This window comes from Bradyrhizobium sp. JHI2711, from assembly GCF_056156565.1.
Genome location: NZ_JBPZPT010000003.1, coordinates 451,257 through 504,396, shown reverse-complemented (window position 1 = coordinate 504,396; position 53,140 = coordinate 451,257). Strand labels below are relative to the sequence as shown.

At 65.6% G+C, this 53,140-nt stretch carries 61 protein-coding genes and 1 riboswitch; of the genes, 24 read left to right on the top strand and 37 right to left on the bottom strand.

Translation table 11 applies throughout. The features are described from left to right. Window positions 1-100: 100 nt before the first annotated feature. On the bottom strand, window positions 101-955 hold the full coding sequence (locus tag ACTEK7_RS24665; RefSeq protein ID WP_036009268.1) for a TIGR01459 family HAD-type hydrolase: 855 nt from the start codon (window positions 953-955) through the stop codon (window positions 101-103). A gap of 15 nt (window positions 956-970) precedes the next feature. Further along, a complete protein-coding gene (locus ACTEK7_RS24660) occupies window positions 971-2,449 on the bottom strand; it encodes an EAL domain-containing protein (RefSeq protein ID WP_109145327.1) in 1,479 nt (492 codons plus the stop codon). A gap of 295 nt (window positions 2,450-2,744) precedes the next feature. Here ACTEK7_RS24660 and ACTEK7_RS24655 point away from each other — a divergent pair, with 295 nt between their 5' ends. Then, a complete protein-coding gene (locus ACTEK7_RS24655; RefSeq protein WP_225147363.1) occupies window positions 2,745-3,584 on the top strand; it encodes a class I SAM-dependent methyltransferase in 840 nt (279 codons plus the stop codon). 47 nt (window positions 3,585-3,631) lie between these two features. Here the strand turns inward: ACTEK7_RS24655 and ACTEK7_RS24650 are convergent, their stop codons facing one another. The 7 genes from ACTEK7_RS24650 to uvrC all read right to left on the bottom strand — a co-directional run bounded on the left by ACTEK7_RS24650 (window position 3,632) and on the right by uvrC (window position 9,897). Beyond that, on the bottom strand, window positions 3,632-4,762 hold the full coding sequence (locus ACTEK7_RS24650; RefSeq protein ID WP_036027106.1) for a YihY/virulence factor BrkB family protein: 1,131 nt from the start codon (window positions 4,760-4,762) through the stop codon (window positions 3,632-3,634). After that, window positions 4,762-5,346 carry a phage holin family protein gene (locus ACTEK7_RS24645; protein WP_036009277.1) on the bottom strand — a complete coding sequence of 195 codons (585 nt, stop codon included), beginning with the start codon at window positions 5,344-5,346 and terminating at the stop codon, window positions 4,762-4,764. Before ACTEK7_RS24645 ends, ACTEK7_RS24650 begins: the two co-directional genes overlap by 1 nt. Window positions 5,347-5,436: 90 nt before the next feature. After that, on the bottom strand, window positions 5,437-6,396 hold the full coding sequence (prmB, locus tag ACTEK7_RS24640) for a 50S ribosomal protein L3 N(5)-glutamine methyltransferase (protein ID WP_036009280.1): 960 nt from the start codon (window positions 6,394-6,396) through the stop codon (window positions 5,437-5,439). Then, window positions 6,396-6,863: a molybdenum cofactor biosynthesis protein MoaE gene (locus ACTEK7_RS24635; RefSeq protein ID WP_036027112.1), complete on the bottom strand. Its 468-nt coding sequence runs from the start codon at window positions 6,861-6,863 to the stop codon at window positions 6,396-6,398. Before ACTEK7_RS24635 ends, prmB begins: the two co-directional genes overlap by 1 nt. A gap of 4 nt (window positions 6,864-6,867) precedes the next feature. Then, a complete protein-coding gene (moaD, locus tag ACTEK7_RS24630) occupies window positions 6,868-7,119 on the bottom strand; it encodes a molybdopterin converting factor subunit 1 (RefSeq protein WP_036009285.1) in 252 nt (83 codons plus the stop codon). Then, window positions 7,116-7,733 (bottom strand): CDP-diacylglycerol--glycerol-3-phosphate 3-phosphatidyltransferase, encoded by a 618-nt coding sequence (gene pgsA, locus ACTEK7_RS24625; RefSeq protein ID WP_036009286.1) that lies wholly within the window; start codon window positions 7,731-7,733, stop codon window positions 7,116-7,118. Before pgsA ends, moaD begins: the two co-directional genes overlap by 4 nt. 97 nt (window positions 7,734-7,830) lie before the next feature. After that, the gene (gene uvrC, locus ACTEK7_RS24620; RefSeq protein ID WP_225147364.1) at window positions 7,831-9,897 is read right to left on the bottom strand and encodes an excinuclease ABC subunit UvrC; all 2,067 of its coding nucleotides are present in this window, start codon (window positions 9,895-9,897) and stop codon (window positions 7,831-7,833) included. 250 nt (window positions 9,898-10,147) lie between these two features. Here uvrC and ACTEK7_RS24615 point away from each other — a divergent pair, with 250 nt between their 5' ends. Then, a complete protein-coding gene (locus ACTEK7_RS24615; RefSeq protein WP_225140472.1) occupies window positions 10,148-10,771 on the top strand; it encodes an outer membrane protein in 624 nt (207 codons plus the stop codon). Between the two features lie 70 nt (window positions 10,772-10,841). Here ACTEK7_RS24615 and ACTEK7_RS24610 read toward each other — a convergent pair whose 3' ends face one another. The 4 genes from ACTEK7_RS24610 to ACTEK7_RS24595 all read right to left on the bottom strand — a co-directional run bounded on the left by ACTEK7_RS24610 (window position 10,842) and on the right by ACTEK7_RS24595 (window position 13,595). Further along, window positions 10,842-11,057: a cold-shock protein gene (locus ACTEK7_RS24610; RefSeq protein ID WP_008544396.1), complete on the bottom strand. Its 216-nt coding sequence runs from the start codon at window positions 11,055-11,057 to the stop codon at window positions 10,842-10,844. A gap of 278 nt (window positions 11,058-11,335) precedes the next feature. Further along, a complete protein-coding gene (locus ACTEK7_RS24605; RefSeq protein WP_036040013.1) occupies window positions 11,336-12,196 on the bottom strand; it encodes a 23S rRNA (adenine(2030)-N(6))-methyltransferase RlmJ in 861 nt (286 codons plus the stop codon). 123 nt (window positions 12,197-12,319) lie between these two features. Continuing rightward, window positions 12,320-13,012 carry a ribonuclease T2 family protein gene (locus ACTEK7_RS24600; RefSeq protein WP_036027120.1) on the bottom strand — a complete coding sequence of 231 codons (693 nt, stop codon included), beginning with the start codon at window positions 13,010-13,012 and terminating at the stop codon, window positions 12,320-12,322. 121 nt (window positions 13,013-13,133) lie between these two features. Next, on the bottom strand, window positions 13,134-13,595 hold the full coding sequence (locus tag ACTEK7_RS24595) for a hypothetical protein (protein WP_128264812.1): 462 nt from the start codon (window positions 13,593-13,595) through the stop codon (window positions 13,134-13,136). 184 nt (window positions 13,596-13,779) lie between these two features. Here ACTEK7_RS24595 and ACTEK7_RS24590 point away from each other — a divergent pair, with 184 nt between their 5' ends. Together ACTEK7_RS24590 and ACTEK7_RS24585 are read left to right on the top strand one after the other, a co-directional pair. Then, a complete protein-coding gene (locus ACTEK7_RS24590; RefSeq protein ID WP_036009301.1) occupies window positions 13,780-14,085 on the top strand; it encodes a hypothetical protein in 306 nt (101 codons plus the stop codon). A gap of 46 nt (window positions 14,086-14,131) precedes the next feature. Further along, window positions 14,132-14,662: a DUF3617 domain-containing protein gene (locus tag ACTEK7_RS24585; protein WP_225147365.1), complete on the top strand. Its 531-nt coding sequence runs from the start codon at window positions 14,132-14,134 to the stop codon at window positions 14,660-14,662. A 170-nt stretch (window positions 14,663-14,832) separates the two neighbouring features. Here the strand turns inward: ACTEK7_RS24585 and ACTEK7_RS24580 are convergent, their stop codons facing one another. From ACTEK7_RS24580 to ACTEK7_RS24570, 3 genes are read right to left on the bottom strand one after another with little or no spacing between them, the layout of a single operon-like run. Beyond that, a complete protein-coding gene (locus ACTEK7_RS24580) occupies window positions 14,833-16,221 on the bottom strand; it encodes an ATP-binding protein (protein ID WP_036009312.1) in 1,389 nt (462 codons plus the stop codon). A gap of 20 nt (window positions 16,222-16,241) precedes the next feature. Beyond that, window positions 16,242-16,973 (bottom strand): response regulator, encoded by a 732-nt coding sequence (locus tag ACTEK7_RS24575; RefSeq protein WP_036009315.1) that lies wholly within the window; start codon window positions 16,971-16,973, stop codon window positions 16,242-16,244. Continuing rightward, a complete protein-coding gene (locus ACTEK7_RS24570) occupies window positions 16,970-17,512 on the bottom strand; it encodes a MarR family winged helix-turn-helix transcriptional regulator (protein WP_050991840.1) in 543 nt (180 codons plus the stop codon). The genes ACTEK7_RS24575 and ACTEK7_RS24570 overlap by 4 nt, the downstream gene beginning before the upstream one ends. A 337-nt stretch (window positions 17,513-17,849) precedes the next feature. Between ACTEK7_RS24570 and ACTEK7_RS24565 the strand changes: the two genes are divergently transcribed. The 5 genes from ACTEK7_RS24565 to ACTEK7_RS24545 all read left to right on the top strand — a co-directional run bounded on the left by ACTEK7_RS24565 (window position 17,850) and on the right by ACTEK7_RS24545 (window position 22,247). Next, window positions 17,850-18,932 carry a branched-chain amino acid aminotransferase gene (locus tag ACTEK7_RS24565; RefSeq protein ID WP_225147366.1) on the top strand — a complete coding sequence of 361 codons (1,083 nt, stop codon included), beginning with the start codon at window positions 17,850-17,852 and terminating at the stop codon, window positions 18,930-18,932. Between the two features lie 305 nt (window positions 18,933-19,237). Then, complete coding sequence (locus ACTEK7_RS24560) at window positions 19,238-19,762, top strand: YegJ family protein (protein WP_225147367.1); 525 nt, start codon at window positions 19,238-19,240, stop codon at window positions 19,760-19,762. 40 nt (window positions 19,763-19,802) lie between these two features. Then, entirely contained in the window at window positions 19,803-21,347 is a 1,545-nt protein-coding gene (gene hisS, locus ACTEK7_RS24555; RefSeq protein WP_225147368.1) for a histidine--tRNA ligase, read from the top strand. Between the two features lie 67 nt (window positions 21,348-21,414). After that, window positions 21,415-21,669 carry a tautomerase family protein gene (locus ACTEK7_RS24550; protein WP_345944115.1) on the top strand — a complete coding sequence of 85 codons (255 nt, stop codon included), beginning with the start codon at window positions 21,415-21,417 and terminating at the stop codon, window positions 21,667-21,669. A gap of 185 nt (window positions 21,670-21,854) precedes the next feature. Next, window positions 21,855-22,247 (top strand): thioesterase family protein, encoded by a 393-nt coding sequence (locus ACTEK7_RS24545; protein ID WP_036009365.1) that lies wholly within the window; start codon window positions 21,855-21,857, stop codon window positions 22,245-22,247. Window positions 22,248-22,265: 18 nt separating this feature from the next. Here ACTEK7_RS24545 and ACTEK7_RS24540 read toward each other — a convergent pair whose 3' ends face one another. The 3 genes from ACTEK7_RS24540 to ACTEK7_RS24530 all read right to left on the bottom strand — a co-directional run bounded on the left by ACTEK7_RS24540 (window position 22,266) and on the right by ACTEK7_RS24530 (window position 25,223). Then, complete coding sequence (locus ACTEK7_RS24540) at window positions 22,266-23,627, bottom strand: NAD(P)H-dependent oxidoreductase (RefSeq protein ID WP_225147369.1); 1,362 nt, start codon at window positions 23,625-23,627, stop codon at window positions 22,266-22,268. Between the two features lie 67 nt (window positions 23,628-23,694). Continuing rightward, window positions 23,695-24,519, bottom strand: coding sequence for a pyrroline-5-carboxylate reductase (proC, locus tag ACTEK7_RS24535; protein ID WP_225147370.1), 825 nt, complete (start codon window positions 24,517-24,519; stop codon window positions 23,695-23,697). Between the two features lie 203 nt (window positions 24,520-24,722). Then, window positions 24,723-25,223, bottom strand: a complete 501-nt coding sequence (locus ACTEK7_RS24530; protein ID WP_036009392.1) for a type III secretion system chaperone family protein — start codon at window positions 25,221-25,223, stop codon at window positions 24,723-24,725. Window positions 25,224-25,764: 541 nt separating this feature from the next. Then, window positions 25,765-25,923, top strand: a riboswitch (FMN riboswitch). A 77-nt stretch (window positions 25,924-26,000) separates the two neighbouring features. On the opposite strand from ACTEK7_RS24530, the gene ACTEK7_RS24525 reads away from it, so the two are divergent. Next, entirely contained in the window at window positions 26,001-26,558 is a 558-nt protein-coding gene (locus tag ACTEK7_RS24525; RefSeq protein ID WP_225147371.1) for a 6,7-dimethyl-8-ribityllumazine synthase, read from the top strand. A gap of 175 nt (window positions 26,559-26,733) precedes the next feature. On the opposite strand, the gene ACTEK7_RS24520 is transcribed toward ACTEK7_RS24525, so the two are convergent. The 5 genes from ACTEK7_RS24520 to lgt form a co-directional block, all read right to left on the bottom strand. Then, window positions 26,734-27,687 carry a ribose-phosphate pyrophosphokinase gene (locus tag ACTEK7_RS24520; protein ID WP_036009398.1) on the bottom strand — a complete coding sequence of 318 codons (954 nt, stop codon included), beginning with the start codon at window positions 27,685-27,687 and terminating at the stop codon, window positions 26,734-26,736. A 194-nt stretch (window positions 27,688-27,881) separates the two neighbouring features. Then, on the bottom strand, window positions 27,882-28,499 hold the full coding sequence (locus ACTEK7_RS24515; RefSeq protein WP_225147372.1) for a hypothetical protein: 618 nt from the start codon (window positions 28,497-28,499) through the stop codon (window positions 27,882-27,884). A 186-nt stretch (window positions 28,500-28,685) separates the two neighbouring features. After that, window positions 28,686-29,453 carry a peptidoglycan editing factor PgeF gene (pgeF, locus tag ACTEK7_RS24510; RefSeq protein WP_225147373.1) on the bottom strand — a complete coding sequence of 256 codons (768 nt, stop codon included), beginning with the start codon at window positions 29,451-29,453 and terminating at the stop codon, window positions 28,686-28,688. Continuing rightward, on the bottom strand, window positions 29,450-30,568 hold the full coding sequence (locus ACTEK7_RS24505) for a class I SAM-dependent methyltransferase (protein ID WP_225147374.1): 1,119 nt from the start codon (window positions 30,566-30,568) through the stop codon (window positions 29,450-29,452). The genes pgeF and ACTEK7_RS24505 overlap by 4 nt, the downstream gene beginning before the upstream one ends. Window positions 30,569-30,588: 20 nt before the next feature. Continuing rightward, on the bottom strand, window positions 30,589-31,434 hold the full coding sequence (gene lgt, locus ACTEK7_RS24500; protein ID WP_225147375.1) for a prolipoprotein diacylglyceryl transferase: 846 nt from the start codon (window positions 31,432-31,434) through the stop codon (window positions 30,589-30,591). 197 nt (window positions 31,435-31,631) lie between these two features. On the opposite strand from lgt, the gene ACTEK7_RS24495 reads away from it, so the two are divergent. From ACTEK7_RS24495 to ychF, 4 genes are all read left to right on the top strand, one after another. After that, the gene (locus ACTEK7_RS24495) at window positions 31,632-31,895 is read left to right on the top strand and encodes an accessory factor UbiK family protein (protein WP_057027684.1); all 264 of its coding nucleotides are present in this window, start codon (window positions 31,632-31,634) and stop codon (window positions 31,893-31,895) included. Window positions 31,896-32,080: 185 nt separating this feature from the next. Then, complete coding sequence (locus ACTEK7_RS24490) at window positions 32,081-32,797, top strand: 50S ribosomal protein L25/general stress protein Ctc (protein WP_225115004.1); 717 nt, start codon at window positions 32,081-32,083, stop codon at window positions 32,795-32,797. Between the two features lie 58 nt (window positions 32,798-32,855). Continuing rightward, window positions 32,856-33,467 carry an aminoacyl-tRNA hydrolase gene (gene pth, locus ACTEK7_RS24485; protein ID WP_225147376.1) on the top strand — a complete coding sequence of 204 codons (612 nt, stop codon included), beginning with the start codon at window positions 32,856-32,858 and terminating at the stop codon, window positions 33,465-33,467. 171 nt (window positions 33,468-33,638) lie between these two features. Next, window positions 33,639-34,736, top strand: a complete 1,098-nt coding sequence (ychF, locus tag ACTEK7_RS24480; RefSeq protein ID WP_036009406.1) for a redox-regulated ATPase YchF — start codon at window positions 33,639-33,641, stop codon at window positions 34,734-34,736. Window positions 34,737-34,850: 114 nt separating this feature from the next. Here the strand turns inward: ychF and ACTEK7_RS24475 are convergent, their stop codons facing one another. After that, window positions 34,851-35,147, bottom strand: a complete 297-nt coding sequence (locus ACTEK7_RS24475) for a DUF4282 domain-containing protein (RefSeq protein WP_028134403.1) — start codon at window positions 35,145-35,147, stop codon at window positions 34,851-34,853. A 179-nt stretch (window positions 35,148-35,326) separates the two neighbouring features. On the opposite strand from ACTEK7_RS24475, the gene ACTEK7_RS24470 reads away from it, so the two are divergent. The 3 genes from ACTEK7_RS24470 (at window position 35,327) to ACTEK7_RS24460 (ending at window position 36,778) form a co-directional block, all read left to right on the top strand. Further along, the gene (locus ACTEK7_RS24470) at window positions 35,327-35,779 is read left to right on the top strand and encodes a MaoC family dehydratase (RefSeq protein ID WP_057027688.1); all 453 of its coding nucleotides are present in this window, start codon (window positions 35,327-35,329) and stop codon (window positions 35,777-35,779) included. Next, window positions 35,779-36,258 carry a MaoC family dehydratase gene (locus ACTEK7_RS24465; RefSeq protein ID WP_225147377.1) on the top strand — a complete coding sequence of 160 codons (480 nt, stop codon included), beginning with the start codon at window positions 35,779-35,781 and terminating at the stop codon, window positions 36,256-36,258. The genes ACTEK7_RS24470 and ACTEK7_RS24465 overlap by 1 nt, the downstream gene beginning before the upstream one ends. 373 nt (window positions 36,259-36,631) lie before the next feature. After that, window positions 36,632-36,778: a hypothetical protein gene (locus ACTEK7_RS24460; RefSeq protein WP_036009412.1), complete on the top strand. Its 147-nt coding sequence runs from the start codon at window positions 36,632-36,634 to the stop codon at window positions 36,776-36,778. Between the two features lie 38 nt (window positions 36,779-36,816). Here ACTEK7_RS24460 and ACTEK7_RS24455 read toward each other — a convergent pair whose 3' ends face one another. From ACTEK7_RS24455 to ACTEK7_RS24435, 5 genes are all read right to left on the bottom strand, one after another. Continuing rightward, the gene (locus ACTEK7_RS24455; protein WP_007614812.1) at window positions 36,817-36,954 is read right to left on the bottom strand and encodes a hypothetical protein; all 138 of its coding nucleotides are present in this window, start codon (window positions 36,952-36,954) and stop codon (window positions 36,817-36,819) included. A gap of 327 nt (window positions 36,955-37,281) precedes the next feature. Then, window positions 37,282-37,704, bottom strand: coding sequence for a hypothetical protein (locus ACTEK7_RS24450; RefSeq protein ID WP_036040066.1), 423 nt, complete (start codon window positions 37,702-37,704; stop codon window positions 37,282-37,284). A 355-nt stretch (window positions 37,705-38,059) separates the two neighbouring features. Next, window positions 38,060-38,968 (bottom strand): hypothetical protein, encoded by a 909-nt coding sequence (locus ACTEK7_RS24445; RefSeq protein WP_225147378.1) that lies wholly within the window; start codon window positions 38,966-38,968, stop codon window positions 38,060-38,062. Window positions 38,969-39,340: 372 nt separating this feature from the next. Next, the gene (locus ACTEK7_RS24440) at window positions 39,341-39,781 is read right to left on the bottom strand and encodes a nuclear transport factor 2 family protein (protein ID WP_109145308.1); all 441 of its coding nucleotides are present in this window, start codon (window positions 39,779-39,781) and stop codon (window positions 39,341-39,343) included. 200 nt (window positions 39,782-39,981) lie between these two features. Continuing rightward, window positions 39,982-40,422: a nuclear transport factor 2 family protein gene (locus tag ACTEK7_RS24435; RefSeq protein WP_225140462.1), complete on the bottom strand. Its 441-nt coding sequence runs from the start codon at window positions 40,420-40,422 to the stop codon at window positions 39,982-39,984. A gap of 346 nt (window positions 40,423-40,768) precedes the next feature. Between ACTEK7_RS24435 and ACTEK7_RS24430 the strand changes: the two genes are divergently transcribed. Beyond that, a complete protein-coding gene (locus ACTEK7_RS24430) occupies window positions 40,769-41,155 on the top strand; it encodes a hypothetical protein (protein ID WP_225147379.1) in 387 nt (128 codons plus the stop codon). Between the two features lie 37 nt (window positions 41,156-41,192). Here the strand turns inward: ACTEK7_RS24430 and uvrB are convergent, their stop codons facing one another. The 4 genes from uvrB to ACTEK7_RS24410 form a co-directional block, all read right to left on the bottom strand. Beyond that, on the bottom strand, window positions 41,193-44,165 hold the full coding sequence (uvrB, locus tag ACTEK7_RS24425; protein ID WP_225186200.1) for an excinuclease ABC subunit UvrB: 2,973 nt from the start codon (window positions 44,163-44,165) through the stop codon (window positions 41,193-41,195). 94 nt (window positions 44,166-44,259) lie between these two features. Next, entirely contained in the window at window positions 44,260-44,484 is a 225-nt protein-coding gene (locus tag ACTEK7_RS24420; RefSeq protein WP_225148087.1) for a hypothetical protein, read from the bottom strand. A 53-nt stretch (window positions 44,485-44,537) separates the two neighbouring features. After that, window positions 44,538-44,762: a hypothetical protein gene (locus ACTEK7_RS24415; RefSeq protein ID WP_036009439.1), complete on the bottom strand. Its 225-nt coding sequence runs from the start codon at window positions 44,760-44,762 to the stop codon at window positions 44,538-44,540. Between the two features lie 104 nt (window positions 44,763-44,866). Next, window positions 44,867-45,781 (bottom strand): LysR substrate-binding domain-containing protein, encoded by a 915-nt coding sequence (locus tag ACTEK7_RS24410; RefSeq protein WP_225148094.1) that lies wholly within the window; start codon window positions 45,779-45,781, stop codon window positions 44,867-44,869. Between the two features lie 190 nt (window positions 45,782-45,971). Here ACTEK7_RS24410 and ACTEK7_RS24405 point away from each other — a divergent pair, with 190 nt between their 5' ends. The 3 genes from ACTEK7_RS24405 to ACTEK7_RS24395 all read left to right on the top strand — a co-directional run bounded on the left by ACTEK7_RS24405 (window position 45,972) and on the right by ACTEK7_RS24395 (window position 47,792). After that, complete coding sequence (locus ACTEK7_RS24405) at window positions 45,972-46,751, top strand: sulfite exporter TauE/SafE family protein (protein WP_109145303.1); 780 nt, start codon at window positions 45,972-45,974, stop codon at window positions 46,749-46,751. Continuing rightward, on the top strand, window positions 46,748-46,978 hold the full coding sequence (locus ACTEK7_RS24400) for a hypothetical protein (RefSeq protein WP_225126813.1): 231 nt from the start codon (window positions 46,748-46,750) through the stop codon (window positions 46,976-46,978). Before ACTEK7_RS24405 ends, ACTEK7_RS24400 begins: the two co-directional genes overlap by 4 nt. Before the next feature lie 115 nt (window positions 46,979-47,093). Next, a complete protein-coding gene (locus tag ACTEK7_RS24395; protein WP_225148086.1) occupies window positions 47,094-47,792 on the top strand; it encodes a glutathione S-transferase family protein in 699 nt (232 codons plus the stop codon). 63 nt (window positions 47,793-47,855) lie between these two features. On the opposite strand, the gene ACTEK7_RS24390 is transcribed toward ACTEK7_RS24395, so the two are convergent. Then, the gene (locus ACTEK7_RS24390; RefSeq protein ID WP_225148085.1) at window positions 47,856-48,071 is read right to left on the bottom strand and encodes a hypothetical protein; all 216 of its coding nucleotides are present in this window, start codon (window positions 48,069-48,071) and stop codon (window positions 47,856-47,858) included. Between the two features lie 118 nt (window positions 48,072-48,189). Between ACTEK7_RS24390 and ACTEK7_RS24385 the strand changes: the two genes are divergently transcribed. From ACTEK7_RS24385 to hmuQ, 3 genes are all read left to right on the top strand, one after another. Continuing rightward, window positions 48,190-49,731: a DUF1800 domain-containing protein gene (locus tag ACTEK7_RS24385; protein ID WP_225148084.1), complete on the top strand. Its 1,542-nt coding sequence runs from the start codon at window positions 48,190-48,192 to the stop codon at window positions 49,729-49,731. A 2-nt stretch (window positions 49,732-49,733) separates the two neighbouring features. Then, on the top strand, window positions 49,734-50,951 hold the full coding sequence (locus ACTEK7_RS24380; protein WP_225148083.1) for a DUF1501 domain-containing protein: 1,218 nt from the start codon (window positions 49,734-49,736) through the stop codon (window positions 50,949-50,951). 271 nt (window positions 50,952-51,222) lie between these two features. Further along, entirely contained in the window at window positions 51,223-51,546 is a 324-nt protein-coding gene (hmuQ, locus tag ACTEK7_RS24375) for a heme-degrading protein HmuQ (protein ID WP_225148082.1), read from the top strand. 177 nt (window positions 51,547-51,723) lie between these two features. On the opposite strand, the gene ACTEK7_RS24370 is transcribed toward hmuQ, so the two are convergent. Both ACTEK7_RS24370 and ACTEK7_RS24365 read right to left on the bottom strand, forming a co-directional pair. Continuing rightward, window positions 51,724-52,179 carry a GNAT family N-acetyltransferase gene (locus tag ACTEK7_RS24370; protein ID WP_109145980.1) on the bottom strand — a complete coding sequence of 152 codons (456 nt, stop codon included), beginning with the start codon at window positions 52,177-52,179 and terminating at the stop codon, window positions 51,724-51,726. A gap of 86 nt (window positions 52,180-52,265) precedes the next feature. Continuing rightward, window positions 52,266-53,078, bottom strand: coding sequence for a PAS-domain containing protein (locus ACTEK7_RS24365; RefSeq protein WP_225148081.1), 813 nt, complete (start codon window positions 53,076-53,078; stop codon window positions 52,266-52,268). Window positions 53,079-53,140 lie beyond the last annotated feature (62 nt).

The following is a 53,140-nucleotide window of genomic DNA, read 5'->3' as shown; positions in this document are numbered from 1 at the left end:
GCGCAAGCGACGCCGTCCTTCGGACGGCTATGCCCGGCCATGACGGCGTCTGAGGCTTGCCATTTGGTCTAAGTCCATTGCAGCTGCGCGCGCTCCGCCGTCACCACTTCAATTCGCGCATCAGCGCCTTCGGCGGGTGGCCGAACAGCTCCATCACCGAATTGGGGTCGAGCTGGTCGAGGCCCTCGAACTCCTCGGCATGGATGCCGCGGGTGACGAACAGGCAGTCGATGCCGAATTCGCGGGCGCCGGTTAAGTCGGTGCGGACGGAATCGCCGATCGCCAGCACCTTTTTCCGGTCGATCTGGTAGCCTTGGCGTTCGCCGGCGAGCGCCATGGCGCGCTCGTAGATCGGCCGGTGCGGCTTGCCGTAGAAGATCACCTCGCCGCCGAGCTCGCGGTAGAGCTCGGCGATGGCGCCGGCGCAGTAGATCAACCGGTCGCCGCGTTCCACCACGATGTCGGGGTTGGCGCAGACCAGCGTCAGCTTGCGCTCGCGCGCCTGCAGCATCATGCCGCGATAGTCTTCCGCCGTCTCGGTCTCGTCGTCGTAGAGGCCGGTGCAGACGATGTAATCGGCTTGCTCCAGCGGCGCGGTCACCGCATCGAGGCCGCGATAGATCGAGTTGTCGCGCTCGGGGCCGAGCCAGAACATCTTGCGGCCGGGATGCTCGGCGACGTAGAGCCGGGTCAGGTCGCCTGAAGATACGATCGCGTCATAGGTCTCATCGGGGACGCCGAGCTTGCGCAATTGCCGCTGCACGGAGTCGGCAGGGCGCGGTGCGTTGGTGATCAGGATTACCGTACCGCCCCGGCTGCGATAGGTGTGCAGCGCCTCGCAAGCTTCGGGGAAGGATTCCAGCCCGTTATGGACCACGCCCCAGATATCGCTGAGCACGACCTCCACGCCGCCCACGAGCTCGCGTAGGCCTTCGGCAAAATGCAGCGCGGTCATGACGTGCGCGGCCGATCAGATGCGGCGCGCGAGCGCTGCGTTTCCGGTGATGCGTTGGGGCGGAGGCGCCGAAGAGGTCGCGCCTGAGCTGGGTGTGGCGGAGCCATTGGATCCCTGAATGTCCTGCGCCTGGTTCGGCGAGGCCCCGCCGGTAGCAGATGCCCCCTCGGGCCGCAATGGCCGGGGCGGCGCGAACAGGAACCCTTGGCCGAACCGCACGTCATAGTCGAGCAGGTCGACCACGGCGCGCTCGCCTTCGATCCGTTCGGCGATCAGGTCGATGCCGAAGCGGCCGAGCAGGTCGGAGAGGTCGGACGGGTGGATGTCGGAGGCGGAGGCCTGCTTGGGATCGAGCAGCAGCGCGGCCGGCACCTTGATGAAGCGAACCCCGCGATCGGCCAGCTCGCGCGGTTCGATGCGCAAATCCGTGACATGGTCGATGGAGAAACGGAAGCCGCGCTGGGCGAGCGCCGCGAGGTTCTCGGTCTCGGCGGGGCCGAGATTGCGGAAGGTCGACTGCTTGAACTCCAGCACCAGCGAGGGCGCCAGCGCGCGGTTGGCTTCCAGGAAATCGAGACATTGCGCGAAGGTGGTGGAATTGCCCAGCGTGGACGCCGCGACGTTGCAGAACACGCCGACGTCCTTGTTGCGCACCATCAGGCGCCGCAGCACCTGCACGCATCGCAGCATCACCATGTTGTCGATGCGCCCGATCAGGCCCGAGGCTTCCGCGATGCTGATGAACTCTTCGGCGGCGATCAGCTGGTCGCGCTCGTCGCGCAGGCGCGTCACCGCCTCGTAGAACCGCACCTTGCGCTGCGGCAGCGTGACCATCGGCTGCAGGAAGATATCGATGCGGTTCTCGTCGACCGCATTGCGCAGCGTCGCCAGCAATTGGGTCTGGTTGCGTCCATTGGCGGTCTGAACCGGGGGGGCGGCCTGGACCTGCACCGTCGGCGGCGCCGGCCGTAGCGGGGGCTGCGGAAGCGGAGGAGGAGCGAGCGGCTTCTCCTCGAACGGGGCAGCCAGATCGATCGGCGTTTCCGGCTCGGGCCTTGAGACCGGGGCGGGTGCGGGGGCCGACGCGTGGCCGGCGAGCAGATCCTCATGGGCCGCCACGGTGGTGGCGAGCTGCCTGACCAATCCGCCAAGTTCGTTGATCTCGCCGATGACCGACTGGATGCGGTCGGAATTGGTCGAATTGGACGCGGCGATGCGGCTCTCGACCGCAGCCAGCCGGCGGCCGAACTCGGCCACCTGGCGGGCGAGGTCGGCGGTGCCGCGCGAGAGATCGGCGATCTGGCCGCCGACGTCGCTGCGGTCGCGCAGCCGCATCGACACCGCGTTGTAGAGGATCAGGAAAGTCAGCGCGGTCAGCGCCACGATCGCCGATTCCGTTCCGCTGATGCCAGCGACCGAATAGAGCACGAGCCCGAGCGAGGCCGCGACCAGGACCATGCAGATGGCGATGAAGATCGTCGAAATGCGAATCATGCCGCGCGTTATGCCTTTAAGAGCTGACTGCCTCACCCGGGGAAAACACGGGTCGCTCGACCTCGTCACGCCTCATGCTCCCCCAAGCTTCGATCAGCCTAACATCATTGTTGATTCGAGGGGATAGGACTGTGTCGGAGCCTATTCAGGCCCGCGCGCCCAAAGCGCTTCGTCACACGTCTGCCGGCTCAGGTGCGGAAATCAAGACGCTCTCAGCGGAAAATCATGCCGTCCTCAAGGCCAGCGCGCCGCATGCGTCCTATCGTCCCGGCGTTTTCAACCGCAGGAGATTGCCATGTCGACATCCGCCGCGCTCAAGCCAGCCGCCCCCCAACCTGATCTTGCCGCCGTCAAGCAGCGCCAGCACGGCGCCTGGTCGTCCGGCGATTATGCCGTGGTCGGCACCACCTTGCAGATCGTCGGGGAACAGCTCTGCGAGGCCATCGACCTGCGCGCCGGCAGCAAGGTGCTGGACGTCGCAGCCGGCAACGGCAATGCGACGCTGGCGGCGGCGCGGCGCTGGTGTGACGTCACATCCACCGACTACGTGCCGGCGCTGCTCAAGCGCGGGCGCGAGCGCGCCATGGCCGAACACCTCGCCGTCGAGTTCCGCGAAGCGGATGCCGAGGCGCTGCCGTTTGCGGATGCCGCCTTCGACGTCGTGCTCTCGACTTTCGGCGTGATGTTCACACCGGATCAGGACAAGGCCGCTTCCGAGCTCGCGCGGGTCTGCAGATCCGGCGGCAAGATCGGCCTTGCCAACTGGACGCCGCAAGGCTTCATCGGCCAGCTGTTCAAGACCATCGGCAAGCATTTGCCGCCCCCGGCGGGCGTGAAATCGCCCGCCATGTGGGGCACACCGGCACGGCTCGAGGAGATGTTCGGCGGCGTGGCCGCGGAGATCGCCGCCGAGCCGCGCATGTTCGTGTTCCGCTATCGTTCGCCGGACCACTGGCTCGACATCTTCAAGACCTACTACGGTCCCACGCTGAAGGCGTTTGCCGCGCTCGACGCAAGCGGCCAGGCCGCGCTGACGCGCGATCTCCTGACGCTGCTCGAAGAGTTCAACCACGCCGATGACGGCACGATCGTGGTGCACAGCGAATATCTGGAAGCCGTGATAACCAAGCGCTGATCGCGCCTGGGATGCGGTCGGGCCAGCTTCGGCCCGACCGCCACCGATCAAAATGGCGCGGTGGCGCCGACGGTGTCGGCGGAGACGGCGTCCCGGGTGCCGAGCGGCTTCGCCCGCCCGGTGGTGGTATCGCGCAGCGTCTGCCGCTCGATCTCCGAATTCAGCTCGGCGCCGAACATGATGACGATCGCCGACATCCACATCCACGTCATCAGGCCGATCGCCGCGCCCAGCGAGCCGTAGGTTGCGTTGTAATTGGCGAATTCCGAGAGATACCAGGACAGCAGGGCAGAGCCCGCGATCCAGAGAATCGCGGCAATCACGGCGCCGAGGCTCAGCCATTGCCAGCGCGGCGCATCGCGGCTCGGCGCGAAGCGATAGAGGATGGCGAGTGCGACCAGCAGGATGATGAACAGCAGCGGCCATCGTGCCAGCGCCACGATCAGCTTGCTTTCCGGCGCCATGCCGAGATGATTGAGCGCAAGCGGGAAGGCGACGACGGCTCCCACCATCAACAGCAGCGCCACGATGCCGCCGACGGTGAAGGCCAGCGAGACCATGTTCAGCCGGATGAAGCTGCGCTTCTCGCGTTCCTCATAGGCGACGTTGAGGGCGTCGAAGATCGCCTTGACGCCGGCATTGGCGCTCCAGATCGCAAGCAGCAGGCCGACCAGGAAGGTGACGCCGAGCGTCGCATTGCCGTTCGACACCACGCGCGCGACCTGGTCCTCGACGATCTGGAACGAGCCCTCCGGCAGCATGGTCGCAAGCGTGTGCAGATTGGCGCTGATCGTGGCGGGATCGGCGAACAGGGCATAAGAGGAGACGAGCGCGGTGACTGCGGGGAAGAGCGCGAGCAGCCCGAAGAAGACGACGCCGCCCGCCGTCGCGAGCAGGCGATCCTCGTCGATGCGTTGATAGGTCCGCCAGAAAATGTCCTTCCAGCCAGCCCAGGGGATCTCGAACGGGCTTTTCGCCCGGCGGCCGCGGCCCGGCTGCATCGCCGCACCGGCCGGGTGCGTTTCCGGGGAATTCGCTTCGCCCTTGCGGTGGTGTTGCGGAGGCCCGGGCCTCGCCAGGCCGGAATCCTGAAAGTAGCGCTCCGCGGTCAGCACGAACACGGCCGTTGCCGCCACCAGCAGCCAGGAGTCGATCTGTTCGGGGCGCCGCGCCAGCATCACGCCTCCAGACTATGCCTGTTGCGTCGCCGCCGGGCGGCCGTCAGCCCGACCAGGCCGACCGCCGCGAGCATCAGGCCGAGCTGCACGGGACGGTTGGCGCGAGCCGGCCAGGTCTTGATGCCACCGCGCTCGCCCGGTGCGAGCGGCGCGAGGGGAATCGTCGTTGCGACCTCCTTCACCGCCTCCTTGACCGTTCCACGCGGGATCCGGGGCGTGGCGATCGCCACGCGCAGACGGCTCGCGAGCGGCACGACCGGCTTGGCCTTGCGTTTCATCTGGGCCATGGCCACCCCGGCACAGACCGCAGCCAGCACCAGCAGCACTGCGGCGACGGCGCCAAATCCCCAGAACTGCCCGTAGGTGATCCCGACCCAACGGTACAAGGCGATCAGGCCGACGAAGAATGCCGCGACAACGAACAGGCCGGCGACCGCGAACAGCCCGCCGGCCACCGCGTAGGATGTCACCTTGCCTGTGGCCTGGCTGGTCTGGTCACGCAGATAGGATTGAGCAGCGCGTTTGACGTGATTGAGCTTGAGCGCCATCCCGGCGCGCAGCAATTCGCCCGATGGCGCGAGCATGCGGACATCCTCCCAAGCGAGAAAATTCATCGGGGGATGAACGTGGCGATATTTGACTTGTTCCGACGGAGCGTGATCGGCCGCGATGAATCAGCCGAGATCGGCGGCCGCGATCCAGAACACCTCGCCCTCGGAATCTTCGGTGTCCAGCCAGAGCAGCGGCAGTTCCGGAAAGGCCTCGTCGACCAGCTCGCGGCCGCGGCCGATCTCGCAAATCAGCCCGCCATCCGCCGTCAGGTGGTCGGGCGCATCGCGTAGGATCCGGCGCACCACGTCGAGACCGTCGGCGCCACCATCGAAGGCGAGCTTCGGCTCGGCCCGGCACTCCGGCGGCAATGCCGCCATGCCCTCGGCGTCGACGTAGGGCGGGTTGGTGATGATCAGGTCGTATCTATTGCCGCCGAGAGGGGCGAACAGATCGCCGCGATACAGGCTGATGCGGTCCTCGAGCCCGTATTCGCCGACATTGCGCGCAGCGACCTCGAGCGCGCCCTTGGAGATGTCGACGGCGTCGATGGTGGCGTTCGGGAAATGATGCGCGGCGAGGATCGCAAGGCATCCCGAGCCCGTGCAGAGATCGAGCACGCGCTCGACCGCCGTCGGGTCGTCGATCAGCGATCCGGCCTCGCCGTGGGCGCCGAAATGCGACTCCAGGAGCTCGCCGATGAAGGAGCGCGGAACGATGACGCGCTCGTCGACATAGAAGGGCAGGCCGCGCATGTAGATCTTGTTGACGAGATAGGCGGCCGGTTTGCGCGTCGTGACGCGCTGATGGATGAGGTCAAGGAGGGTCTTGCCTTCCGCGGCGCTGACGCGCGCGTTGGCGAAGATCTCGAACTGGTCGGGATTGAGATGCAGCGCCTCGCAGACCAGGAACGCGGCTTCCGCGACGGGGTCGGTCGTGCCATGAGCAAAGGAAAGCTTGGCCTCGACGAAGCGGCTCACCGCATAGCGGACGAAGTCGAGCAGCGTGAGAAGCTCGCCGGGTCCCACCTTCGCGAGGTTAGGCGCGGCGCGGCCGCGCGCGGTCTTTTTCGTTGGCTTGGCCATCAGGATTTGGTCCAGCGTGCGGCGGCTTCGTCGTCACGGGCATGGGCCTCGACCCAGCCGGTGCCGGTGGCGCTCTCTTCCTTCTTCCAGAACGGCGCGCTGGTCTTGAGATAGTCCATCAGGAACTCGGCGGCCTGGAACGCCGCCTGTCGGTGCTGCGAGGCGGTCACCACCAGCACGATGTTCTGGCCCGGCATCAAGCGGCCGACGCGGTGAATCACCGTGATGCCGTTGAGCGGCCAGCGCGAGACGGCCTCGTCGGCGTGGCGCCTGATCTCTTCCTCCGCCATGCCGGGGTAATGTTCGAGCGTCAGCGCGGCGACCGTGGCGCTGTCCTCGTCGGCGCGGCAGATGCCGGAAAATGTCACCACAGCGCCGATATCCGTCCGGCTGCTCGTCAGGACCGAGATCTCGCGCGCGATGTCGAAATCGTCTTCCTGGATACGGATGGTGACGGGGCAGGTCATGAGGCTAGCCGCCGGTCATGGGCGGGAAGAACGCGATCTCGCGGGCGCCTGCGATGGCGGCGTCCTGCTTGACGTGAGCGCGGTCGATCGCGGCGCGGATCACCTTCGGCTTCTCGAACGCGTACGCATAGGCTTCGCTTTGGCCGGAGAGCCAGGCGATCAGCTCCTCGACGGTGCGCACGCTCGCGGGAGGCTCGATCGTCTCTTCGGCCTTGCCGACGCGCTCGCGCACCCAGGCGAAATACTTCACCTTCATCCCTCGTCCTCCTTGATGAGGTGATGGATGCCGGCGCGGAAATAGTCGTAGCCGGTGTACATGGTGAGGATCGCCGAAGCCCACAGCAGTGCGAGCCCAATCATCGAGACCACCGGCACCACCTGATCGCCGGCTGGGCCGGCGATCAGGAAGCCGATCGCAACCAGCTGGACCGTGGTTTTCCACTTCGCAAGCTTGGTCACGGGCACGCTGACACGGAGCGCAGCCAGATATTCGCGCAGGCCCGAGACCAGGATCTCGCGGCACAGGATCACGATGGCGGCCCATAGCGACCAGCCGTGAATGATGCCGTCCGCGGCCAGCATCAACAGGCAGGAGGCGACCAGCAGCTTGTCGGCGATCGGATCGAGCATGCGGCCGAAAGCCGATTGCTGATTCCAGATCCGCGCGTAGTAGCCGTCGAGGTAATCAGTCACCCCTGCGGCGATGAAAAGGGCGACCGCGAGCCAGCGCAGCCAGAGCGGCTGATCCAGAATCGACTGCGCATAGATGCATCCGACCACGACCGGGATCGCGGCGATCCGGCCATAGGTCAGGATGTTGGGGAGGGACATCGCGCGGCTGGTCGTCCCTCGTGTGGTGGCGATGTTCATCCGTCCTACCAATACCGCTGCTGCCTGAACGTCAACCGTCCCGCGCCCCAAATGAGGTGCGGACACGACGATCATATGACTGCGGTCCCCCTTTAGTTCATCCCGGTTGGGGATGGAAATACTCGAAAATCCTGCGCGCGCTCTCGGCGCTCACCCCCGGAACCTTGCCGAGATCGGCGATCGAGGCCCGTTCGATCTCCTTCAGGGTTCCGAAATGGTGCAGCAAGGCACGTTTGCGTGACGGGCCGATGCCCGGAATCTCCTGCAAACCAGCCTCGCGGATGTCCTTCTTGCGCAGCTTGCGGTGCGAGCCGATGACGAAGCGGTGGGCTTCGTCACGCAGGCGCTGGATGAAATAGAGCACGGGATCGCGCGGCTCCAGCTTGATCGCCTCGCGCTCCGGCATGAACAGGGTCTCGCGGCCGGCATCCCGGTCCGGTCCCTTGGCGACCGACATCAGCGACACCTGGGTCAGGCCGAGATTGGCGAAGATCTCGCGCACGGCGTTGAGCTGGCCGCGGCCGCCGTCGATGATCACGAGGTCGGGCCATTGCGGGAAATCGTCGTCCTTGGCCTTGTTGCCTTCCTTGGCGGCATCCTCGGGCGGATTGATCAGGCGCTTGAAGCGGCGCTCCAGCACCTCGCGCATCATGGCGAAGTCGTCGCCGGGCGTGATCCCTTCCGACTTGATGTTGAACTTGCGGTACTGGTTCTTCACGAAGCCATCGGGACCGGCGACGATCATGGCACCGACCGCGTTGGTGCCCTGGATGTGGCTGTTGTCGTAGACCTCGATGCGCTTGGGCACGTGCGGCAGGCTCAGCGTCGCGGCCATGGCCTCGAGCAGCCGGCTTTGCGTCGCGGTGTCCGCGAGCTTGCGGCCGAGCGCCTCGCGCGCATTGGTCAGCGCGTGGGTGACCAGCTCCTTCTTCTCGCCGCGCTTGGGCGCGGTGACCTCGACCTTGTGGCCAGCCTTGATCGATAGCGCGTTGGCGAGCAGCTCGCTCTCCTCGATATCGTGCGAGAGCAGGATGTTCCTCGGCGGCGGCTTGTCGTCGTAGAACTGCGCCAGGAAGGACCCCAGCACCTCCTCCGGCGTAAAGCTCTTCTCCGCGCGCGGAAAATAGGCGCGGTTGCCCCAGTTCTGGCCGGTGCGGAAGAAGAACACCTCGACGCAGGAGAAGCCGCCCTCCTGGTGGATGGCGAACACGTCGGCTTCCTCCACCGTGCGCGGATTGATGCCCTGCTGCGACTGGATCGCCGACAGCGCGGCGAGGCGGTCGCGGTACAGTGCGGCGCGCTCGAATTCCAGCTCGTTCGAGGCCTTCTCCATCTCGCCGGCGAGCTCCTGCTTCACCGCATGGCTCTTGCCGGAGAGGAAATCGCTGGCCTCGCGCACCAGCGTCGAATAGCCGCCGAAATCGATCTCCCGGGTGCAGGGTCCGGCGCAGCGGCGGATCTGGTGGAGCAGGCAGGGCCGGGTGCGGCTCTCGAAGAAGGAATCGGTGCAGGAGCGGATCAAGAACGCGCGCTGCAGCGCCGTGATGGTGCGGTTGACCGCGCCGGCGGAGGCAAACGGGCCGAAATAGCGCCCGGGCCGGGTCTGCGCACCGCGATGTTTCAGGATCTGCGGCGCCCAATGGTCGCCGGTGATCAGGATGTAGGGGAACGACTTGTCGTCGCGAAGCTGCACGTTGAAGCGCGGCCGCAGCTGTTTGATCAGGTTGGCTTCCAGCAGCAGCGCCTCGGTCTCGGTCGTGGTCGAGACGATCTCCACCGTGACGGTGGCCGCGATCATGCGCAGGATGCGGGCCGGCAGCGGCGCACTCTGGCGCGCATAACTGGACAGGCGCTTTTTGACGTTCTTGGCCTTGCCGACATAGAGCACGTCGGCGTTCGCATTGAGCATACGATAGACGCCGGGCGAGGTCGGTGCGAGGCGGACCGCGCGCTCGATCGCCTCGTGACCGGTCGCGAGCGGGCCTTCGCCGACGGCGCCGCTCTCTTCCAGGATGTCCGGCAGCAGGGCATCGTCCTCGTCATCGCCCCCTACCGCCGCGGGATCTACGTCCGGCCCGGCCAGCCGCTCGGGCGGCGTGTCGCTCGCAGCCGGCGGCGCCTTGCGCGCGCGGTCGTCCGGATTGTCGGGGGAATCGTGAACCATGGGACGAATTTAGGCGCTGGGGGGACTGATTTGAAGTTCCTGCCATGCGGCACGCACAGAGGATGGCGGGCAGCTCCCGGTAACGCTTCCTTAAGTCTGTTAAGCGGGCGGTAACCCGGCTTAACAGCCCTTTAACTTAAAACTCTCGATAAATCCTACGCGAAAAGCTCTTGGTTCCGTAACCATGCGGTTTTGCTCGCGCGGCGGCGCGGGCATCGCTCGGGTTGCGACAGTGGCGTTGGAGTGAGTGATGAAGAGGCTCGTTGTGGGCGCAGCCGCGTTGGTTGCAGCCGGCTGGACAGCTTCGGCAGAGGCCGCCGATCTCAGTTACGGGCAGCGCGCGCCCTATACCGTCAATCAGCCGCTTAATGCCTATAGCTGGGCGGGTCCCTATCTCGGCGGCAATATCGGCTATGAATGGGGCTCGGTCGACAACAACCCCACCAAGCCGTCCGGCTTCGTCGCCGGTGTGCAGGCCGGCTACAATTTCCAGAACGGCCCGTGGGTGTTCGGCGTCGAGGGCGACATCCAGGCCGCCGGCGCCGACGACACGTTTGCGCCGTGGAAGTTCTCCAACCCGTGGTTCGGCACCCTGCGCGGCCGCGCCGGCTATGCGTTCAACAACGTGCTGTTCTACGGCACCGCCGGTCTCGCCTTCGGCGAGCTGCGCGCACAAACCTTCGGTTGGTCGGAGTCGCACACCAGTGCCGGCTGGACCATCGGCGCCGGTGCGGAAGTCGGCCTCGCGCCGAACTGGAGCGCCAAGCTCGAATATCTCTACATCGATCTGTCGACCAGCCAGTTCGCAATCACAGGCGTGTCAAACGGCTATAGCGCCAACGTTGTCCGCGCAGGCGTGAACTATCGCTTCTGACATCCAAAGAAGAAAATACCGGACCAGCCTCCCGGCCGCTCGCGGCCGGGATTTTTTTTCGCCAGGCTTGCTAGGAGAGGATCACCAGATTGACCGCCTTCGGTCCCTTCCCCTTCTTGTCCGGTTCGACTTCGAAAGTAATACGCTGTCCTTCGGCGAGGTCCTTCAGTCCCGCCCGCTCCACAGCGGTGATGTGAACGAAAACATCGCGACCGCCGTCGTCAGGCTTGATGAAGCCGTAGCCGCGCTCGCCGTTGAAGAACTTGACCGTTCCCGTCATGGCCATCGGGAAACTCCCCCTCATTGCTCCTCCGTCGCGACGCAGACTCACGTCGCGACATGACCGGGCCTTACGGAGCCCGGGAGCTGGCCATCCTTGGACGGACCTGATCGGTCCGGCGGGATCTTTCTTAGGGCCTTCACTCCGCCGCAACCATTCGCGGAAGCGGAACGTAAAGCCAGTCACGGAAATAGCATAATACGGTTCTTTGCAGATTGACTACCGGTCCTGCATATTTTTCCCAAGAATGCCGGAGTGTTACGGCTTGGCGTCAATGCTTGGCGCTAAGGCTTGGGCACCTCCAGCCGGAATCTGGCAGCACCGCCCTGGCCGAGCGGTATTTCCAGCTCCGGCAGAATGGTCTTGAGCTCGCCGTGCAGCGTGTAGGGCGGGTTGACGATCAGGAGACCGGTGGAGGTGAGGGCGGCGCTGTCGGCTTGCGGCGCGACGCTGAATTCGAGGCGCAGGCATTTTCCAGGCGGCTTTGCTGCAGCTGCGAGCCGCGCCACGGTTTGCGCCAGCGTGTCGGTGGCGCGCCGGTTCTTGGCGGGATACCAGATTACGTAGATACCGGTCGGCCATTTCGCGAACGCTGCCGAGAAGGCTTCGCCGAGCCGCTCGAACTCGTCCTTGGCCTCGAAGGGCGGATCGATCAGCACGAGGCCACGCCGCTCCTTCGGCGGCACGAAGGCCGGCAGCGCCACCCAGCCGTCGAGGTCGACCACGCGGGCCTGCTCGTCGCGGCGCAGCGCATCGATCAGCGCTTTCCGTGCCTTCGGCTCGAGCTCGCAGGCGACGAGCCGGTCCTGCGGCCTGAGCAGGCCGCGCGCGATCAACGGCGAGCCCGGATAGGCCTTGAGCTCCCCCTTTGGGTTGAAGGCGCGGACGATGTCGAGATAAGGCTTCGTCAGCGCTGCGCTCTCGTTCGACAGGCGCGCCTGCAGCAGCCGCGCGATGCCGGTCAGCCATTCGCCGCCGCGGCGCGCCTCGTCGCTGTCGAGATCGTAGAGGCCGGCGCCGGCATGGGTGTCGATGACGCGGAACGCTGCCGGCTTGTCCTGCAGATAAGTGAGGATGCGCGCCAGCACGATGTGCTTGATGACATCGGCGAAGCTGCCGGCGTGGAAGGCGTGGCGGTAGTTCATGGCGGAGAGGACTACGTTGTCTGGCGCGATCCTAACCCCTGTCATTGCGAGCGCAGCGAAGCAATCCAGAAATGCGTCCGCGGAGGCACTCTGGATTGCTTCGCTGCGCTCGCAATGACTGAGCTACCCGCCCCTGATCGGCGGCATCGTCACCTGGTCGCGGCGGCAGGCGCGGCGCTCGATCTCGTCGCAGGCGCGGAATTGCAGGTCCTTGCTGAGGCAGATGCGGACCTCGGACAGCCGTGTCCGGTTGCAGGTGACCGAGACGGCGGCATTGCTGAGACCCGGATTGGCCTTGACGAAGGCCTCCTCGACCTCCGCCGGCGCGACGGTCTTGGCCTGCGCCAGATCGAGATATTCGGGCGGGATCTTGATCGCAGCGCGCGCCTTGCGGATCATCTCGAAATAGCCGCGGCCCTCCAGCCCGGAGCAGGTGCCGTGCTTGTCCCATTCGTTGAAGATCAGGCCCGGCGCCGGCATCAAATCGAGCATCGAGGAGACGATGTTGCGGTTCAGCCGCGGCGCCGGGCGCTGGCAATACTCGGGGAAGCCGTTTTCATATTGCGGCCACAGCCCATGCACCACGAAGGCGTAGGGCCGTCCGCCGCATTGCATCTGGGACCGGCCGCCCCGTTCGGCCGCTTCCTCGCAGAACGAGGGCGACCACGACAGCGCCAGCACATAGAAATCGAACTCGCCCGGGGCGTTCTGCCGCTTGTCCTGTGCCTTCGCACCGCCGGCGAGGCTAGCCAACCCCGCAGCAAGAGTGAGCGAGATCATCAAACGGGACAACGAACGCAATCTGAAGTGAAACATGGCGACGCCCCTCAACTAGACTGTGCACACACAGCCTAGCAGGCGATGGGAACATTTCAAGAACAAAATTGGGGCGGCAGTCGTCGGCTGGCTGATCAGCCCGAATCCGCCGCTGTTGGGATCAGGGCTTCGCGGCGCGGCAGGCCGGATTGTAGGCCCAGTTGCGGTCGACGCCGACGACGCACCATTCGACACCGTTGCCGTAGGAGGCAAAGCCGCCATCCTCGATGATCGAGAAATGCACCTTGCGCGCCTTGCCGTCATTGAGCATGGCCTCGCCGGTGCAATAGCGCCGCGGAATGTTGTCGGACTGCCAGGGCCGGAACGCGGTCTCGCGAACGGCGGAGAAACCGGTGATCTGCAACGAAGAATTCCAGAACGTGTATTCCTTTTCGGCGAACTCGTGCACGATCCTCGGCAGAGCCCAGTCGCAAGGGGCGACGGCACCGTCATAGCGCGGCCCGCTCAGCCAGAAATTCAGCTCCAGCGGATTGGCGGCCCTGGCCTCGCCGAGCGACAGCGCTCCCAACATGAGGCCGAGCACGGCGGCAAAGCGGAGCGATTTCAGGGAGGGGGCGCGCATGGTCAATCCGGACAGCTAAGGTCTTGCGAAGGCTGGACGGTGCCGCGAAGGTTGGGGCGGGTCAAGTGCAGCGCGGCAACACTTCGCCAGGACTTGACCAGGATGTCGCGGCCAACAGGGGTTCGGTTCTTTTCACGTCCGTCCCGGCACCGTAGACTGGCGCCAGCCAATTGGAGTGACGGGAATGCGAATCATTGCGGCCGCGGGCCTTCTTGCCAGCCTGATAGTCTCGGGCATGGCGAGCCAGTCGGCGCGCGCCGACATCTTTTCTCTGGTGCCGCCGTTCAAGGGCAACGACACCGGCGGCATCATCGCCTATTCGATGGCGACCCAGGTCGATGCGCGTCAGGTCGCCGTCGATCACTGCGCCCGCTACGGCAAGGTCGCGAAATTCCTGGGCGTGCAGGCCTATGAGGGCGGCTACATCTCGTTCTCCTGCCGCTGGGTGCCCTATGGCGCCGCCGACCGGCCGATCCGCACGCTGTACTGAGGCGCTGTCGTAGGCGCCGCACCTCTCTCAGCCGGGAGCTTCCCTCATGACGCGCAAACTCGCTTTGCTCGGCTCGACGCTTTGCCTCGCATTGTCGGCAGGCAGCGCCGGCGCCGACGAACTGCCGCTGCGCAAGGCCGGTCTTTGGGAGATGAAGCTGGTCACATCGGGCTCGCCCATGCCCGAGATGACCATGCAGCACTGCACCGACGAGACCGTCGACAAGGAGATGAGCAACAACGTCTCCCCGATGGCCAAGCAGATCTGCGCCAAGCAGGAGATCAAGAAGACCGCGACCGGCTATGTCAGCGATTCCGAGTGCAGCGTCGCCGGTGTCAGCACGACCTCGCATGCCGAGATCACCGGAGACTTCAACTCGGCCTACACGGTGAAGACGACCTCACACGCCAAAGGCGGCGTTGCCGGTGCGGCGGGGCGCGATAGCACGACGACGCTGCAAGCCAAGTGGCTCGGGGCCTGCAAGCCGGATCAGAAGCCCGGCGACATCGTCATGCCCGGCGGTTTCAAGATGAACACGCGCGACATGGACAAGCTGAAGGCGCTGCTGCCGAAGTAGGTGTGCTCTTTCCCTCTCCCCTTGTGGGAGAGGGTGGATCGCCGCAAAGCGGCGAGACGGGTGAGGGGTTTCTCTCCGCGAATTCAATGAGACTTGGACGCGCGGAGAGATACCCCTCATCCGGCGCTTCGCGCCACCTTCTCCCGCAAGGGGAGAAGGGAAGACCGCACCTACACCGGTATCCGCACGCTTGCCCTCAATCCTCCCATCGGGCTGTCACCGAGCGTGATGTCGCCGCCATGCGAGCGGGCGATGTCGCGGGCGATCGCGAGGCCAAGGCCGGTGCCGCCTTCATCCTGGTTGCGGGCGTTGTCCAGCCGCAGGAACGGCTTGAACACCTCTTCGCGCAAGTGGGCGGGAATGCCCGGGCCGTCGTCATCGACGGTGACGGTCAAATAACGGTGATCGCGTTGGCCGGTGATGGCGATGTTCTTGCCGTAGCGCGCTGCGTTGGTGACGAGGTTGGCGAGGCAGCGCTTGAACGAAGCCGGCTTCACCGTCACCACGGGCAGGCCGTTGAAGGCGACGGTCGCGGTATGGCCGTGACGCTCGGCATCGCTGCGCAGCTCCTCGAGCGCCTGCGCCATGTCGGTCGGCTGCGACTGCTCGCCGGAATCGCCGCGGGCGAACGCAAGGTAATCCTCCAGCATCATCGACATTTCGTCGACGTCCTTGCGCATGCCTTCGAGCTCGGGGCTGTCGCCGATCAGTGCCAGCTCGAGCTTGAAGCGGGTCAGGATGGTGCGCAGATCGTGGCTGACGCCGGCGAGCATCGCGGTGCGCTGCTCCATCGTGCGTTCGATGCGCGACTTCATCTCCAGGAAGGCGACCGCCGCGCGCCGCACCTCGCGCGCGCCGCGGGGGCGGAAATTCGGGGCCTCGCGGCCCTTGCCGAAACTCTCGGCGGCGTCGGCGAGGCGCAGGATCGGCTTGATCTGGTTGCGCAGGAACAGCACCGCGACGATCAAGAGGATCGAGGACGTGCCGACCATCCAGAACAGGAAGATCTCCGAGTTCGAGGCATAGGCGGCGCTGCGCTGCGCGAACACGCGCATCACGGCGTCGTCGAGCTGGATGCGGATCTCGACCAGGTTGGAGCGGCCGACCGTGTCGATCCAGAACGAGCGGCCGATCTGGCGGCCGAGCTGCACCGACAGCGTCTGGTCGAGCAGCGAGAAGAACGGTTTTGGTCCCGGCGGCGGCATGTCGCCGGCAGGCAGGAAATCGACCACGAGGCCGAGTCGCTGCTGCGCGATGCGGCGGATCTCGGTGCGGTCCTTGTCCTGCGGATAGCCCTTGTAGACGTCGATCAGCGCGGCGATGTCCTGCACCACCGCGGCCGACAGGCGGCGCGTCACCGTGTTCCAGTGCCGCTCCATGAACACGAAAGCGACGACCGATTGCAGCACCACCATCGGTACGATCATGATGAGGAGCGCGCGGGCGTAGAGGCCGGTCGGCATCCAGCCCTTGAACGCGTTGCCCATCCAGCCGTTCGCGGCGGAGACGCGGCCGGCGGCGCTCTTCAGAAGCGTCAGGCCGGTATCGATCGTGCTCATCTGGCGCGCTTCACTGCGGTTCAGGGCGAGGCCACCAGGCGGTAGCCGATGCCGCGCACCGCCTGCAGGAACAGCGGATTGGCGGGATCGGTCTCGATCTTGCGCCGGAGGCGGTTGATCTGCACGTCGACGGCGCGCTCGTTGACGCTGCCATTGCCGGTTAGTGCGCTGCGCGGCACGGTCTCGCCCGGCGTCTCCGCGAGAATCCGCAGCATCTCGCGCTCGCGGTCGGTGAGGTGGATGACCTCCTCGCCCTGGCGCAATTCGCCGCGTTCGAGATGGTAGACATAGGGGCCGAAGGCGATCTTCTCGATCGTCGTGGCCTGCGGCGGCGGCGCGGCGCGCTTGAGGATGTTGTTGATGCGCAGCGCCAGCTCGCGCGGTTCGAACGGTTTTGCGACGTAATCGTCGGCGCCGATCTGCAGGCCCTCGATGCGGGCTTCCGCCTCGTGGCGCGCCGTCAGCATCACGATCGGCACCGACGACGAGGTGCGGATGAAGCGGGCGAGGTCGAAGCCGGTCTCGCCGGGCATCATGACGTCGAGGATCAGGAGATCGAAATGCAGGCCCATCAGCTTCGAGCGCGCATCACCGGCGCTCGCCGCGGTGGTGACGCGGTAGCCTTCACTTGCAAGAAAGCGCGAGAGCAGGTCGCGGATGCGGCGGTCGTCGTCGACCAGCAAGAGATGCGGGGCATCGTCGGCCGGTTGCACCGGCGGGCGGGCGAGCGTGGCAGCGAGCGGCACGGTCACTCCTTGGCGTCTTGTTTGACGGCAGCGAAGATCGTCTCCAGCACCTTGTCGGGATCGTCGCGGTCGATCATCGCGCGCAGGAAGCGCTTGACCGTCTCGGCGTCCTGCGGACCCATCTCCGCGAGCGCCCTGGTGATCCGCGTGGTCTGCAGCCCGGCGAGCTTCTGCACCAGCGCCTCGCCCTTCGGCGTCGCGTAGAGCAGGCGCTGGCGACGATCGTTGTCGCCGGTCTTCTGCACGATATAACCCTCGTCCAGGAGCTGCTTCAGCACCCGGCCGAGCGACTGTTTGGTGATGCGCAGGACGTCGAGCAGGTCGGCGACCTTGAGCCCGGGATAGCGGTAGACGAAATGCATGACCCGGTGATGGGCCCGGCCGAAGCCGAACGCCTCCAGCTCCTGGTCGGGATCGCCGACGAAATCGCGATAGGCGAAGAACAGCAGCTCGATGATATCCCAGCGCAAATTGCCTCCATCGCCTGCGGCCGGCCGGGGCGCGGCAGCGTCTTGAGAAGGAGTCGCGAAATTTATGTCAGGCATATTGACGTATCTTGGGTTCAATGTTACAAAACGATCGACCCGCACGAAATTTTAGATCGTTTCGCGCCGGGTGGCATCGGAGCAGGACGGCCGGAGAGAGCCGGACAGGCGGCGACGGCCGAAGCAGATCTACCGTGCGATTGTCGAGCGGCATTTCGGCAAAACATACTGGACTTCCGCCTTCCGCAAAAGCATGTCCTCGATGACATGCTGGCTGCGGAAACCGGCCGTAACATGGCTGGCGGCGGTCCGGCCAGAAACCAATCAAGCCAGCCGGGCCCGAGCGGGCAGGCGGGCGCGAGAAACAGCGCCGCCACCGGCAGCGGGAGGCAAGGACATGAGCATGACATTCGACATCCAGCCCGCATCCAATCCGACGCCCGAGAAGGACCGCGTCGCCAAGCTGGTGGATCCCGGCTTCGGGCGGATCTTCACCGATCACATGGCAATCGTCCGCTACAACCAGGCCAAGGGCGGCTGGTACGAGGCGAAAATCGAGGCGCGCGCCAACTTCCAGCTCGATCCCGCCGGCGCGGTCCTGCACTACGCCCAGGAGATCTTCGAAGGCCTGAAGGCCTACAAGCGCGACGATGGCGGGGTGAACCTGTTCCGTCCCGACGCCAATGCGCGCCGCTTCAAGGACTCGGCCGATCGCATGGCGATGGCGCAGCTGCCCGAAGACGTCTTCATCGAGGCGGTCGAGCAGATCGTGCGCATCGACCGCGCCTGGATGCCGGGCGGCGAAGGCAGCCTTTACCTGCGGCCGTTCATGATCGCGAGCGAGACCTTCCTCGGCGTCAAGCCGTCGTCCGAATACATCTTTGCGGTGATCGCCTCGCCGGTCGGCTCCTACTTCAAGGGCGGGCCCGCGCCGGTCTCGATCTGGGTGTCGGAGAACTACACGCGCGCCGCGATCGGCGGCACCGGCGCGGTCAAATGCGGCGGCAATTACGCCGCGAGCCTGCGCGCCCAGGCCGAAGCGATCCAGCACGGCTGCGACCAGGTCGTCTTCCTCGACGCGGTCGAGCGCCGCTACATCGAGGAGCTCGGCGGCATGAACGTGTTCTTCGTGTTCGAGGACGGCTCGCTGTCGACGCCGCCGCTCGGCACGATCCTGCCCGGCATCACCCGCGACTCCATCATCACGCTCGCCCGCGACGCCGGCAAGACGGTGCGCGAAGAACCCTATACGCTCGAGCAGTGGCGCAAGGACGCGGCCTCAGGCAGGCTGAAGGAAGCCTTCGCCTGCGGCACCGCCGCGGTGATCTCGCCGATCGGCAAGGTGCGCTCGGTCAGCGGCGATTTCGACATCTCGGGCGGGGCCGCCGGCCCCGTCGCCATGGGCCTGCGCAAGCAGCTCGTCGACATCCAGTACGGCCGCACCAACGATCCCCACAACTGGATCCGCAAGGTGTTTTGATCACCCTCCCCTGGAGGGGTCCGGGACGAGCGTAGCTCGCCGGTGGGTCGATCGCGCGCAGCGCGAGCGGGGTGGGGTGATCTCTCAACACGGGCAGTGTTCGATGTGGAGAGACCCTCACCCCACCCCGTCTCTCATCTTCGCTACGCTCAGATGCGAGCCGACCACGGGCGAGCTACGCTCGTCCCGGGCCCCCTCCAGGGGAGGGTAAAAAGCGCAACGTTTGTGGCTTATTGCGCACTGAACGTGCTGCTGCCGACGTGCGACAAAGCCAGGACACAACAAGCGTCCCGGACATCGCGATCATGGCAACAAAGCTCTCCCAACCCATGAAATGGGTCGTTCTCGCCGCCATCACCGGCTTTTGCGTTTTCGGCATCCTGACCGTCGGCCCGACGCACGAGGTTGCTGCGCAAGACCGCTCGCCGATCGTCGATGTGCGCACCGGCGATCCCGAGATGAACACCGCGATCGCTCGCGCCCGCGGCTCGCTGCCGACCTTCTGGGCCTCTTATGAATCGCCCAAGCCGTCGGAGGCCGGTCACGCTTTGAAGGTGCGCTTTACGACCCGCAAGGGCGGCGAGCACATCTGGATCGGTGAGGTGAAGAAGCAGCCCGACGGGAGCTTGACCGGTGTCTTCGCCAACGAGCCGCGCGATCTGCCGGGCAAGCGGGCTGGCGATAAGGTCAAGTTCGAGGAGGCCGACATCTCAGACTGGATGTTCATGCGCAACGGCAAGATCGTCGGCGGCGAAACCATCAAGCCGACGCTGAAGTCGCTGCCGAAGGCCGACGCGGACGCGCTCCGGGCGCGAATGGAGCAGCCGTAGGGCAGTTGCCGCCTTGCGCCCCGGCTGGTAAACGCCGCGCATGGCCGAGAAACCCAAAAAACCCCAGAAACTGAAGGCGCGCCTGCCGCGCGGGCTCGAGGATCGCGACCCTGCCGCGATCCGGGCGACGCGCGAGATGGTCGAGAAGATCCGCGCCGTCTACGAGCTCTACGGTTTCGAGCCGGTGGAGACGCCGGCGATGGAATATACCGACGCGCTCGGCAAATTCCTGCCGGACCAAGATCGTCCGAACGAGGGCGTGTTCTCGTTCCAGGACGACGACGAGCAATGGATCAGCTTGCGCTACGATCTCACTGCGCCGCTGGCCCGCTACGTCGGTGAGCGCTACGGCACCGACGGTCTGGTGCTGCCCTATCGCAGCTACCGCGTTGGCTACGTCTTCCGCAACGAGAAGCCCGGCCCCGGCCGCTTCCGCCAGTTCATGCAGTTCGATGCCGACACGGTCGGCTCGGCGACGCCGGCGGCGGACGCCGAGATCTGCATGATGGCGGCGGACACGATGGAGGCGCTCGGCATCGCGCGCGGCCAGTATGTGGTGAAGGTGAACAACCGCAAGGTGCTGGACGGCGTGATGGAAATCATTGGTCTCGGCGGAGACGAGAATTCCGGCCGACGCCTCACCGTTCTAAGAGCTATTGATAAGGCCGACAAGTTCGAGTGGGCTGAGATAGAAAAGCTGCTTGGTCCTGGAAGAAAAGATCCGAGCGGTGACTTTACCAGAGGCGCTGGGTTGGACTCTGACCAGATCGAGGCCATTCGTCAGAGCTTGCAATTCCGGTTCAAGTTCGAACAACTTCCCGACGGCGCATGGCACAACCAGTTAATCGGCGAACTGCCCCAGCGCTACTCTGCCATGGAAGGCAAAGGTCTTCTTGGAACTGGACTCGATGAGTTAGGCGAGATTGCAAAGCTCGTTATTGCAGCAGGCTATGGTGCCGATCGCATCAAGATCGATCCGTCCGTCGTGCGCGGCCTCGAATATTACACCGGCCCCGTCTACGAGGTCGAACTGCTGCTCGACACCAAGGACGAGAAGGGCCGCCCGGTGCGCTTTGGCTCGGTCGGCGGCGGCGGGCGTTATGACGGCCTCGTCTCGCGCTTCCGCGGCGAGCCGGTGCCCGCAACCGGATTCTCGATCGGCGTGTCGCGGCTGCAGGCCGCGCTGACGCTGCTCGGCAAGCTCGACACGCGGCCCGAATTCGGCCCGGTCGTCGTCACCGTGTTCGACCGCGACCGCGTGGCCGACTACCAGAAGATGGTCGCGAGCTTGCGTACCGCGGGCATCCGCGCCGAGCTCTATCTGGGCAACCCGAAGAACATGGGCAACCAGCTCAAATATGCCGATCGCCGCAACTCACCTTGCGTCATCATCCAGGGCTCGGATGAAAAGGCGCGCGGCGAAGTGCAGGTCAAGGACCTGATCGAGGGCGCCAAGGCGGCCGCTGCGATCGCCTCCAACCAGGAATGGCGCGAGACCCGGCCGGCGCAGTTCTCGTGCAGCGAAGCCGATCTCGTCGCAAAAGTGCGCGAGGTCCTGGGCCGCCATGACGTGAAGTGGGGCTAGCTATTCGCAGGCCGCGTCATGCCCGGGCTTGTCCCGGGCATCCACGTCTTGTTTGATAGAAGAGAACGTGGATGGCCGGGACAAGCCCTGCCATGACGACAGCAGCAGGGAGAGAACAATGCCTGAGATCACCATCAGCATGGCCGAAGGCCGTACCGACGAGCAGAAGGCCGGCATGATGCGCGACATCACCCAGGCGCTGGTGAAGAATCTCGGCGTCGATGCCGATGCCGTCGTCATCCAGATCAACGAAGCCCCGCTCCGTCACAAGATGAAGGGCGGCAAGACCTTCGTGGAGCGTGCGGCGGCGGCGAAGAAGTAGCGGTCGACGGTTCTGCATTCACCGCTGTCGTCCCCGCGAAGGCGGGGATCCATAACCACAGGGAGTGGTATTGGGCCAGCTGGTAACTCCGAGCCTTCGCCAAACTTGATCCTGTGGTTATGGGTCCCGGATCGGCGCGCGCTTAAGGCGCGCTTGTCCGGGACGACACTGAGTGTGAGGGGTCCATGGACGCACGCGACTTCATCACAACAGGCATGAGCGCCGAGCGCACGCTGGTGGTCCCGGTGGAGCGCACCGTCGGGCATTTCGTGTCAGGCATGCCTTTTGTCTACGCGACGCCGATGATGATCCTGGAGATGGAGATGGCATCGGGTGATGCGATCCGCTCAGCGCTTCAGCCGGGCTGGGTCACTGTCGGTACCGAGGTCGACATCCGCCATCTTGCCGCCGCGCTCGTCGGTGCGACCGTGCGGACCACTGCAAAGGTGGTCGCGGTCGAGCGCCGCGTCATTCGCTTCGAGGTTGAGGCATTCGAGGGCCCGCGCAAGCTCGGCGAAGGCCGCCACGCCCGCGGGCTCGTCAATGTCGAGATGTTCAACAAGCGGCTCGGGGCTTAACGCGGCTGTGGATTTCGCCTAATCCACCTTCCGCGCTTTTGGAGACGAATACGACGTTTCCTGCTCCCTGCGGAGACGCACGGCAGACAGCCTCTCGTCAATCGCCACATCCGCCCAGGTGATGCAGGTGTCTTTGGCTACCGCCTTGGTCAATCGCACATTGTGCGCAAGCCCGAGTGGCAGATAGCGCTTTTCAAGGGAGATGCTGGCGGGCGTCAGTTTGCCGAAGACGGTGTAGCCGCCTTCTCCGTCGAGCATGTCTCCCTCGCGCAAGTCCTTCTTGGCTGTGGCAGCAACATCGGCGTTGAACGTCGTGGCGACGCCTGTCGCCTCATTGCGCAGAGCGATCGAGGCAACTGAAATTCCAAGCTCCAGCCCTATGAGATGCCACTTCTTGTAGGAGCTCATGTAACGACCGCTCGGATCGGTGACGACGCTGTATTCCTGGAAACAGTGGCGGATGTAATCGCTGTCGCCTTCGAAACAGACCCACACGCCCTTGCGGATGTCGTTGGGGATGGGTCTGCCTTCGGCCGTCAGGCAGGATACGACCTCGACCTGGCCCTTGGATTCCAGGATGCCGCCCTCCGAACGGGGGCGCATCAGCGTGGGGATGTCGTCGACCGATCCCGGTGGGAATGCAAGGCCATGCGAGGGCGCCTCCAGGCCGGTTGCGTTCGCGATCGCGGCAGATTCAATCGCAGGCTTGGAGCCGTCGAGGAACGCGTTGAACATTTTTGGATTCATGCCCCCGCGCGCAGCTTGCTCTGCAGACAATCCCCAGTGGTCCCAGACCGTTTCGGGCGTCGATTCCCGGTAATGCGGCAGCCATTTGTGGCCGCGGCCCGCTGCCACGACGGGAAAACCGCAGGCCCTCGCCCAATCTACGAGGTCGCAAGCGAGAGCCGGCTGATCGCCATAGGCCAGGCTGTAGATCACGCCGGCCTGCCTGGCTCTCTGCGCGAGGATCGGTCCGCAGAAGGCGTCGGCTTCGACGGTCACGTTGATGACGGCCTTGCCTGCAGAAAAGGCGCCGAGGCAGTGCTCGACCGCCGCGACAGGATTGCCGGTGCACTCTGCGATCACCTCGATGCCTTCGCACTTCACAAGCGCTTCCCAGTCGTCGGTCAGGAAGGTCGTGCCGTACTTGAGAGCATCCCCGAGTGAGGTCGCGGCGAACTGCTCCGGGCGCCACCCCACCCGGTACAGGTTTTCGCGGGCACGCGATGGGGACAGGTCAGCAATTCCAACGAGATGGACGCCCGGCGTACGCAGGACTTGATGGAGATACATTGCGCCGAACTTGCCCGCCCCGATCAGTCCGATTTTGATGGGGCGCCGCTCGGCCTGTCGTTCGAGAAGTTTCGCGTAGAGGTTCACGATTGCTCTCCGTATCGGCAACGACCGGGATCGCCGCGCATTCGGCCGCCGAAGCGCTCTGATCCGTCTACTTCGCCAATTCCTTCGACCGCTGCGTGGCCGCGGCGATGGCGCGGACCATGAGATCGCGCAGGCCCGGCTCGCCCATCAGCACACTGAGCGCGGCGGCCGTGGTGCCGCCGGGCGAGGTGACGTTCTGGCGCAGGGCGCTGGACGGCAGCTCCGACTGGTGCAGCAGCTCGCCGGAGCCGGCGACGGTCTCGCGGGCGAGCTTGGTCGCCAGCGCCTCCGGCAATCCCGCTTCGACGCCGGCGCGGGCGAGCTCTTCGGCGAGCAGGAACACATAGGCCGGGCCCGAGCCGGACACGGCGGTGACCGCATCCATCAAGCCTTCGTCCTCGACCCATTCGACCGCGCCGGTGGCGCGCAGCAGCGCATCCGCCACCGCGCGCTGCGCGGCGCTGACGTTGTTCGCGGCAACAGCGACGGTGATGCCGCGGCCGATCGCGGCCGGCGTGTTCGGCATCGCGCGCACCACGGCGCCGCCACAGACCTCTTGGAGCGAGGCGATCGTGGTGCCCGCCATGATCGAGACCACCGACGTCTGGTCCGAGACGAACGACTTCAGCTTGGCGCCGGCCTCGCGGAACATCTGCGGCTTCACCGCCACGACCAGCGTCTCGACGGCGCCGGCGGCGCTTACATCAGGATTGAGCACGACGCCCTTGGCGGCCAGCGCGGAGATCTCGGGCGCAATGTGCGGCTCGATCACCGCGACGCGGCGCGGATCGAGCCCGCCCGAAAGCCATCCGGTCAGCATCGCGCCGCCCATCTTGCCGGCGCCGGCGAGCAGGATGGTGCCGGTGACGTTTTGGAGGGTGCTGTTCGCCATCGGTGTCGCCAAATAGTCGGTGTCGTCCCCGCCAAGGCGGGGACCCATAACCACAGGCCGTTCTAATGGACGGAGGGCAGAGCAACAAGCGTTGTGCCACAAGCGAAATCACGCGGTCTGGATCCCGGATCTGCCCGCGCTTTGGGCGCGCTTGTCCGGGATGACGTGGGGAGGGAGCTGCCGCCCTCGCGCCTTGGGAGGCCCTACGCCTCGCCCACCGTATCGAACATTGCCGCGTCCATCGCCTCCGCCGTGCTCTTGCCGGCCCACACCACGAACTGGAACGCGGGGAAGTAGCGCTCGCAGGCATGAATGGCGCCGGCAAGCATGACCTCGCATTGCGCCGGCGAGGCGGTGAGGCCGCCCGGCAGCACCAGGGCCTGGCGGTGCATCACCATGCCGGTGGTGGTCCACAGGTCGAAATGGCCGACCCACAGCTGTTCGTTCACGGCGGCAACGAGCCGCTGCACCTCGCCGCGGCGCGCGGGCGGAATCTTCATGTCGAAGGCGCAGGCCAGATGCAGCGCCTCGATCTCGCCCATCCAGGTGAAGGAGAGCTGGTAGTCGGTCCATTGTCCCTTGGAGACAATCGTGAGCTCGTCCTCGCCGGAGCGTTCGAACGGCCAGTTGTTGCTGGCGGCGATGTCCTCGACCACCGCGAGCGGATGGTTTCTGGAATCGATAGTGCCTTCGAGCAGGGACATGCCGTCTCGACCTCTTGCCTTCTTGTTGTCTTTGATACGCACGCGGTTGGGCCCGGCGCGCACTCCCTAAACGTCGCTGCGGCGTCCCTCGGATCAGCCTTTGCAATCCCCTCGGAGTCGCTGTTGCGATCCCTCGGATCAGCGCAGGCCTGTCGCGGATCAAGTGATGTGATTTGCGGAATCTGCGCAACGGGGTCGCGAGTCCGTCCACAAGCCAGGACTCGTTCGTCCACAGCTCATCTCCGCCACAATTCTTAACGGACGAGAACAAACCGGAATCGGATTCGGCAAAAAAGCTCGCCGCAAATTCCGTGAGGCGAGGGCCGGACCGCCGTGCGGGCATGGGACCATGCGCTTGGCCCATGCGGAACATGCTTGCCGCGACTGCCCGGCGGCGGCATATTTCCTGATAGGCCGTTCATCCCGGACGGCTGCGCGTATTCCGCAAAAGTGGGTACCGGTTTTGCGACCAGAATACGCGCAATCTTAAATCTGAGCATTTTTCTTCGACAAACCGGTTCCCACTTTGTCGGAAAAATGCTCGCGTTCTCAGGGCGGGGTGAAAGTCCCCACCGGCGGTAAGGGCCGAACGGCCCAAGCCCGCGAGCGCCTTCCGCGAGGGCTATCCCGAACGGAAGGGTCAGCAGATTCGGTGCAACTCCGAAGCCGACGGTTAAAGTCCGGATGAAAGAGAACGGTCGCTGGCAGACGCATCGCAAGGTGCGGCTGTTTGTCGTTCCGTGTGCCCTGATTCTGGTCCTTAAACCGAGGAAAGCCATGAATCAGATGCTGCAAGACCCCCAAAACGAAACGTCCCAAACGCCGCCGCCGGTTCCCGTGGATTCGGCCCCTGCGCATCCGCGTTTCGCGAAGCCGCAGCGGGTGGCCTTCGTGCAGGCCTGCTGGCACCGCGACGTGGTCGCGGAAGCCCGCATCGCCTTCATGAAGGAGGCGGAAGCCCGCCACCTCACCCATGTCGACGTGTTCGAGGTGCCGGGCTCGTTCGAGATCCCGCTGCACGCGCAGGTCCTCGCCAAGACGCGGCGCTACACCGCGATCGTCGCGGCCGGTCTCGTCGTCGACGGCGGCATCTACCGCCACGAATTCGTCGCCGACACCGTGATCAAGGCGCTGATGGACGTGCAGCTGCGCACGGAGGTGCCGGTGTTCTCGGCCGTGCTGACGCCGCAGCAATTCCACGAGACCGAGGTGCACTACGATTTCTTCCGCAAGCACTTTGCGATCAAGGGCGTCGAGGTCGCGACCGCCTGCGCGGAGACGTTGCACGGCCTGGAGCGCCTGCGCGGCCAGGTCGCAGCGGGGATCGTGGGGTAGTAAGGGCCGGAAGGACCGTGCACTCCCTCGCCCCGCTTGCGGGGAGAGGGTGGGGTGAGGGGGAGTCTCCGCGGGGACGGTGAGAGTTGGACTCGCGGAGAGCCCCCCTCACCCGGATTGCATCTGCGATGCAATCCGGCCTCTCCCCGCACGCGGGGAGAGGCGAAGAAGAAAATCAATCGAACAGGCTCGACACCGATTCTTCCGCCGCCGTGCGCGCGATCGCATCCGAGATCAGGCTGGCGATCGGCAGGGTGCGGATGTTCGGCGCCTTGGTCACCGCGTCGGTCGGCAGGATCGAATCGGTGATCACCAGCTCCTTCAGCCTGGAGCCGGCGATGCGCGCCGCCGCGCCGCCGGAGAGCACGCCGTGGGTGATGTAGGCGTAGACGTCCTTGGCGCCCTTGGCGAGCAGCGCATCGGCCGCGTTCACCAGCGTGCCGCCGGAATCGACGATGTCGTCGACGAGGATGCAGGTGTGGCCGGAGACGTCGCCGATCACGTTCATGACCTCGGATTCACCCGGGCGCTCGCGGCGCTTGTCGACGATCGCGAGCGGGGTGTTGATGCGCTTGGCGAGGCCGCGCGCGCGGGCGACGCCGCCGACGTCGGGCGAGACCACCATCGTCTTGGTCAGGTCGAACTTGTCCTTGATGTCGCGCACCATCAGCGGCGCGGCGAACAGGTTGTCGGTCGGGATGTCGAAGAAGCCCTGGATCTGGCCGGCATGCAGGTCGAGCGTCATGACGCGGTCGACGCCGGCCTGCGTGATCATGTTGGCGACGAGCTTGGCCGAGATCGGCGTGCGCGAGCCTGATTTACGGTCCTGCCTGGCGTAGCCGAAATAGGGCAGCACTGCGGTGATGCGGCGCGCCGAGGAGCGGCGCAGCGCGTCGGTGATGATGAGCAATTCCATCAGATGGTCGTTGGCGGGGAACGAGGTCGACTGGATGACGAAGGCATCCGAGCCGCGGACGTTCTCCTGGATCTCGACGAAGATCTCCATGTCGGCGAAGCGCCGCACCACCGCCTTGGTCAGCGGCAGGTCGAGCCCTTGCGCGATCGCCTGGGCGAGGGCCGGATTGGAGTTGCCGGCGACGAGCTTGATGGAGCCGTTTTTGGCCGACATGGACGCTTCCTCCCGCGCTTTGCTGGATACGACCTTCAACATCTGAGAATACCCGCTGGCAGCACGGTTACGACGGGCGAGGAAATATCAGGCGGAAGGCCGCGATGGCAACCCGGGATGCTACGTTTTCCCTTCGAAAATCCTGAGTCGGGCCAACGGCTTGGCCGCAAGTTGAGGCCGTGGTTTAGCGGGGGTTATTGCTCGGCATAGCCGAGCGCTGATGCCGGCATGTCCGGCGCGGGAGCGTCCTTGACGACGCTGGCCACCGCCGGTCCGCGCAATGCCGGAGCCGCGCCGGGTGCATCCGGCGTTCCGTTGATCATGTTGGAAAGTCCGCTGAATCCGGCCTGGGCGATCTTCCGCAGCACGAGGTCGTCGGCAGCCAACCACGCGTCGCGCCCGCCCTTGGCCGAGGTCGGTTCCTCGCCGGAGAGACGCAGCGCGCGCTGCTGGTTGGCGTCGTAGACGTCCCAGACCCAGGCGATCACGGTCTTGCCGCGCACCACCTGGGCGGAGAGGTAGCTGCGCACGCGATAGGCAGCCGTACCTTCGCGGGAGACCACGGACAGGCTGCGCAGCTTGGATTCGCTGTCGAGCACGCCGACCATGCGGTCGAACACTTGCGGCGGTGGCCCGTCGATCGATTCGAAGGCGATAGTGGCCCCGCTGCCGGCGCTCGGCGCCATCGCATAGGAATTGGCGGCAGTGCCGCCGCCGCCGGCGCAGCCGCCCAGCGCGGCCGCCGCCGCCAGCAGCATGACCGCCAGCACGCGCGAACCCGCGCGGCGGAAGATGAATGACGCGTCCCTCATTATGGAGGGCAGCGATATCGTTAAAATCGATTAAGGTCTAGGGCAGGCGCGACACATCCGCACTGTCATTCCGCGGCGATGCGCAAGCATCGAACCCGGAATCCATTTCGCCGCGTGAATTGCCGCACGATGGATTCCGGGTTCTCGCTTCGCGAGCCCCGGAATGACACGGGGTTGCCCCTGTGTTCACCCTTCCAGCGCGATCGCGTGAACGTGGCGGCCGTAATCCGGCTCCTTGCGATGGACCGAACGGCGATAGCTGAAGAAGCGCTCGTCGGCGTAAGTATCGAGACCGAGATCGTCGATCATCAGGATGCCGGCGGCCTCCAGCCGCTTGCGGATGAAGCCGGCGAGATCGAACATCGCGTGGCCCTCGCGCACCGAGGGGATGAAGAACACAGCGTTCTCGGCATCCTGTTCGATGAAGCGCGCCACGAACTCGTTGCCGACCTCGTAGCTGTCCTGGCGGATCAAGGGGCCGATCGCGGCGATGATGCCGCCGCGCGTGGCGCCGAGCTGCTCCATCGCCGCGATGGTGGCTTCCAGCACGCCCGTCAATGCGCCCTTCCACCCCGCATGCGCGCCGCCGATCACGCGCGCTTGGGGATCGACGAATAGCACCGGCCCGCAATCGGCGGTGGAGACGCCGAGCGCGATGCCTGGCGTCTTCGTCACCAGCGCATCGCCTTTGGGCCGCGGTCCGTTCGGCCACGATGCCTCGGCAACGAGCACGTCGGGCGAATGGATCTGGTGCAGGCTGAGGAAGCGCTCGGGCGCGACGCCGACATGTTCGGCCATGCGGCGGCGGTTCTCCGCGACCAGGGCCTGATCGTCGTGGGAGCCGAGCCCGCCGTTCAGCGCGGAATAGATGCCGCCGGAGACGCCGCCCTCGCGGGTGAAGAAAGCATGGCGCAGGCCGGGCACGGCCGACAGCAGCGACGAAGCTATCGTCATGAGGCCTCTCCTGCCTGTTCGAGATCGCTGAGGCCGGCAAGGCTTGCCAGCCGCGGCTCGGAGATGCCGAGCACCTTGAACATCGAGCCCATGCCGCCACGCCCGGTATCGGTCAGGCGCCTGAGCGCCACCGAAATGTCGGTGGCGACGTCGGGCGCTGCTTTCTGCATCAAGGCGGCGGCGCGGGTGTCGATGCCGATCCGCTTGAGGAAGTCGCCTTGCGTGACCGGCCCATGCACGCGCGCGCCGACATCCTCGGCCGCGCGCGCCAGCGCCTGGAAATCGACATGGGCGGTGACGTCGGCCTGGCCCGGCGCCTTCAAGGGATCGGCGAAGGTGTGGCGCGCAATCGCCTGGAACGTGTCGCCGGCGTCGCTGCGGAGGTGGCCGTAATCGATGATGAGCGCCGCGCCGTCCTGGTCGCGCACGCGCGTGGCAAGCTTCATGATCTCGCCGTCGGGGCGCCACTCGAACACGGCGCCGATGGGGGCGGCGCGCACCAGGGGCGGCAGCAGCACGTCGAAGCGAGGCGTCGGCTCCGGCGCCGCGCCGAACTGAAGCTTGCCGTTGGGATCGATCTCGATCACGCGCTCGTGCCAGCCGTTCTCGAGCCGGACCATCTGGTGGATCGGCAGCACGTCGAAATATTCATTGGCGAGGATGATGCTGGGGCCCTCCGGCACCTCGTCGATGCTGTCGTGCCAGGCGATGTTGCGCACGTTGGCGAGCGTCGCGCTCTGCCGGTCCCGCAACACGGGATTGACCTCGACCATGTGGATGTGGAGCGCCTGGTAGAGCGGGGGCAGCACGCGGAGCGCGCGCAGCGCATCCGCCATCATGGTGCCGCGGCCGGGGCCGAGCTCGATCAGCCGAAGGAACTGCGGCGAGCCCATCTGCTTCCAGACCGAGGCGGTCCACAACCCCAACAGCTCGCCGAACATCTGGCTGACTTCGGGCGCCGTGGTGAAGTCGCCCTCGCGCCCGAGCGGATCGCGCGAGACGTAATAGCCGTAGCGCGGATGCATCAGGCACAGTTCCATGTACCGCCAGACCGGCATGGGCCCGGAAGATTTGATCAGCGCCTTGATCTCGTTGAGCAGCGGCTGGTCGGTCACGGCGATCTTCTCGAAATGAATTAACGAATGGCCTGGACGGGCGTCGGCGCACCGCGCCTCACTGCCAATACAATAAGAATGAGGCCGACGATAAGCATCGGGATCGACAGCAGCATGCCCATGGTTAATCCGCCCCAGAGGAAACCGAGCTGCGCGTCCGGCTCGCGGAAATGCTCGCCGGCGATGCGGGCCAGACCATAGGCCAGGATGAAGGCGCCGAGGATCATGCCGGGGCGCTTCAAGGCACCGAACCGGATCATGATCGCGAGCACCGTGAACAGCAGGATGCCCTCCATGCCGGCTTGGTAGAGCTGGCTCGGATGCCGCGGCAGTTGCGTCGGATCGTTGGGGAAGATGATCGCCCAGGGCAGGTTCGGGTCGGTGGCGCGGCCCCACAATTCGCCGTTGATGAAATTGGCGATGCGTCCGAGCAACAGCCCGACCGGGGCGACCGCGGTGGTGATGTCGCCGAGCGACAGGATCGAGATGCCATTGCGCCAGGCGAACCACATCACCGCGACGACGCAGCCGAGGAAGCCGCCGTGGAACGACATCCCGCCCTCCCACAACTTAAAGATCGCGGCGGGATGATCGATGAAGAAGGGCAGGTTGTAGAACAGCACGTAGCCGGCGCGGCCGCCCACGATGATGCCGAGCGTGACCCACAGGATGAAGTCGTCGATCTGAAGCAGCGAGATCGGCGCGGGTCCGCCCCACAGGCGTTCGCTCTTCAGCAGCGCGCGGGCATAAAGCCAGCCGAACACGATGCCGCAGATATAGGCCAAGGCATACCATTTGATCGCGAACGGACCGATCTCGAGCGCGATCGGGCTGAAGGCGGGGAAGTCGATGAGCAGAAACGGCATCGCGCCTTCTGTGTCCAAGCGGGATCGCGGCGGTCGGCGCCGGCAGACGCCCCGTGATTCCTCTTATGCAGGGACGTTGAATACGATTGCAAGGAAACCGGCGCATGACAAGGATACCGCCGCTTCGCCCTTGAACCGGCCCCCTCGGATTGCCATTGTCATTCTGCGTGTTCGCGCAAAGTTTATCGGAGGCCACAATGACCCAGACCAACAACCGGTTTTTCGACGAGATCGGCCGCCTGATGAACGACGCCGCCGGTGCTGCCCAGGGCGTCAAGCGCGAGTTCGATTCCGTGATGCGCAGCCAGGCCGAGAAATTCCTGCGCGACATGGACCTCGTCAAGCGCGAGGAGTTCGAGGCGGTCAAGGACATGGCGCGCCTGGCGCGTGAGGAGAACGAAGCCCTGAAGGCGCGGCTCGCAGCGCTGGAGGCAAAGCTCGGGGGGACCCCGACGTCGTAAAGCGCGGTCTCTCTGACCAACCCCCTCCAAGGGAGGGTGCCAGCCTATTCTCCTTGTCATTTCCGCAGCTTCCGGGTAAAAGCCCGCCACGTCCGCGGCCCCCGCACCCCTGGAGGCTTGCTGTGGACCATGCCATGGGCCGCCTTGCGGCCCATTAACTTTTGCAAAAACAAGGACTTAACGACATGGCGACGACCGTCAAGGAATTGAAGGCGACCGCACGTCCGAAGAGCGGCAAGGGGGCCGCCCGGGCTGAGCGTCGCGCCGGGCGAGTGCCCGGAGTGATCTACGGCAACAACCAGCCCCCGCTGACGATCTCGATCGAGGATCGTGAACTGCGCCAGCGCATCCTTGCCGGCCGGTTCCTGACCACGCTGGTCGACATCGACCTCGAGGGCAAGAAGCACCGCGTCATTCCGCGCGACTATCACCTCGACCCGGTCAAGGACTTCCCGATCCATGTCGACTTCATGCGGCTGGGCGAAGGCGCCACCATCCGCATCAGCGTTCCCCTGCACGTGGTGAAGGCGGAAACCTCCCCGGGCGTGAAGCGCGGCGGTACCGTCAACATCGTCGCCCACGCGATCGAGCTCGAATGCGGCGTCGAGAGCATCCCGCAATATATCGAGGCCGATGTCGGCGCGCTCGAGATCGGTCACTCCCTGCATCTGGCCGACGTCAAGCTGCCGGCCGGCGTCAAGGCGCTGACCCGCGAGGACGCGACCCTTGTCACCATCGTGCCGCCGTCCGGTTACGCCGAAGAGCAGAAGGCCGCTGCTGCGGCTGCCGCTGCTGGTGCGGCCCCGGGCGCTGCGGCTGCTCCGGCCGCTGGTGCTGCGGCTCCGGCTGCTGCTCCTGCCGCTGCTGCCAAGGCTCCCGCCGGCGGCGACAAGAAGAAGTAATCTCTCGAAGCTGGCGCGCGGTCCTTGACCGCGCGCCGAGCGGGGGGCGCGCCGCGTCATGCGACTCTTTGTTGGGCTCGGCAATCCCGGCGCGAAATACGCACGTAACCGGCACAATATCGGCTTCATGGCCGTCGACGAGATCGCGCGGCGTCATGGTTTTGCGCCGTGGCGCCGCCGCTTTCAGGGCGAGACCTCGGAAGGTGCGCTCGGACCCGAGCGCGTGATCCTGCTCAAGCCCACGACCTACATGAACGAGTCCGGACGCAGCGTTCAGGAAGCGGCGAGCTTCTTCAAGATCGCCGCGGGCGACACCACCGTGTTCCACGACGAGCTCGAGCTGCCGCCAGGCAAGGTGCGGGTGAAGATCGGCGGCGGCATTGCCGGCCACAACGGCCTGCGCTCGATCTCGGCGCATATCGGCAACGATTATCGCCGCGTGCGCCTCGGCATCGGTCATCCCGGCGTCAAGGAGCTGGTGCACGGCCATGTGCTGTCGGACTTCGCCAAGGCCGACAACGAATGGGTGACGACGCTCTGCGACGCGGTGGCCGAGCACGCCGCACTGCTTGCCAAGGGCACGGACGCAACCTTCGCCAACAGGGTGCATCTGGCCATGCAGGCGAAGGGGTTTTTGACCAAGGACGAGAACGGAGAGAAATCGAGCTGATCTCTCTCCGTCATGGCCGGGCAAAAGCGCGAAGCGCGTCTTTGCGCTAGATGCCCGGCCATCCACGTCTTTCTTTCTCCGCGGAGCGAAGGACGTGGATGCCCGGCACGAGGCCGGGCATGACGACTTCAACGCACGCACGCGCCCGCGGCGCGAAGACTGGAAGAGACCATGGGATTCAAATGCGGGATCGTCGGATTGCCCAATGTCGGCAAGTCGACCTTGTTCAATGCGCTGACCGAGACGGCCGCGGCGCAGGCCGCGAACTATCCGTTCTGCACCATCGAGCCGAATGTCGGCGAGGTCGCCGTGCCCGATCCCAGGCTCGACAAGCTCGCGGCCATCGCCAAGTCGGGCCAGATCATCCCGACCCGGCTGACCTTCGTCGACATCGCCGGCCTCGTGCGCGGCGCCTCCAAGGGCGAAGGCCTCGGCAACCAGTTCCTCGCCAATATCCGCGAGGTCGACGCCATCGCGCATGTGGTGCGCTGCTTTGAAGATTCCGACATCACCCATGTCGAAGGCAAGATCGCCCCGCTCGCGGACATCGAGACCATCGAGACCGAGCTGATGCTCGCCGACCTAGACAGCCTCGAGAAGCGCGTCGACAATCTCACCAAGAAGGCCAAGGGCAACGACAAGGACGCCAAGGAGCAGCTCGATCTCGTCAACCGCACCCTGGTGCTGTTGCGCGAAGGCAAGCCCGCGCGCCTCGTCGAGCGCAAGGCGGAGGAGGAGCGGGCCTTCTCGATGCTCGGCCTGCTGTCGTCCAAGCCCGTGCTCTATGTCTGCAACGTCGAGGAAGGCTCGGCCGCCACCGGCAACGCCTTCTCCAAGGCGGTCGAGGAGCAGGCGGCGAAGGAGGGCGCAGTTGCCGTCGTCATCTCCGCCAAGATCGAATCCGAGATCGCGACCATCTCGCGTGACGAGCGCGCGGACTTCCTGGAGACCTTGGGCCTCGAAGAAGCCGGCCTCGATCGCCTGATCCGCGCCGGCTACACCCTGCTCGACCTCATCACCTACTTCACCGTGGGCCCGAAGGAAGCGCGCGCCTGGACCATCTATCGCGGCACCAAGGCGCCGGCGGCGGCCGGCGTGATCCACACCGATTTCGAGAAGGGTTTTATCCGCGCCGAGACCATCGCGTATGACGATTACGTCGCGCTCGGCGGCGAAGCCGGTGCCCGCGATGCCGGCAAGCTCCGCCTCGAAGGCAAGGACTACGTCGTCGCCGACGGCGACGTGATGCATTTCAGGTTCAATACGTAGGAGCTGGTCATTCCGGGGCGCGCGAAGCGCGAGCCCGGAATCCATCTATACGCTTGTTCTGTGGCTCAATGGATTCCGGGCTCGCCTCTTCGAGGCGCCCCGGAATGACGGGAATCACCGCATCCCTGATCCCTGGTCCCGGATCGCGCCGAGATGCTCGTTGATGCGGAAGACGATCAGGATCAGCTCCGCGACGATGCGCGAGAACACGATGCCGACCACGACGCTGGCGATCGACGACAGCAGCACCAGGAAGCCGCCGAATGGGCTGATCGCCATCGCGGCCAACCCTGAGAAGATGCCGGAGAGCCCGAACAGGCAGATCAGCGCGATCACCAGCCAGTAGAAGGTCTTGATGATCGTCGGCGTGATGAAGCGGTCCCACTGGAACAGGTCGCTGAATGAGAACATTGCTCTCCCCAAGGCAAATCGCAAGGCAAATCGGGACTTCAAATCGGGCTTCGGCCGTCGATCGATCCGACTCAAATCAACGCCGATCTCAAGTATGTAGCACGAGCCATGCGGGCCGGCGGGTTGAGATTGCCGCAAAGTGCGGCCACAATCTGTCATTCCCGCAAAGCTTTCCCGAGATGACCCTGACCTTCGAAGATTTCCCGCCTGGCCGGTTCGGAACGTTCGGCCCGCGCCACGTCACCCGCGACGAGATATTGGCCTTTGCCGCCGAGTTCGATCCGCAGCCGATGCACCTCGACGAGGCGGCAGCAGCTGAGAGCATGCTGCGCGGCCTGTCCGGTTCGGGCTGGCACCTGTGCTCGCTGATGATGCGGATGATGGCCGACGGCTTCATCACCCGCGCCGCGTCGCTGGGATCTCCCGGCGTCGACGAGGTGCGCTGGCTGTCGCCACTGCGGCCTGGCGACGATCTCACGCTCGACGTCGATGTCCTGGAAGCGCGGGCCTCGAAGAGCCGACCTGAGCTCGGCATCGTCAAGTTCAAATGCACCGCGCGCAATGCGGCGGGGCAGGCGCTCGCCGAGATGATCTCGCCGATCCTGATCAAGCGGCGCGAGGGAGCGGCCTGATGCGGTTCTTCGAAGACATCGCGATCGGTCAGCGCCGCGAGATCGGCGCCTATACGTTCACCGCGGAAAAGATCAAGACCTTCGCCGCCAAGTTCGATCCGCAACGCTTTCACCTCGACGAGGAGGAGGGCAAGAACTCGCTGTTCGGCGGGCTCGCGGCCTCGGGCTGGCATGTCGGCTCGGCCTGCATGAGCCTGCTTGTCGCCGACGGCCAGCGCCTGGCACGCGAGGCCGCCTCGCGCGGCGAGGAGGTCGCGGTGTGGGGCCCGTCGCCGGGCTTTCGCGACCTGCGCTGGATCAGGCCGGTGCTCGCCGGCGACACCGTCGCTTACGTCAACGAAGTCATCGACAAGCGCGCCTCCGCCTCCCGTCCCGGCTGGGGCATTTTGACGGCCCGCACCACCGGCACCAACCAGCGCGGCGAGGAGGTCTATTCCATCACCGCCTCCGCCTTCGTGCCGCTGCGCAAGGGCGCGTGATTTAGAATTGATCGAGCTGGTCGCGGTTCCTTCACCTCTCCCCGCTTGCGGGGAGAGGTCGAATTCGATCGCAGATCGAATTCGGGTGAGGGGGTACAGGTCTCTCGACCGCCGCCTATACGGAGAGACGCCCTCACCCCAACCCTCTCAGCGCGAGCGAAGCTCGTCGCGCCCCCGTAAGAACGGGGAGAGGGAGAGGAGAAACCGAGCGAGTGTTGCCCGCGCGCTATGGACGCGATTCCGGGTGGCTGCCATAAGCCTGCGCAACATGGTTACGGCGAAGCGGTTTCGCGGAACCAGTCAGTTGCTAACTAATTATGAACCTGTCGCTGTCTATTTGAAACGAATAGGCAGACGACAGGGGACGAGGACCATGGCTGATCGCGGCGCACTCAAATTTGTTGGATTCATCTTCGCGACCGCGACGCTGGCCGTGATGCTGGTCGCGGGCATGGTGGCGAAGGGCTACGCCGATGGCGCCTACACGCTGGAAGCCTCGACCGCGGAAGCGGCCCGGTAAGAATTCGTTAACGATCGCGGCCGGCATCCGGCCGCAGCTCAGCGGCTATAGACGAACGCCAGGATGGCGATCGCAACCGCCAGCAGCCCGACAAAGCGCAGCATGATCGTGCCGAATTGATTCGGCGCGGGCCGCAACGGGATCGGGTCCGTGGTGTCGGGCCGAATGCTTTCCATCTGAAATGTCCCCTGAGCCCGGCCGTAGCTGCACGGGCGCTTGGCGTTGGTCGCCGGGGTGGGCCGGAGGGTTCAATGGTGGCCGTTGGCCGCGCCACATTCTCCGCTGTCATGCCCCGGCTTGTCCGGGGCATCCAGTACGCCGCGGCCTATCGACTCAATCACCGGCGCTGGTGGAATACTGGATCACCCGCCCCTGTGCGCAATTGCGCACTAGGCGGGTGATGACACCTGTGTTGGAGAAACGGCTGCGTGACCCACCAACAAATCAAAACCGCCGCGCTCCCTTCCGGAACGCGGCGGCCAATGATGCGTTCGTGCCGGCGATCAGCTGTTGCGCAGGCCGTCGGCGGCGCGCTTCCACTGCGCGACGTTGTCGGCGATCATGCGGGTCGATTTCATCGCGGCCTGGCTGAGCTGGGCGTAGCCGGAGATCTCGCGCTGGACGCGCTGGCCTTCGGCGTGGAGCAGGTCGCGCAGGCTCTCGAGCTCGGAGATCAAATTCTCGATCTCGGCGAGCGAGGTGCCGGCGACGCGCTGGATCAGCGAGTTGACGTTGTTGACGGTGGCTTCCGCGCTCGGGTCGAGCGGCGGCGCGTCGGCGGTTGTCGCGGCCGGACGGCGCAGATAGGCGATGTCGTTGCGGACGAAGTCGCGGATGCCGGCTTCGACCTCGGTCACGGCGGCGAGGTTGGTGTCGACCGTCTCGGTCTCGGTGGCTTCGATCTTTTCGGGACGCATGGCGTTCATCGTTATTCCCCTGTTCGCGTTGAGCGCAGCGCGAGTGTCCCCCGCACGACGACGTCTGTGAGGCAGGCTGCATCAGGGCGTCCGATTTTGACCGCAAATGGGCCAAGATGCGGCAAGGCCGGACCATTCGGGGGTTTTGCCGTGGCGTATGGTTAGGGAAGGGTGAATCGCGTGCGAGGTGAATGCGCGGTCGGCCGGTGTTTCACGCCCTCGCCCCGTTCTTACGGGGAGAGGGTGGGGTGAGGGGCTGCTTCCGCGATCACGGTGAGAGTTGGACTCGCGGAGAGTCCCCCTCACCCGGAATTTGCTGTCGCAAATTCCGGCCTCTCCCCGCAGGCGGGGAGAGGCGAAGACACTACCAGCTCTTCTTGAAGCCCGCCGTCACGCTCTTGTTCAGCGTGCCTTGCGAGGTTTCACCGACCGAGCCTGATACGGTGACGTTGTCGAACAGCTTCTGCTCGGCGCCGAGCTTGCGCAGCCATTTGTCGTCGGTGGTCGACAGCGTCTGGCCGGCAACGATGCTGGTGCCGGTGTCGGTCACGGTGACCTTGGCGCTCTGGTCGGTCTCGTAATTGCGCGTGACGTGGCCGCCGATGCCGGGGACCGCACTGGTGCCCTGCTGGTTGACGCTGTAGCCGTTCTGCAGCGTCAGCGAGGTATCGCCCGACAGCGGCACCGATTTGGTCAGTGACGCCCCGATCTTGCTGTGCTCGGCGCCGGGATCGACCCTGGCTTCCACCGCGGTCTTGTCCCAGATCGCGCCCGCGCCCGGCGCGGTTGCCGTCGCCCAGGCGCTGCCCGAGGATTGCGGCAGGTTGCCGCCGTTGGTGGCCTTCTGCGCCAGCAGCTCGGACATCGTCCTGGGCTCGCTCGCCAGCGTCATGTCGGCGCCGACTCGGGTATCCCAGAACGAGGACACCGATTGCTTCACGGTCACCGCCGAGGAGCCGTTGGCATTGGGATTCGACGTCCAGTCGAGGCCTTCCCTGGCGGCGGCCTGCGCGCGCTTCTTGGCGGCCATCGGGTCGATGCCGGTCCCGGCATCGACCGCGATCTGGCTCCAGTCGAGCTTGTCGACGTCGATGCCCTTCATGATGTCGGGATCATTGACGTCGGGGGCTTCGGCCGCCTCGGCCTCGTCGTCGGATGCGGGTGCGGAGAAGGGCGGAATGATCTGTGCCTGTAACGTCAGCACCGAGCCCAAGATGAATGCGGCCGCCAGCAACGGCAGCCTGGTCCAGCCAAACCCTGTCGAGAATTCCATCGTCCTGCCCGCGAACCCCAGCGCATGCTGTCCGCCCCACTATAGCGGTCGCAATGACCATGCGCCATTCCGGCGCTGAAAGTGCCGGTTTATCGTTGCGGAATTGTGGCGGTTCGCAAGGGGAGGCGAACCAACGGGCCGCGCGAAAGGCGCGCGCCCGATGACAGGTTCGTGATGCGACGGCATCCGGCGGGGCTGGAGGCCAGGACGTCGCGATCGCCTCGTCATCGGTCCCGAACAGCGGGGCCCGTTGGCGTCCCCCCTAAAGCGCGATGATCATCATCGCGCTTCAGGTTGTTGTTTGCGCATGATCTTCTCGGAAAACCGCTTCGCACTTTGCGCTAACGCGGCCCTTCGGAGCCGGATCATGCGTTAGCCGACGCTGGTCATCTTCGGCAGATGAATGGCGCGGCCGAGTGCCTGCTCGACCAGGTCGAAGGTGTCGATCAGCACCCGCATGCTGATCAGCTTGCCGGCCTTGAACTGGGCGAACTGCGCCACGCGCAGGCTGATCGGCTTGTTGGAATCCAGGGCCGTCAGCGAATAGCGCACCATCGAGGCGGCGGAATCGACGCCCAGCATGATGCTCTCGCGGTCGAAGCGGCGGACCTGGAAATTGTCGGCGAGCTGGCGGATGACGTCGAGCACGGCATCCTTGCCCTGGCGCGCGCCGAGGAACGGAAACATGTCGATCGGGCCGTAGAGCGCCCACTCGACGTCCTCGTCGATCAGGGCCTCGATATCCCTAAAATCCCGGTCGTTGATCGCGCGGTGCAACGCACGCGAGAAACGCCAGAGGCTGTGCTCTGTCATTTGGGGCAGTCCTGAAGGTGGCTTTACGGAAAAAAACGCCAAACAACCCCATGCGCACCAAGGCGCCAGGGCTCAACTCATTTGTATACGAACAAATTAGCAGATTTCGGCCAAAACGCAATTCACGTTTTCGCAATGCACACTTGAACGGGTTTTGTGAGATTTACAATACAACCCCGTAATTGTCCGGGTCCCGGCGCTCAGTCCGCCCCGGCAATCAGCGGCCCGATCTCCCGTTCCAGCACCTGCTGCACCAGGTCGTAGGAATCGATGATCTCGCGCATCTCCGCCACCAGTCCGCCGCGAAACGTGTAGAACACCGCCATGTCGAACTGCACGATGCGGTCGTTGCTGCGCTTCTTGAAAAAAGCGTGCATGTAGGTCGCGACGGCCTCGCCCTCGGCGACGATATGCGGCGTCTTGTAACGAACCTCCGAATAGCGCGACCAGACCGTCTGCCACAGCTCGCGCAGCTCCTGCTTGCCGTGGCGCGGCACCAGATGTGGCAGCACGTCAATCGGGGCGTGGGTGAGGAAATAGACGTCGTCGGTGCAGCTGGCCAGCGCCGTCTCGATATCGCCGCGCGCGAAGGCATCGAGCAGGTGCACGACGCGTTGGCGATTCAGCTGCTCCACCGTCATTCCCACCCGCTCTCCTTGGTCTTGTGCCTTTTGCAAGCCTAGCGCGTGGTCTCACGCCGGCGCAATCCGCAAGATCACAGGGATGTTTGCAGAGGTTTTGACGTGCGAGCGCAATGCCCGGTTCATGGGGTTCGCGGCGTCTTCGGCTGCTTGGTGTGCAAGCCCGCGTGGACGAACCCGCAAAGCCGCGCGCCGGGAACATAGGCGGCCCGCTCTCGTGCGCCGAAGCTTGGGTGAACGTGGAGGGGAGAGACGCAGCCGGCATCGCCGGCCTGCGTGATCCATCTCACGTCGCGCCTGTCCAGACGCCGCTACCGTCATCCCCAAGTCATCAGGGAGACGTGCCATGGCCGCCATCGCCACCGTCAGAAAGTCCCGCCTGCACAACGCGCTCGAAGGCCTCGCGCTGACCGCGAGCCTGCAGAGCTTCCCGACCTTCGCCACATCGGCCTTCCTGCTCAAGCTCTGCGGCGACCACGACCTCGTCGGTGACGCCGGCGTCGCCATCTTCGTCGCCTTCGCCTCGCTCGCCCACGCGACGCTCGCCGTGACCCTCGGCCCGAGCTTCCCGCACCTGTTCAAGACCGTCTACGAGCCGAAATTCTTCGAGGCCCATCTGTCGTTGTCCGACAAGATCACGGCCTGGCGCACCCAGCCCGTCGCCTCGCTGCAACTGGTGACGATCGTGCTGCTGCTGTCGGTGATGGCCGTGGTGGCGGCGAGCGTGGGGTGAGGGGGTAACCACGAACGTCGCCGATAAACCTACGCGTCTACCTCTTCTTCCACCCACCCCTTCGCCCCGGTGCCCCGCCCGTCGACTTCGGCGCGGGCCCGAACTCCGGTCCCGACTGCCGCGAATCCGTCGGCTGGATGATCCTGCTGGTGCTGCCGAACGGCTTTGACGGCAGCGCGCGGCTCTCGCGATAGGGCAACGACTCCGGGCCGTGCATCTCGTCGAGATGCGGCTTATGCACGCGGGAGCCCTTGCCGCCGCCGGCCTTCAGCGCAGTTGCGGCGCTCTTGTTCCTCATGGCGCTGACGGGCAGGTTCGCGGCATCGCCGTATTTCTTCGTGCCGGCATAGGCGCCGGCCTTGGTCGCGACCGTGCGCTGCTTGGCGGTGGGATCGTCGACCACGGCGAGCTCGGTGGCGCGCAGGCGCTTGACCTCGTCGCGCAGGCGGGCGGCTTCCTCGAAGTTCAGATCGGCAGCGGCCTCGCGCATCCTCGTTTCGAGATCGGCGAGCACGGCTTCGAAATTATGGCCGATCGAGATGACGTCGTCGGTCATGTCGTGACCGCCGACCTCGACCAGCACGTGGTCGCGCTCGTAGACCGAGTTGAGGATGTCGCCGATCTGCTTCTTCACGCTCTCCGGCGTGATGCCGTTGGCATTGTTGTACTCGACCTGCTTCTCGCGGCGGCGGTTGGTCTCGGCGATGGCGCGCTCCATCGATCCCGTCATCTGGTCGGCATAGAGGATCACCTTGCCGTCGACGTTGCGCGCGGCACGGCCGATGGTCTGGATCAGCGAGGTCTCGCTGCGCAGAAAACCTTCCTTGTCGGCGTCGAGGATCGCGACCAGCGCGCATTCGGGAATGTCGAGGCCTTCGCGGAGCAGGTTGATGCCGACCAGCGCGTCGAAGGCACCGAGCCGCAGATCGCGGATGATCTCGATGCGCTCGATCGTGTCGATATCGCTGTGCATGTAGCGGACGCGGATGCCCTGCTCGTGCAGATATTCGGTGAGGTCCTCCGCCATGCGCTTTGTGAGGACCGTGATCAGTGAGCGATAGCCCGCTTGCGCAGTGGCTCGCACTTCGCCGACGAGGTCGTCGACCTGCGTGCGCGCGGGGCGAATATCGACGGGAGGATCAATCAGTCCGGTGGGACGAATGACCTGCTCGACGAACACGCCGCCGCTCTCGTTCAGCTCCCAGCTGCCCGGCGTCGCCGACACCGCGACGGTCTGCGGCCGCATCATGTCCCATTCCTCGAAGCGGAGCGGGCGGTTGTCCATGCAGGAGGGCAGGCGGAAGCCGTATTCGGCCAGCGTCGCCTTGCGCCGGAAGTCGCCGCGGAACATGGCGCCGATCTGCGGGATAGTGACGTGGCTCTCGTCGGCGAAGATCAGCGCGTTGTCGGGCACGTATTCGAACAGCGTCGGCGGCGGCTCGCCGGGGCGGCGGCCGGTGAGGTAGCGCGAATAGTTCTCGATGCCGGCGCAGCTGCCCGTCGCCTCCATCATCTCGAGGTCGAAGGTGGTGCGCTGCTCCAGCCGCTGCGCCTCCAGCAGGCGGCCCTGGTTGTTGAGCTGGTCGAGCCGCTGCTTCAATTCGAACTTGATCGACTTGATCGCCTGCACCAGCGTCGGCCGTGGCGTCACGTAGTGCGAGTTGGCGTACATCTTGATGAATTCGAGCTCGTCCTGCTTGTGGCCGGTGAGCGGATCGAACTCCTCGATAGTCTCGATGGTGTCGCCGAACAGGTTCACGCGCCAGGCGCGGTCTTCATAGTGCGCCGGGAAGATGTCGATGACGTCGCCGCGGACACGGAAGGTACCGCGGGTAAAATCGGCCTGGGTGCGCTTGTACTGCAGGGCGACGAGGTCGGCGATCAGCTGGCGCTGGTCGATGCGCTCGCCCTTCTTCAGCGCGAAGGTCATCGCGGTGTAGGTCTCGACCGAGCCGATACCGTAGATGCAGGACACCGACGCGACGATGATGACGTCGTCGCGTTCGAGCAGCGCGCGCGTCGCCGAGTGTCGCATGCGGTCGATCTGCTCGTTGATCGAGGAATCCTTTTCGATGTACGTGTCCGTGCGGGGCACATACGCTTCCGGCTGGTAGTAGTCGTAATAGCTGACGAAGTACTCGACTGCGTTGTCGGGGAAGAAGTTCTTGAACTCGCCATAGAGCTGGGCGGCCAGCGTCTTGTTCGGCGCCAGGATCAGGGCCGGGCGCTGCGTCGCCTCGATCACCTTGGCCATGGTGTAGGTCTTGCCCGAGCCGGTGACGCCCAGCAGCACCTGCGAACGGTCGTTGCGGTTGATGCCCTCGACCAGCTCGGCGATCGCGGTCGGCTGGTCGCCCTTGGGCTCGTAGGACGACTTGATCTCGAAGCGGACACCGCCTTCGGACTTCTCCGGGCGCGGCGGCCGGTGCGGCGTCCACACCTTCATGGAGCCGTCGCCCTTGCGGAACTCCGGCCGGCCCTCGCGGATCAGCGATTCCAGCGCATCCGCGGTGGCCTTGACGCCGAGCGCCTCCATCTTGGAACGCGGCGGGCGCGCCAGCGCTTCGGCATCGTCCTCCTCGGTGGGCAGGCCGAGCTGCCGCGCCAGTTCCGGATCGAGCGTCGGGATGGTGGCCGCAGTTCCGTAATTGGCCTGCGGTGCCTCCTCTAGCCCGGCAAGCTCACTGGACTGACGGGCGCCCGGCGGCTGCGGATTGGGCCGCAGCGGCATCGGCCGCGCCGCATCTTGCGGAAACTCCTTCGGCGTCGAAGCCCGCGCGCGATGCGCGGCGGCCTCGCCCCCGGCGCGGCGGTCGCGCGAATTGTCCGGCGGCGGCTGCAGGCCGGTGCCCGAGCCCAAGCCCGCATCGCCGCGATTGATCGCGGGATTGAGCAGTTCGGCCAGCGCCGGCCCGATCGGCTGCACGTCGGGGCGATGCGCCTTCGAGTTCGGAGCCTTGGTCTTGAGGGATTTGCCGGATTTTTCGGAGGATGCAGGTTTCTTCGCCATGAGGCGAATATGGGACGAGTCCGCCCCGCAATAAAGGGTGAAGGCCCGTGGTCATGCAGGCTGCTGACAGCAGGTTGGCAGCAGCCTTGTGCCCTCACGCCGCCGGCAGCGGCCCCTCGTCTCCGGCGGTGACATTCGGCTCGAGGATGTCGAGATGAATGCCGCCGCAATCGGTGCAGCGCATGGTCCAGTACTCGCATCCGGCGCGGCCGCCGATCACACGGAGCACCGTGAGATCGCTGTCGCATTCCGGGCAGTTGGACAGCACTGCGCGGGCGTAGATCCGCGGCCGCGCTGCATCGGTTTCGATGATGGACATGACCGGTTCCCCCCTTTTTTCGCCGCCCTGTCTCTGGTCGGCCTGCGGACCGCCTATTCGTCGTCGCCGCCGGTCCGCAGCCGAAAACGATCGATGTGGTGCTTGGCATCGGCAATCGCGGCATCGCGATCGGGCCAGGCGAAGCCGACTTCCATGGCCGGAAACAGCACGCCGTCGATGGCCACCGGGCTGAGATCGGCCCGGCGGATCCGCGCGTGCCACAGCCCCTTGCCAGCTTCGAAGGATTCGATGTCAAAGCCGTCGTAGAGGGTCGTCATGAGTGTAGGTCCCACGTTTCTTTTCGGAGGGTCACGAGACCACGTCTGCGGAATTTGGGATGTGAAGCCGTTCACAAGCAGACGGCTTTTTTGCCCGCCAGGCTTCAGTTCCGCGCTGCGGCGCGGCCGATCCGGCGCGGGCGGGCGGCGGGTTCCGATGCCGCCCGCATGATCCAGCGGCGGAAGGCGGCAAAGTCGCGCTGCTCGGTCTGGAAGCTGCGATAGAGCAGGTACCAGCGCATGCCCTTGGGCACTGACAAGTCGAACGGCGCCACCAGTCGGCCGGCCGCAAGATCGTCGTCGATATAGGGGCGGATGCCCATGGCGATGCCGAGCCCGTCGGCCGCGGCCTGCAGCGCCTGGCCGTAGAACTGGAACTCGGGCCCGCGCGCGTTGATCCTCGCCGTGCCCGCCGCCTTCAGCCAGATCGGCCAGTCCTCGGGTGAGTGCGCGACGCGGATCAGGCTCGGTCCTTTCAGGTCGCCCGGGCGCTTCAATCCGCCGGCAAGGCGCGGCACGCAGACGGGGGTGAGGTCGCCCGCGAACAGCGGCTCGGCGACGAGGCCGGGCCAGTCGCCGGTGCCGAGCTTGATGCCGCAATTCCAGTCCTCGCCGAACGGCACCGCGGCGCCGCCGGTGGTGAAGCGCACCTCGATGTCGGGCTCCTCGCTGCGAAACTCCGACAGGCGCGGGATCAGCCAGCGCATCGCAAAGGTGTGGCCGACGCCGATGGTGAGCACGCGCACGCTCGCAGGCGCCGTCACCTGCGCCGTGAGGCTCGCCAGCGCATCGAAGATCGGGGTCAGCCCGCTCTGATAGGCGCGGCCGGCCTGCGTCAGCACGAGCCTGTTGGCCTTGCGCTCGAACAAGGCGACGCCGAGCCGCTCTTCGAGCAGGTGCACCATGCGGCTGACGGCGGCCGCCGATACGCTCAGCTCCAGCCCGGCCGCAGCAAAGCTGCCGGTCCGTGCCGCCGCCTCGAACGCCTTGATGCCGTTGAGAAACAGCAGCCGCCGCAAATGACCCACCCTCAGGAAAGCTGATGCCAGGGCAAGATATCTCAGTTTGCGGAACAGGCGCAAGCGAGGCACAAACATCAGCGTAATTCGTGCTGATTTGTTGAAGCAGGCGCGGTGCCTTCGCCTCTCCTCGCGGGGCGAGGGAGTGAAACAGTTTGCGTCCCTCACTCGCCCTCGGGAGATTCCTTTCGTGACGCCCATCATGATCGCTGCCCTTGGATTGCTGATGGTGGCCACGGCATTCCTGTCGGGGCTGTTCGGCATGGCGGGCGGGCTGATCCTGATCGGCGTGCTGCTGGCACTGATGCCGCTGCCGACCGCGATGGTGCTGCATGCGGTCACGCAGATGGCTTCGAACGGCTGGCGCGCGTTCCTGTGGCGGGCGCATATCCGCTGGCGGCCGGTTGCGAACTATATGGTCGGCGCGGCCGTGGCGCTCGCGGCGTGGTCGCTGACCCGCTACGTGCCGGACAAGCCGGTCGCGCTGCTGCTGCTCGGCATCACCCCGTTCATGGCGCGGCTCCTGCCGGCGAACATCAAGCCGGACCCTGATAGCCTCTGGCAGGGCACGGTCTACGGCACGATCTGCATGGGCCTGATGCTGATGACCGGCGTCTCCGGCCCGCTGCTCGACACCTTTTTCCTCGGCGGCGATTTCGGCCGGCGCGAGAAGGTTGCGACCAAGGCGATGTGCCAGGTCGTCAGCCATTTCACCAAGCTGATCTATTTCGGCGGCATCATCGACCAGGCCGCGGGCCTCGATCCCGTGCTCGCTGCCGTCGCCATCGCAGCCTCGATGCTCGGCACCACGCTGGCGCGGCGCATCCTCGAAGCCATGACCGACCAGCAGTTCATCGCCTGGTCCAACAAGCTGATCACCACCATCGCCTGCTACTACATCGTCCACGGCGGCTGGCTGTTGCTACGTGCGCCGGTTCTGGCCGCCTTCGACAAGGGAGGTTTGCAATGAGCTGTAACGCCGATCCGCTGGTGCTGGACTTCGTCGAATGGGTCGCGCGCGAGCCGCGCGCCTATGCCGAGGTGATCGCGACCTGGAAGACCTCGTGCCCGCGCCTCACCATCTGGGAGGACGCCGCCGAGCGCGGCTACGTCGCGCGTGAGACGATTGCAGGTCTCGGGCTGGTGATCGCGGTGACGGAAGGCGGCGAGAGGCTGTTGCGCGCGAACGGGCGGTGACGCGCACACCTCTCTCCACATCGTCATTGCGAGCGCCAGCGAAGCAATCCAGAATGTCTTTCGCGGAAGCAGCCTGGATTGCTTCGCTGCGCTCGCAATGACGGAGCACTGCTCAATGTCGCTCAAACTCTACGAACTCGTCGGCACCGATCCCGCGCGCCCCTTCAGCCCGTATTGCTGGCGCACCCGGATGGCGCTCGCGCACAAGGGCCTTGCGGCGGAATCGCTGCCCTGGCGCTTCACCGAGAAGAGCGCGATCGCGCCGCACGGCTCGGAGAAGGTCCCGGTGCTGTTGCATCATGACAAGCCGATCGTCGATTCCTGGACTATTGCGAACTATCTCGAGGACACTTTTCCGGATCGCCCGTCGCTGTTCGGCGGCGAGGGCGGCCGCGCGATGGCGCGCATGATCAATGCGTGGGGCGACATCGCCATCGTCGGCGGCATCTTTCCGCTCCTCATCGCCGATATCCCGAACAATCTGAATGAGGTCGATGCCGCCTATTTCCGCAAGTCGCGCGAGGCGCGCTTCGGCGGCAAGACGCTCGAGGAGATCATGGCGGGCCGCGACACCGGCATCGTCGCGTTCCGCAAATCGCTCGAGATCATGCGGCAGACGTTCAAGACGCAGCCTTTTCTCGGCGGGCAGGCACCGAACTACGCCGACTACATCGTGTTCGGCGGATTCCAATGGGCGCGCGTGGTCAGCCCGTTCAAGCTGCTCGAAGCGGATGATCCAGTCTATGCCTGGCGCGAGAGGCTGCTGGATGCGTTCGACCGCATGGCGCGGAAGTCGCCGGGACATGAGGTGTAAACTTCGTAGCCCGGATGGAGCGCAGCGAAATCCGGGGCCGGTGCTAGCGGAACGATTCCCGGATTACGCTTGCGCTCCATCCGGGCTACGCGCCGCCGCTTTCCGCAAGCACTCCCGGCACAGGCAGTCCTCGCCCTCGAGCGGCATCGGCAGTTTTGCCGTCTCCTCCGCGCACCAGCAGGTCCCTGAGAGATCGCAGCCGAATTCGCTGCGGCAACGGGAACAGGTGAGACGGCGCGCAAGTGCCGGCGCTGACGGCATTTCTTTCGGATTTGTCATGATCTACGTCGAAGCTTCGCCGTCATTTTCATGGCGGGTTCATCTGCCGCTGCAGTATATTACGCGCCGACCGCGTCGAAAGGAAAGCACCTCGCAACGCGCGAAGGACAGAGCATCGATGGCCCGCGATTCGCAAGCCGCCCTCGTCGCGCTCAACCGCTTCGGCTTCGGCGCCCGCGGCGGTGCATCGGGCGATCTCGTCAACGCAAGCTCCGATCCGCGCGGCTTCGTGAAGGCGGAGCTTTCGCGTCCCAATGGCGTGCTGCTGGAAGCGCCGGGTCTGCAATCGACGCCGCAGCTCGGGCAGGCCGTGTTTGCCTATCAGGACCAGGTCAAGCAGGCGCGTGAGGCGGCGAAGGCCGCTGCGCCCGCCGAGACGCCGCCTGCCGATCAGAACGCGCCCTTGCGTCGCAATCTCTCGCTGAATGCCGCGGCAGAGATCACCGGCCAAATGGCCGATGCGAAGCCCACAGGCAGCGCACCGAAGCCCGAGACCATGCAGCCGAACGCCGCGCCGCCTGCTGCCAAGCCAGCGCCGCAGCCGCTCAACGTCATCCAGAAAACCTTTCGCGCCGAGGCGTTGGCGCGGCTGCAGCGCGCCACGCTCGCCGAATGCGGCTTCACCGAGCGCTTGGTCGCGTTCTGGTCCAATCATTTCTGCATCTCTGCCAGTAAGGGCGAGCTGGCGCGGATCTGGGCCGGCGCGTTCGAGCGCGAGGCGATCCGGCCGCACGTGCTCGGGCGCTTCGCCGACATGCTGAGGGCTGTCGAGCAGCACCCGGCGATGCTGTTCTTCCTCGACAACCAGCAATCGCTTGGACCTGACTCGCGCGCGGGACAAAACCGCAAGCGCGGGCTGAACGAAAATCTCGCGCGCGAAATCATGGAGCTGCATACGCTCGGCGTCGGCGGCGGCTACACCCAAGGCGACGTCACCTCGCTCGCGCGCATCATCACCGGCTGGACCTTTGCCGGCAGGCAGGGGCAGCTCGGAGTCCCCGGCTCCTTTGTCTTCAACACCAATGCGCATCAGCCGGGGCCGCAGGTGCTGCTCGGCAAGACCTACGATCAGGCCGGCCTCGCACAGGGCGAAGCTGCGCTCGCCGATCTCGCGCGGCATCCCTCGACCGCGAGTTTCATCGCCACCAAATTCGTCCGTCACTTCGTCGCGGACGAGCCGCCGCCGGCGCTCGTTGCGCGCCTGCGCGACGTCTTCGTCAGGACCGACGGCGATCTCAAGGCGATGGCGACCACGCTCCTCGATTCCGATGAAGCTTGGAAGGCGCCGCTCACCAAGCTGCGCTCGCCATACGATTTCCTCGTTGCGAGCGGCCGGCTGCTGGCGCGCGTGCCGGAGGATCCCGGGGCCTATCTCAACAACCTCAATCTGCTCGGCCAGCCGCTGTGGTCGCCGCCGGGTCCCAACGGCTTTCCCGACAGCAATGCCGCCTGGGGCGCGCCGGAAGGCATCAAGCTCAGGCTCGACATCGCGGCGCAGATCGGCGCGCGGCTCGGCAACAACATCGATCCGCTCGACCTCCTGGAGTTCGCCGCCGCCGATGCCGCCTCGGCCGAGACGCGGCGGACCATCGAGCGCGCGGAGTCGCGGCAGCAGGCGCTGGCGCTGCTGCTGATGTCGCCGGAAATGCAGAGGAGATGATGATGACCGACTGCGTCGAGAACCGGCTCCTCACGTCCCGCCGCGGTCTCCTGGTCGGCGGCGCTTCCTTTGCGGCCTGGGCTTACCTGCCGAAATTCGCCCGCGCGGCCGACGGGCGCGATCCGCGATTGATCGTGGTGATCCTGCGCGGCGCACTGGACGGGCTCTCGACCGTCGCGCCGCTCGGCGATCCCGATTATGCCGGCCTGCACGGATCGATCGCGCTCAGCGCCGACGGCGCCCATCCCGCAATCATGCTCGACTCGTTCTTCGCCCTGCATCCGGCGATGCCGGAGTTTGCGCGCATGTATCGCGACAAGCACGCTGCCGTGATCCACGCGGTTGCGACGCCCTATCGCGACCGCTCGCATTTCGACGGCCAGGACGTGCTCGAAAGCGGCTATGCCGGCCCTGGCCGCGTGCAGTCCGGCTGGCTCAACCGCGCGCTGGAAGCGCTGCCGCGCGGCGAGCGCGTGTCGAGCGGGCTTGCGGTCGGGCCCACGACGCCGCTGGTGCTGCGCGGCAATGCGCCGACCGTCGGCTGGGCGCCGGTCGCGCTGCCGCAGGCCGACGACGACACGGCCATGCGCCTCGTCGAGCTCTACCGTCATCGCGATCCCGCTTTGGCCTCCGCGCTGTCGCAAGGCCTCCAGCTCGACAAGGTCGCGAGCGGCGACGACATGAAAGCGACGCGCGGCAATGCGGTCGCGCAGATGCGCCAGGTCGCGCGCGGCGCCGCAAAGCTGATGGCGGCTGATGATGGCCCGCGCATCGCCGCGCTCGCCTTCGACGGCTGGGACACGCATGCCAATGAGGGCGGCCCTGTGGGGCGTCTCGCCTTCCTGCTCGGCGGTCTCGACGGCGCGCTTGCCGAGTTCGAAAGCGGCTTAAGGGATCGCTGGCGCGACACCGTCGTGGTCGTCGCCACCGAGTTCGGCCGCACCGCGCGCATCAACGGCACCGAGGGCACCGATCACGGCACGGCTACGGTCGCCTTGCTTGCCGGCGGCGCGGTGCAAGGCGGCCGGGTGATCGCGGACTGGCCCGGCCTCAAGCTCGCGAACCTGTATGAGGGCCGTGACCTCAAGCCGACCACGGATCTGCGCGCGGTGATCAAAGGCGTGCTGCAGGATCAGTTCGGCCTGTCCGATCGCACGCTGGCCGAGACGGTGTTCCCCGACAGCGCAAGCGCAAGGCCGATGAAGGGGCTTGTGGTCTGACTTAACCTCTCCCCGCCCTTCTGCGGGGAGAGGTCGGATTGCTCAGGCGCGTGCGCCTGAGCAATCCGGGTGAGGGGCAAGGCACACTATTCCCGAGAGGGGAGTCCATCCGATTCCCACATTGACCGTGCGTGCATCGCGCACATCGCCTACAATCGAGACCGAACTCGCGGAGGCAGCCCCTCACCCCACCCTCTCCCCGTAAGAAACGGGGAGAGGGAGCGAGAGAGCACCGCATCCTGACGATCGCGCCCACAGGAGACACCACCCCATGTACATCGCCATGAATCGCTTCCGCGTCGCCAAGGGCTCCGAGGCTGCCTTCGAGCAGGTCTGGCTCACGCGCGACACCCATCTCGACAAGGTCCCTGGCTTCATCGAGTTTCACCTGCTGCGCGGGCCGGAAGCCGAGGACCACACACTGTACGCCTCGCACACCGTGTGGGCGAATTATGCGGCGTTTGAGGCCTGGGCCAAGTCGGAAGCATTTCGCGCGGCGCATCATAAAGCGGGCGACAACAAGCCGCTTTATCTCGGCCATCCCCAGTTCGAAGGTTTCGAGGTGATGCAGACCGTGGGGCGCGGCGCCAAGTAACGCTGCCAAGTAGCGCTGCCAGCAAAAAAATGCGGCCCCTGTCAGACGCGGCGACTGACGGGGACCGCTGGGGCGCATGATCGGTGACGGGGGGCCTGACCAGACGCAGGGGCAGCCTAGCCTTGCTGTGTTACGCGCGGGTGACAGGTGGAGTTATCCACAGGCTCCCGGCACGCCTCAGAAGATCTTGCGATAGACGATGAAGCCGGAGCGCTCCGCGACCTTGTCGTACAGGCGCTGCGCCGTGAGATTGGTCTCGTGCGTCTGCCAGTAGACACGCGGCGATCCCGCCAGCTTCGCCCGTTCGTAGACGCCATGGATCAGCGCCGAGCCGACGCCCTTGCCGCGCGCGGCCTCTGATGTGAACAGGTCCTGCAGATAGCAGGACGGCTCGATCGCGGTGGTGCTGCGATGGAACAGATAATGCGTCAGCCCGAGCAGGCGGCCGTTGTCCTCGGCGACCAGCGCATGCATCGGCTCATAAGCATCGAAGAAGCGCTGCCACGTCATCCCAGTGATCTCGGGCGCGAGCGCGGTCGGACCGGAGCGGCCGTAAAAGGCGTTGTAGCCGTCCCACAGCGGCAGCCATTGATCGTAATCCTGCCTGGTGACGGCGCGAATGATGAGCGACATGTGAATTTCCGCGATCTCGGAGGTGCGCGATGAAGGGATGCCCTTCATACGTGATGATCCTGCTGCCGATCAATCGCACACTCGCCTCACTCCGCAACGCGCAAGTACTGGATCAGCTTGCGGCCGGTCGGATCGCGCAGCGAGCGGTAGTAGTCGGCGCGCGCCGGTGCATCGGTGTGGCGCACGAGGTCGGTCACCGGCGTGTAGCTCAGCATCCGCCCGCCGTCCGGCAGTGCGGTGCAGACGAAGCGCAGCACCTCGCCGTTGCGCAGCGCGACGTTGATCGGCGTGGCATCGCCGACCCGCACCATCTCCATGCGCTGCGCGATGAAGGTGCCGAGCTCGTCCTCGGGCAGCGCGAACGCGCCGGTGTCGCGGCCGTGATACATCAGCGCGATGAAGGGTGGCTTCGCCTCGGCGACCTCGTCCGGCACCGCAAAATAGTCGCGGAACGCGCGGTTGATGAATTCGGCCCGGGTCTCGGCATCGAGCAGCACGATGCCGATATCGACCTTGTCGAGCGCGGCCGACAGCCGCGCGGCAATGGCGTGGCTGCGGCGCTCGGCCGCGAAACTGCCGAGCAGCCGCTCGCGCATCAGCCCGGTGATGCCGGCGGTTCCGAAAACGGTGACGGCCAGGAGGCCGAGCGGCGCCAGATCAGCGGCGCCATGGCCGGAGACGCCGTGGCGGTTGAGGAAGAACAGCGCCGCGCCGATCACCGCGACAATCGCGGTCGTCACGGCGGAGGCGAGACCTGCGAGCGCGCCGGCGAGAGCCACGATGGCGACGAACAGCGGGGCGGGCGAGGGCGCGGGGACGAAGCGATCGAGCAGCATCGCCAGCAGCAGGGTCGCTGCCGTCAGCGCCGGACCGGAGATCGCACGCCATCCGAACCGCATGGACCTGTCTCGCTCCTCCCGAAAGAGGTAAGGCCGCAACACTGGCTGATTGTTGCGTGACT

Bases quoted from the DNA above. Each gene is read 5' to 3' on its own strand.
- ACTEK7_RS24400 (WP_225126813.1), top strand. From the start codon at position 46,748: ATGAGCTGTAACGCCGATCCGCTGGTGCTGGACTTCGTCGAATGGGTC.
- pgeF (WP_225147373.1), bottom strand. From the start codon at position 29,453: ATGACGATAGCTTCGTCGCTGCTGTCGGCCGTGCCCGGCCTGCGCCAT.
- ACTEK7_RS24600 (WP_036027120.1), bottom strand. From the start codon at position 13,012: ATGTTTCACTTCAGATTGCGTTCGTTGTCCCGTTTGATGATCTCGCTC.
- ACTEK7_RS24665 (WP_036009268.1), bottom strand. From the start codon at position 955: ATGACCGCGCTGCATTTTGCCGAAGGCCTACGCGAGCTCGTGGGCGGC.
- proC (WP_225147370.1), bottom strand. From the start codon at position 24,519: ATGGCGAACAGCACCCTCCAAAACGTCACCGGCACCATCCTGCTCGCC.
- ACTEK7_RS24385 (WP_225148084.1), top strand. From the start codon at position 48,190: ATGGCCCGCGATTCGCAAGCCGCCCTCGTCGCGCTCAACCGCTTCGGC.
- ACTEK7_RS24595 (WP_128264812.1), bottom strand. From the start codon at position 13,595: ATGCGCGCCCCCTCCCTGAAATCGCTCCGCTTTGCCGCCGTGCTCGGC.
- ACTEK7_RS24635 (WP_036027112.1), bottom strand. From the start codon at position 6,863: ATGACCTGCCCCGTCACCATCCGTATCCAGGAAGACGATTTCGACATC.
- ACTEK7_RS24420 (WP_225148087.1), bottom strand. From the start codon at position 44,484: ATGTCCATCATCGAAACCGATGCAGCGCGGCCGCGGATCTACGCCCGC.
- ACTEK7_RS24565 (WP_225147366.1), top strand. From the start codon at position 17,850: ATGAGCATGACATTCGACATCCAGCCCGCATCCAATCCGACGCCCGAG.
- ACTEK7_RS24530 (WP_036009392.1), bottom strand. From the start codon at position 25,223: ATGTCCCTGCTCGAAGGCACTATCGATTCCAGAAACCATCCGCTCGCG.
- ACTEK7_RS24615 (WP_225140472.1), top strand. From the start codon at position 10,148: ATGAAGAGGCTCGTTGTGGGCGCAGCCGCGTTGGTTGCAGCCGGCTGG.
- ACTEK7_RS24465 (WP_225147377.1), top strand. From the start codon at position 35,779: ATGCGGTTCTTCGAAGACATCGCGATCGGTCAGCGCCGCGAGATCGGC.
- ACTEK7_RS24460 (WP_036009412.1), top strand. From the start codon at position 36,632: ATGGCTGATCGCGGCGCACTCAAATTTGTTGGATTCATCTTCGCGACC.
- ACTEK7_RS24370 (WP_109145980.1), bottom strand. From the start codon at position 52,179: ATGTCGCTCATCATTCGCGCCGTCACCAGGCAGGATTACGATCAATGG.
- ACTEK7_RS24525 (WP_225147371.1), top strand. From the start codon at position 26,001: ATGAATCAGATGCTGCAAGACCCCCAAAACGAAACGTCCCAAACGCCG.
- ACTEK7_RS24570 (WP_050991840.1), bottom strand. From the start codon at position 17,512: ATGCCTGACATAAATTTCGCGACTCCTTCTCAAGACGCTGCCGCGCCC.
- ACTEK7_RS24445 (WP_225147378.1), bottom strand. From the start codon at position 38,968: ATGGAATTCTCGACAGGGTTTGGCTGGACCAGGCTGCCGTTGCTGGCG.
- ACTEK7_RS24545 (WP_036009365.1), top strand. From the start codon at position 21,855: ATGGACGCACGCGACTTCATCACAACAGGCATGAGCGCCGAGCGCACG.
- ACTEK7_RS24645 (WP_036009277.1), bottom strand. From the start codon at position 5,346: ATGCTCGCGCCATCGGGCGAATTGCTGCGCGCCGGGATGGCGCTCAAG.
- lgt (WP_225147375.1), bottom strand. From the start codon at position 31,434: ATGCCGTTTCTGCTCATCGACTTCCCCGCCTTCAGCCCGATCGCGCTC.
- ACTEK7_RS24475 (WP_028134403.1), bottom strand. From the start codon at position 35,147: ATGTTCTCATTCAGCGACCTGTTCCAGTGGGACCGCTTCATCACGCCG.
- ACTEK7_RS24395 (WP_225148086.1), top strand. From the start codon at position 47,094: ATGTCGCTCAAACTCTACGAACTCGTCGGCACCGATCCCGCGCGCCCC.
- moaD (WP_036009285.1), bottom strand. From the start codon at position 7,119: ATGAAGGTGAAGTATTTCGCCTGGGTGCGCGAGCGCGTCGGCAAGGCC.
- ACTEK7_RS24450 (WP_036040066.1), bottom strand. From the start codon at position 37,704: ATGAACGCCATGCGTCCCGAAAAGATCGAAGCCACCGAGACCGAGACG.
- ACTEK7_RS24650 (WP_036027106.1), bottom strand. From the start codon at position 4,762: ATGCTGGCGCGGCGCCCCGAACAGATCGACTCCTGGCTGCTGGTGGCG.
- hmuQ (WP_225148082.1), top strand. From the start codon at position 51,223: ATGTACATCGCCATGAATCGCTTCCGCGTCGCCAAGGGCTCCGAGGCT.
- uvrB (WP_225186200.1), bottom strand. From the start codon at position 44,165: ATGGCGAAGAAACCTGCATCCTCCGAAAAATCCGGCAAATCCCTCAAG.
- pth (WP_225147376.1), top strand. From the start codon at position 32,856: ATGCGACTCTTTGTTGGGCTCGGCAATCCCGGCGCGAAATACGCACGT.
- ACTEK7_RS24590 (WP_036009301.1), top strand. From the start codon at position 13,780: ATGCGAATCATTGCGGCCGCGGGCCTTCTTGCCAGCCTGATAGTCTCG.
- hisS (WP_225147368.1), top strand. From the start codon at position 19,803: ATGGCCGAGAAACCCAAAAAACCCCAGAAACTGAAGGCGCGCCTGCCG.
- ACTEK7_RS24380 (WP_225148083.1), top strand. From the start codon at position 49,734: ATGACCGACTGCGTCGAGAACCGGCTCCTCACGTCCCGCCGCGGTCTC.
- ACTEK7_RS24365 (WP_225148081.1), bottom strand. From the start codon at position 53,078: ATGCGGTTCGGATGGCGTGCGATCTCCGGTCCGGCGCTGACGGCAGCG.
- ACTEK7_RS24470 (WP_057027688.1), top strand. From the start codon at position 35,327: ATGACCCTGACCTTCGAAGATTTCCCGCCTGGCCGGTTCGGAACGTTC.
- prmB (WP_036009280.1), bottom strand. From the start codon at position 6,396: ATGGCCAAGCCAACGAAAAAGACCGCGCGCGGCCGCGCCGCGCCTAAC.
- ACTEK7_RS24660 (WP_109145327.1), bottom strand. From the start codon at position 2,449: ATGATTCGCATTTCGACGATCTTCATCGCCATCTGCATGGTCCTGGTC.
- ACTEK7_RS24495 (WP_057027684.1), top strand. From the start codon at position 31,632: ATGACCCAGACCAACAACCGGTTTTTCGACGAGATCGGCCGCCTGATG.
- ACTEK7_RS24655 (WP_225147363.1), top strand. From the start codon at position 2,745: ATGTCGACATCCGCCGCGCTCAAGCCAGCCGCCCCCCAACCTGATCTT.
- ACTEK7_RS24390 (WP_225148085.1), bottom strand. From the start codon at position 48,071: ATGACAAATCCGAAAGAAATGCCGTCAGCGCCGGCACTTGCGCGCCGT.
- ACTEK7_RS24490 (WP_225115004.1), top strand. From the start codon at position 32,081: ATGGCGACGACCGTCAAGGAATTGAAGGCGACCGCACGTCCGAAGAGC.
- ACTEK7_RS24580 (WP_036009312.1), bottom strand. From the start codon at position 16,221: ATGAGCACGATCGATACCGGCCTGACGCTTCTGAAGAGCGCCGCCGGC.
- ACTEK7_RS24515 (WP_225147372.1), bottom strand. From the start codon at position 28,499: ATGAGGGACGCGTCATTCATCTTCCGCCGCGCGGGTTCGCGCGTGCTG.
- pgsA (WP_036009286.1), bottom strand. From the start codon at position 7,733: ATGAACATCGCCACCACACGAGGGACGACCAGCCGCGCGATGTCCCTC.
- ACTEK7_RS24440 (WP_109145308.1), bottom strand. From the start codon at position 39,781: ATGACAGAGCACAGCCTCTGGCGTTTCTCGCGTGCGTTGCACCGCGCG.
- ACTEK7_RS24560 (WP_225147367.1), top strand. From the start codon at position 19,238: ATGGCAACAAAGCTCTCCCAACCCATGAAATGGGTCGTTCTCGCCGCC.
- ACTEK7_RS24435 (WP_225140462.1), bottom strand. From the start codon at position 40,422: ATGACGGTGGAGCAGCTGAATCGCCAACGCGTCGTGCACCTGCTCGAT.
- ACTEK7_RS24585 (WP_225147365.1), top strand. From the start codon at position 14,132: ATGACGCGCAAACTCGCTTTGCTCGGCTCGACGCTTTGCCTCGCATTG.
- uvrC (WP_225147364.1), bottom strand. From the start codon at position 9,897: ATGGTTCACGATTCCCCCGACAATCCGGACGACCGCGCGCGCAAGGCG.
- ACTEK7_RS24520 (WP_036009398.1), bottom strand. From the start codon at position 27,687: ATGTCGGCCAAAAACGGCTCCATCAAGCTCGTCGCCGGCAACTCCAAT.
- ACTEK7_RS24430 (WP_225147379.1), top strand. From the start codon at position 40,769: ATGGCCGCCATCGCCACCGTCAGAAAGTCCCGCCTGCACAACGCGCTC.
- ACTEK7_RS24610 (WP_008544396.1), bottom strand. From the start codon at position 11,057: ATGGCCATGACGGGAACGGTCAAGTTCTTCAACGGCGAGCGCGGCTAC.
- ychF (WP_036009406.1), top strand. From the start codon at position 33,639: ATGGGATTCAAATGCGGGATCGTCGGATTGCCCAATGTCGGCAAGTCG.
- ACTEK7_RS24455 (WP_007614812.1), bottom strand. From the start codon at position 36,954: ATGGAAAGCATTCGGCCCGACACCACGGACCCGATCCCGTTGCGGCCC.
- ACTEK7_RS24605 (WP_036040013.1), bottom strand. From the start codon at position 12,196: ATGAACTACCGCCACGCCTTCCACGCCGGCAGCTTCGCCGATGTCATC.
- ACTEK7_RS24415 (WP_036009439.1), bottom strand. From the start codon at position 44,762: ATGACGACCCTCTACGACGGCTTTGACATCGAATCCTTCGAAGCTGGC.